A 57,671-nucleotide genomic window follows, 5' to 3' on the forward strand; every position below is an offset into this window, starting at 1 on the left:
ATGCTCCGCGACGGGACCTTCTACAAACCGCGCCCTTCCGCAACAGCCACCGCCTGACCAGCACAGGCTTGACGAAGGACATAGAGGCACCCCCCGGCGTTCCAAGCGCCGCAGCGAAAGGCGCAGGCAATTCAGAGCCGCCAGCGGCGGATCTGCTCAGCGCACGCGTACACATCCGCGCGCCCGGCACGGACCTGTCGTGCCAGGTCGCCGAGTGCACCGTAGGGAGCATCGACGGCTTCGCCGGACGCCGCCATATAGGCAACCGCGATCAGCGCTCCGTACATCGCGTTACGGGCCGGCAGCGGGCGCACCGAGACGATCTCGTGGAAGAGCGCCGCTGCACGCCAGGCTGCGTCCACGGTGTAGTCCAGCTTCGGAGCGTTGACCCGGTGCCGGGCGACTGCTGCGACAAGGCCGGAGAAATCGTGCACCGACGGCTCCTTCGGCAGGACCTCGGCCTGACGTTCGAGCAGCCAGCGGATGTCGACCTGCAGCTCCACCTCAGGCGGCCCGTCCGTTGGCGCTGTCCGGCTCTTCTTCCGGGAACGCCTCGGCGAACTCGGCGGCGTGCTTGGCCAGGAACGCAGCGGCCGTCGCGGCCCCGTTGTCGAGACGGGGGTCGCGCTCGGCAGCCTGCGTGATCAATGCGGTCACCGTGGTGCCCTCGGCCTCGGCCCGCGCGACGAGACGGGCATGAACCGCGTCATCGAGCCGGATATTGATCTGCTTCGTCATACTCACAGTGTATAGCAGATCGCTATACACTGGAAGCGATCGCGGCAGTCGGCATCCCACGAGCCCTCCCAGGGCCGTCTGCTCTCACATCCACCCCGCCGGGCAGGACTCCCACGCCCCGGCGCAGGCTCATCGCAATGCTTCCTGGGGGGGCGTCTCCCCCGCTGCACTGCGCTGATCAGTTGGTGTCCATTCCGTACAGCCGCAGATGGGCTGCACGGCCCTTCTCAGTTACTCCCGTGCCGCTCGAGGACCCTCGCCGTCTCGAAATCGGGACCCGCCGCCGACACGAAGAAACGCTTTAGGGCGACAGCCGCTCGCTCCCGCAGCTTGCGGTCGCCGGCGGCAGCGCGGATCGCCGGCAGGGCGCGCGCGCCGCGTAGCCGAAGCTGTCCGGCATGCACATGTGGCCTTCGGACGGTGTTCGAGGCAGCTCCACTGGGCAGGCTGACGGAGGACTCGACAGCGGGGTTGTCGCCTCAACAGATGACATTCGGGTCGGCCGGAGACCCCACCTGCTGGACCTGGAAACGGGGACGGTCACATCGCTGGGCTCGGCCGCCGGATCCTGGGCCTGAAATGGGCCACGAACATGAACTGCGCGTACTCATGGCGCCGCCCGACGACTGGCAGGTCAAGAACGGCAAGGGGCTCAGTGGGTGCTGGCGACGAGGCCGGCCAGCGCGTCGGCAGACTCAGGGGCCAGTCGGTAGAAGCCCTGGAGGCTGACCGAGCGCTCCAAACGGCCATTCTCCACGAACTTCAGATTGCGGGTCTTGCCTCGGTTGTTTCGCCAGGTGAGCGTCGGCAGAAGATCACCGGGTATCGGCGTGTCGAAGCGTACGGGCGTCGCGTCCACGTGGACCGCCGTCGCACCGCAGCCGCCGGCGCCGAGCATCGACCAGTCGTCGTGTCCGGGAAAGTGCGGGTCGTGCCACGTCGCTGGGGCCGTGCCGCAGCAGTCGCCGCGTTCCCTGTCGATCACGCGCATGCGGGACACCACGAAGACCTCGCACCGGTTGACGTGCAACGCATACACCTCGTCACCGGCACGGGCGCCTGACCAGGTGGGCAGGGACTGGTGGATTCCGGAGTAGGCGACCGGCGGCCGCTCACCCACGCGTCCCGCCCTGCGCAGGGCACGGCAGGTGTCGTGTGTCCACAGAACAGTGAAGGCATCAGACATGCGGTGATCGTATGAACGGGGACTGGCAATCCCTGTGATGCCGGCGTCTTCCGACGAGCGCCGGAACTGAGCGTCCTGGCCGTAGGCCGAGCCCACGGTGACCCAGGCGATGGGCAGTGAGGAGGCCAGTTCGCGCAGGATCATGTCGCGCGCGAGTTCGCCGTTGGCGGCGAAGGCACGCTCGTCGGGGAAGTGGGCTGCTCCGCGTTCACTCGAGGGCACCGGCCGCGACCTGGCCGTTCCCAAGCGGACGCCCGCCCATTCCTTTCCGAGGCGAGACGCGCGAGCGCGGCCACGGACGTGCCCAACCGCGAGTTCATCCGGCAAGCAGCACTCATCCCGCCCAGCGCCACCGCAACCGCGTTCCTGGAAGCTGCGATGGAAACGCATGGCCACCCGCCGTCGAGCGGCCCGGCGACCTTTGAGGCCGTCGCGGCAGGGGAACAGGACAGGTCCGACCCCAAGAGGCTTGGGGCTGGTGCCTGCCCTGGACCACTGCGAGAGCAGGCTCCTGGTCTTCGTGGTCCAGGAGGGCTCGTTCCCCCAAGAACGGCGGCCGGTGTCAGCGCATCCGGAAGACCAGGCCGCGTGCCGTGAACGGTAGTACCGCTTCCTGCGGTACGAGGAAGGCGTGCTCGCGCCGGATGCGAAGGACGTCGCACTCACCGTCGGTGATCACCAGGATCGGTGCCGTGGCCGGAAAGTCCTCGGCCCGCTGCAGGAGGTCGACGGCCGGTTGCAACAGGGTGCCGCCGCGGCCCCGGACCCGGACCCGATGGGCGATCTCTGCGACAGGCAGGTAGCCGGCGTCGAAGGGGGCGGCGTCGCAGAAGACCACGCGTGCCCCCGTCACGTCGCGGGCCGCGGCGTAGGAGGCGATCGCGCCAAGGGCTTTGCCCAGCAGCATCCTGCTCATGGAAAGCGAGGTGTCCAGCACCACTCCGAAGGTGCAGCGTGCCACTTCCTCGGGCGGAAAGCTCCGGCCCGCGCGGGGGATGTGCGGCGTGGAGGCCTGACGACGGGCGGGACGGGCGTAGCTGCGCACGGCTTCGGGCCGAGGCACGTACTCGTCGAACCAGCGCGCCAGTCTGGCGTCCCAGGGAAGCGGCGGATGGGAGAGCGCCTGGATCTCCTCGACGAGTCCGGCGGGCAGGAAGCCGCGTTCGCGCCGGTGCAGATCGAAGCCCTGGCGCAGTCCGCGCCGGTAGAACTCGTCCAGGTCCACCCAGGTCGGGGCGGTTTCGCCGGGACGAGGCAGGGCCTCGCCGAGGATGTCCCCGAGTCCCTTGCCGCGCAGCGTGGCGAGGCGGCGCATCCTGCGCTGGTCCCGGACGATGCGGTCGTAGACCTCCTCGGTGGACAGTCCGGCGAGCGCGGGGTCGTGGAGCAGTCCGTCGGGCATCTGTCCGACGTCCATCTCGACCAGCCAGCCGTTGATGACGTAGTCGGCGGCGACGTTGAACAGGTACGGGTCGCGGCCGCCGAGGCGCTCGCCGTGGCGCAGCGCGGCGTGCAGCATCTCGTGGGCGAGGACGAACCGCCATTCCTCGTCGCTGTACCGGCACAGAGGGTTGAGGTAGATCTCGCCGGCCTCCGCATGGACGGCCGCCACCGAGATCTGCTGGGCGCGTGCCAGTTCGGCATCGGCCACCAGCGTCATGCCGGCGGCGATGCCGCCCAGGAGCGGGTACGAGGAGACGAACCAGCTCAGCGCCCTTTCCCAGGGCCGCTGGGGCCGGCGCGCGCCGGTGAGCTCCTCGCGGCGGCCACCGGCGACGTCCATGGCCGCCGACATCGTCCGCGTGAGGGCGCTCGCGAAGGCTGCGGTCCAGTCCTCGGGCGCCAGCCAGGGCCGGTGCCAGGGGCGCAGCAGTTGATCGGGGTCCGAGCCGGCCGTTCCGCATGCGGCGTACTCGGGCGGGATGCCGTCGCGACGCCAGCGTGCGGCCAGTTCGTCCTCGCCGCCGCCCGGGAAGCTTTCGGGCAGGGCGATGGGCGCGCGGCCCACAGGGAACGTGGCCAGGAAGCGGTTGACGACCGTGCAGCGAGCGGCCAGGTCGTACCGGTCGGGCTGCTCTCGTGTGCCCTGGGCTGCTGGAACGTGACCGAAGCCGAGGTGCAGGAGGCAGTGGGCAAGTACCCAGGCCCATTCCTCAGGCTCCGTACGACGCAGCGGGTCGGCATGGACGACGCCGTTGGACGTCACCGCGGCCCAGCCGCCGCCCCGGGGGTGCTCCGTGCACTCCTTGCTGCGGCACAGGGTGCCGTTGACGGCGGACAGGGCGGCGAGCGCGGTGTTGCGCCGCAGCAGGTCCACCCCGGCGGCGAACGCCTGGGCGGCCGGGTCGTCCTTGGCCTTGGAGCGGTCCCGCGACGTGGAGCCGCGCGCCCCGCTCACCGGCGCGCCTCGACCAGCCGGGGCATGTCGCGGGCGGCCTCGAGCAGGAACCAGGAGGGCAGCACGGGATTTTCGTCGTCGCCGTCGGCAATGACGGTCTGGGCGACCTCGACGGAGATCTCGGCCAGCTGCACCAGCAGGGACTTGGCCCGGTAGGCGGTCTGCCGGACAGCCGCGGAAGCGTGCTCCTTGCTCGCCGGGAGTTCCTTGATGAGGCGGCCGCGGAAGGAGTCGGCGAGGTAGTAGAGCAGGTCGCGGTCCTCGACACGATTCGGCCAGGACGCGTCGCCCTTGAGGATGGCCTCCAGGCCGTAGGAGTGACGGACGATCTTGACGTAGCCGCAGAAGGCCACGGCATGCGTGGGGGTGAGCATGCCGTGGGCCAGGACCTTGAGCGTCTCCTCGTCCAGGGCCGGCCCGAAGGAGTGCAGCGCGTCCGAGAGCATGTGCCAGGACCGCGGGGTGGAGAAGGGCTCCTCGGTCTTGGGCGGAGCGGACCACAGGTGGTCCGGCCGGTCGGTGAGGTGGTCGGTGATCCACGGATGGATGCCGGCGGTCGCCGCCCAGACCAGCCAGTCCGAGGCCGAGGCCCGCAGATGGACATGGGCGAGCCGGTTGACCAGGGCGGAGGCCATGGGCCGGGCCAGGGCGTTGTCCGTGGCCCGGTTGCCCGCACCGATCACGATGCTTTCGGCCGGCAACTCGTAGGAGCCGATCCGTCGGTCGAGGATCAGGGAGTAGAACGCCTTCTGCACATCGGGAGTGGCGGCGTTCAGCTCGTCCAGGAACAGGCAGTACGGCTCGTCGCGGGCGATGGTCTCCGGGGGGCAGAACCGCGAGCGTCCGTCGACGATCTGGGGGACGCCGATGAGGTCCTCCGGAGCGAGCTGGGTTCCGATGAGGCTCACGCACTCCAGCCCGAGCGACTCCGCGAACTCCCTGACCAGGGACGACTTCCCGATGCCGGGCGCGCCCCACAGGAAGACCGGCCGGACGGTGGCGAGGTTGAGCAGCAGTTCGGGCACCTGGGAGGGCGAGACGGTGACGACACCCTGCAAGCGGGGGCTCCTTGGCGGATCGGCGAGGGAAGAACGACGGGCCGCCGCGCGCTTGGCGCGGGGCGGCAGTCAGTGTCACCTTCGGCGGCACCCGCGCGCATCCGCTTTTTCCGGGGGGAGGTCGTTTTCCGCGCAGAGCAGCGCGGCTGCGGCGTCGCCGGTCCGGCCGGGCGCCGCCGGCATGCGGGCGTGCACCACGCCCCGCAGGGGTCGCTCGCGGGGTGACGCGAGGGGGAAGCGCCTGCCTTCCGCTGACGCGGCCGCCAGTTGGAGCGCGTGCTCCGCTTGCGGGGCTTCGCCGCGGAACTGCCGCCACGGGCCGTGCGGCTCGGTCTCCCAGTGCTCGAGCGGTGGCTCCCCTTGGTAGCTCCGATCGCGGTACGAGCGGACCCTTTGCGCAGCACGGCACGGGCGTCCCCTTCGTTCGGGACTTCCCCGTTTTCCTCCATCTGCAGGACGTCGGCGAAGGTCGCAAAGACCTGCTCCAACGGTGAGCCGAACGGCAGGAGCTGAGGCGCGGACGGGGCACGCACGGGTGGCTCGCCTAACCTGAGGCCGGTGCTGGCCGAGAACAGTCATGAAGGCGGGGGGAAGTCCATGGGGACCTACCGGCAGACCGTTGTGGACCTCGATGCCTCAGCGCAGGAAGCTGTGGTGTGGGGCGAGCGTGGCAGGGATTGGCTGGAGGCGGAAGGGTTCATCCGCCTGGTGCCGTGGCAAGACGGCGTGGTGCGGTTGGCCGGGCCACGCTGGCGGGAGGCCGTCGACCTGGTCCCGTGGGACTGGCGGGCCCGCATCAAGGAGTTGGAGGAGGAGCCTGGCGGGGAGGTGCGGGTCGTGACGGGTCGTATCGTCTTCCTTGCCGGTCCGGGCGACGTCCCTTCCGCGATCTGTCCCCGCTGCCAAAGCGCGACCTCCGCCTGGCCCACTGAGGTCGTCACCACCTGGTACACCACGGGCGCCGCCGACCTCGGCTGCCCGGCTTGCGCTTGTCGCGCCCCGCTTCCCGACTGGGACTGGACGCACGACTACTTCGCCTTCGCCTACCTGGGCTTCCAGTTCGACGACTGGCTGCCCCTTGATCCTCACTTCACTGCCGCCTTCGGAAAGGCGCTGGGCCACCGCATCCGGGTGCTCGAGGGAAAGTGGTGAGATCGCAGCAGAGGTCGGCGTGTCGGCTGTGGGCGGGACCTGCCAGGGGGCGAGATCGCGGGCCCGTAAGCTTCTCGCGACGCGGGAAGTCGCCGGACCCGCCCGCGATAGCTCGATGCGGGCCCCGATCTTCGAGTCCCGCCCCGTGGTCGCTGCTTCCTCATGTCATGTGTCAGGGGTCAGGCCGGCCGTGCGGTCGGCGAGGTGGGGCCGTAGCGGCGAGCGATCTGCGAAAAGGGCTACGGGGTGAACGCGTCTGCGTACGCGTCGCACGCAGGGGCGTCCAGTCCAGCGAACGATCAGGAAGTCCCCGCTGGGCCGTCGACCGCACCATGTCCTGGCTGACCGGCTGCCGCCGGCTCAGCCCACGCTGCGAACGAGACCCCCGCAGCTGCTCGGCCTTCCTCGGCCTCGCCGCCGCCCGATGGTGCTACGAGCTATGCGTTCGACTCACCGCGTCGGGCGTGGTCCAAGGAGCGCGGCCGTCGGCAACCTCCTGACCGGCAACGCCTGGGCCGGACGTCGTCCCGGCCCAGGCGTTGCCGGCTACTGTTGCCGGTCGCGGTGGGTCAGTGGTGGCCGTTGCCACCGTCACTGCGACGGCGCTGGAGCGTGAACTTCTCGAAGACCGACAGCTCACCTGTGGGTGTGATGATGTTGTAGTAGGTGACGTGGATGCGGGTCATGTCACCGGGGCGACGGCCCGGGTCGACGGCGAACTCGGCGAAGCCGTACGGATGCTCCGCGTCGCGGACGCCGATCCAGACCGCCGTCTCCTGCTCCTTGACCGAGTTGAACTTGCCGACGTGCTCCGTCTGGACGTATGCCGAGTGATGCCCGTGACCGTCGGCGTCGTCGGTGGTGAAGCTGTTGTTGGTGATGCCGGACACGCCGCCACCGCCGAGGACCATGTGGGTGGTGCCATGCTCGCTCTCGATCACATCGAGAGCGGTCTGACTCGGGTTGGGGGTGAGGGTGACGCTGCCGGGGACGACGCCGCGCACCGCCAACGAGCGCTCGTAGTCGTGCTCGTGGCCACAGACCACCAGGTCGACGCCGTACTTGTCGAACAGCGGGCCGTACGCCGCGCGCAGTGCGAGATCGGCGCCGTTCGCGGCGGTCGCCGAGCTGATCATCACCTGGTGCATGCAGATGACGATCCAGTCGATGTCCTTCGAAGCCCGTGCCGACTTGAGCTCCTTCTCCAGCCAGGCGAGCTGCCGACCACCGGAGTAGCCGTTGATGTAGACGTCGCCGCCCTCCTGCAGGGCGATGTCGTCGTTCTGCAGGGTGATCACCTTCACCGAGCCGACCGTGAAGGAGTACCAGAGGTTGTCGAGTTCGGGCTGGGTCTCGGTCGAGGGCAGCTCGAAGTAGGTCTGATACGCGTCGAGACCGAGTTTGCCGTTGCCCAGCTCGATCTCATGGTTGCCCGCGGCCGGCATCCACGGACGGAATCGTGCCGAGCGGCTGTTGTTGGTGAGGAAGTCGCGCCAGACGCGGATGCGGTCGGGCCCGGTGTTGGCGTAGCAGAGGTCACCGTTGAGAAGGTGGAACAGCGGGCCGACCTTCTCGATGCCGGTGACGATGTCGGCAGCGGCGGGCGTGGCGTTCGGCTCGAAGTCCCGGCCCGAGGCGTCGGCCGGGTTCGCTCCGGTCTTCCACGTCACACTGGGCGCACCCTGGTCGCCGAAGCTGGTGAAGGTGAACGGAGCTCTGCCGGACGGCGCCGTGTGGAAGGTGCCGGCGTCGGGGGTGGCGCCGTCGTGCTGGGCCGCGTACAGGTAGTCGGTGTCGGCCTTGAGCTTGCTGATCAGCGCGTGATGGACCCAGACGGTCCGCCCGGAGGTGCCGTCCACGTAGGTCTTCGTCTTCGCGTGCGCTGTGGAACCGAAGCCGCCACTGAGCGTGCCGTAGACCACCCGGGGGTTCTTGACGGCCGCGTCGGTGACCCACGAGACGACCATCTGGCTGCGCGGGTCGGCGCCGAAGGTCAGGTGCAGGCCCTGGACAGGGGTGGTGGCCGAGCCGGTGGTGAGACCGGTGACCTCCGACGTCGCCGGGACCGCCTCGGCGGTTCCGGCGCCGAGGACCAGTGGCCCGGCAGCGGCGCCGGACACTGTCGCGCCGAACAGGCCGAGCGCGTTGCGGCGAGAGATTCGGGTTTGCTTGGATTCTTCGGACATTCCGGGGGCCTTTCGCGTCTTCGGGTGCAGTCGAACACCGACCGGACAGCAGCGGTTCGAACCTCACGGCGGACTGCGGCAGGCCAGTGGTGCGCAACACTCACGGACGCTAGGAAGAACGTGCCAACCAGCGCGTCGGGACGGGCATGAACGCCAGATGCCAGTCACCGCAACGGACGGTAACTCCCAACGGCCTGGCTCTCGCGGGCGGCCGGCAGCGCGGCCGGCACCACCCATCACGTTCACCGGACGATCCGGGCGCCATCGGCGAGGCGGCGCGGCGCGTGCGGCCCTGCTACTGGGCGGCGGGGTGGCGGATGGTCGGTGATTCAGACTGCCGGTATTCAGTCTCCCGCAGGCTCAGTACGCGGGAACTGCCGTCGCGTTCGCCGTCTGTTGCGATCCGCAATCCCTTCGGCCGCTCCGGCTCGCCCCCATTCCCGCACCCCGCCATCGTGCCCATCACCGCGGCCGCGCAGACCGCGGCACGACACAGGACACCCACCCGTTCGACTTCGACATTCCCATCCCTGACACCCGTCCCGGCCCCTGGCATCCGCCGTTGAGGGGCCCCTGACAGGGCATCGAACACGGCATCGCAAGCAGGCCGTCACCGGGTTCGCAGTGTCCTGGTCCGGAGATGTGTGAGCGGTAGCGGCAGATACGGTCGACGATCCGATCGACGGTCTTGGTCCCCTTGAAGGGCCGAGCGTTGTCGTTCCGGGTCTGCGGCGTCGTTCCAGTTCGGCGAACCATCGGTCGACCCGGGCTGATCCAGGATGGTCAGGTCAGGGTGAGATGCAGCTGGAACCGGGGATGCTCCATCAGCCATCGGTGGATGAGTGGCCGGTCAACCGGCCGGACTTGCGTCGGATCCGAGCTTCTTGACACAGGCGTCATCGAGGGCCACCAGGGTGATCACGCCGTCGTCATGGAGGTTCCGGTAGTCCGCGACCACAGTCCAGCCGCGCTGCTTGAGGAGCGCGATGGCCTCGTAGGTCATCCCGGAGATGAACTTGCGCTTCTCCGGCTTCCGAGCCTGCAGCCAGTCACGTTCGCGCAGCTCGCGCACCAACGCCTCCCAGCGGGGGACGTCGAGCGGGGTGCTCTCGGTACCACGGCTCTCGAAATCGATCCCGCACGAGTTGAGCGTGCCCGCCTCGGCGTCCTCGTTCATGCGGGCGTATGCCGGCACGGTCAGCGAGAGGCCGACGGCCGCAGCCGAGGTGTCGAGGTCCGCCCGCACGACCTTCTCCGTGAGCGGTCCGGTGCCCGCGGGCCGAGGCTGAGGCGACGCCGGAGCCGGGGTGGCGGACGCGTCGGTGCCGGCGTCGCTGGTGCCGCAACCGGCAACTCCCAGCGCAATGACCGCTACTGCCCCGGTTGCCCACTTCATCCCGCGCACAGCCGAACCCTCCCCGGTCGGGGCCTGCGTGCCCCGTGATCAAGGAAGGAGTATGCCACGCGGCTCTGACGGAGCGACACGGATTATGCGGCAGATCAATTGCGGGACATCCTTTGGGCAAGACGCCGAGGCATCAGGTATCAACGCAAGACCCGACGACGTACAGCGAGCCTTTGTCCTGACGCGTGACGCTGGTGGTGCCGCAGTTGGTAGCACGGGCCGCAGGGAGGATGACCCTGGCAGGATGCCGCCATCGGGAACGCACGTGCGCGGCCCGTGTCGCCGGCCCCGAAACCCGGGGAGGCGCTGAGCCTCGCTGAAAGGCTGCTGTCGGTCGCGTCTTGCACAATCCGAGCAGATACCCGCACGCCTTGGCGACCAGCGACTGGCAGGCCGTGCTGGTGTCGCCAGTGGCGACGGCAAGAACGGGGCGGTTGGTGTCGTTGTCGCCTCGGAAACCACCAACTCAGCGGAAAACGCGCGAACTCTGACCCATGTTTCATCCCGGTCCGGATAAGTCGCCGCACACAAGGAACTGGGTTCGCAGCCTTGGCTGCCGGCAGTTTTCGCATTTTCCCTGCCGGATTGCGAAGACCCTTTTCCCAGCCACAGGCTTGCACCGACGACTCTCGCAGCGGCATAAGTATTCCGTCAATGTTCCGAACAGACCAGGCTCAGTGAATCTTCCCGCTGTGAGCCCACGGGACCGTCACCCCGTCCGATCCGGGATTCCGCGAGGGCGTCGATCCCACGTGCCAGAACACGGTTCTCCGAAAGGCGTTCGCATGCCCCTCTTCACGACCGATTCGTGGTTCCGCCGGTCCTCCGGAGGAGACTATCCCGACGTGCGGCCGGTCTGCTTTCCGTATGCGGGCGGCGCGGCGTCGTTGTTCCGACGAGCCGGGGGCCCACCTCTTCGTCCGTGAAGGGTGGGCCCCCGTCGTGGACGCGGTCAGTGCCGTGCTGCGCCCCCCGGCTGCTGGGCTGAGCACCGCCGTCTCCGCCTCGTCCTGCAGGGCGTCCGCCTGGCCCTGCAGGACGTCGAGGTCCTCGGAGATGACGCTGCCGGTGGGGATGTCGGGCAGCCTGTCCTCGATGCGCCGCAGCGGGCGGTCCCGCAGCCCGAGGACTCCCCAGCAGGACAGTAGGAGCCCGCCCGTGATCATGAGCAGGCCCATGCCGCGGTTCGGTCCCTCGCCCAGCGCCGTCCGGCACAGGAGGTTTCCGCTGACCAGCGGACCGAAGACGTGCTCGTTGAGCACCGGGGTCAGCAGGAAGCCGAGCGGCATCGTGGCGGTGGCCAGCATCTGGTCGGTAGCCACGACCCGTCCCTGGGGCTCCAGTCCGACCCTCGCCTGGATGATCGCCAACCAGTGTGCGTTGAGCACGGCGTTCAGTGCCCACCACAGGAACAGGCGATGCCCATCAGTGCAGGTGCCGGCCGCAGGCCGATCAGGGCGGTGGCCAGGCGATCATGCCGTCGACACGCCGGCGGGTGCCGCCCCGGAAGGTCATCGCCGGTCCGCCGACCGCCGCGCGCAGGCCGCCGGCGGCGGTCACCAGGCCGAGGACGGCCGGGGTACTGAAGGACAGCACCAGTGATGCGGTGAACACCGTGGTGGTGGCGGTGATGTAGTTGACCACCACGAAGATGACCACCATCGCGGCCATGGGTTTGCGGCGCACGCTGAAGCGCCTGCCGCCGGTGATGGCGGAGGCGAAGGTCTCCCGTCGCTTGCGGACGAGGCGGTCCGGGAAGCGCACGGCCAGCAGGACCGCCGCGCTGCCCGCCAGGCCGGCGAGGTCCAGGGCGATCACGCCGCTGACTCCGGCCGGCGTGATGAGCGCTCCCCCGAGGACGGGCGCGACGAGGGTGCTCAGCGCGGTGCCGAGTTGGGCCACGCCGTTGGCCTGTGCCAGGTAGGGCTTCGGTACAAGCTGGGCGACGGCCGCCAGGTAGGCGGGGCGCTGGAACGCCGCGGTGAGCGAGGTCAGCCCTGCGAAGAGGGCGATCTGCCGCACCTGCAGGACGCCTGCGGCCGCGACCGCGGCGAGCGTGGCCAGCGCCGTGCCGTAAACGGCTGTGCAGCCCAGCATGACCTCGCGCCGCTCGTACCGGTCGGCCACCGCGCCTCCGAGGGGCGCGGCGAGCACGGCGGGCAGCAGGGCCGGCATGGTAATCATCGAGTAGAAGCCGACCTTGCGGGTGCGCTGGTAGACCCATACGCCGAAGCCGAAGGCGGTCAGGCTCGCGCCCGTCAGCAGGATCGTCTGGCTCAGCGCCAGCAGGGCGAATCTCCTGAGGTCGCGCAGGTCCTGACCGGAGGGCCGGCCGGGACGTGCCGGGACGGCGGGTGACAGGCTGCCGGGCGCGGCATCCGCGACCGGACGGGCGGTGATCGGTGCGGAGACGAGGTCCGCCAGTTCGCTCGCCTGGTGATCCTCGTCGGCACCGCCACGGGAACAGCCCTCTACTGGCACTTACGCGCTGCCCGCCTGAGATCCGGGCCCCGTCAGCCGCCCGCCTCGAAATCCTCGTGAACGGCCGTCATCGGGACCCAGCCACCGGGGTGGCGATACCAGTAGTGCGGTAGCCCCTTGATGGTCGTGGTGCGGAACGGGCGGCCGTGGTCGTCGATGCGGACCGAGCCGGTCCGGCCCTGCGACGACCAGTCGAGCTCGAGGTACCAGTCACAGGTGCAGGCCCCCGTGCGCGCGGAGAGGAACAGGACCTCCGGCTCACGCAGAGACACCCGGTAGGGGAAGTCGATCGCGGGGGCCGGCCTGTCCGGATCGTTGCCCGGCACTGAACGGGCCAGGGGCCGGTGCGCGTCCAGATTCACCGAGAAGTACCGGGGAATGAGGACGGCGCCGCAGCCCTCGTACATGGAATAGGCGATGCTTCCGCGCGCGGCGGCAGCACTGCGCCCGACCATGCGCACATGCAGCGCCGTCAGGACCACGGCGCCCGAGCCCCGGCCCTGCACCGTGATCCGCAGATTGGTGGTACGCCCGTGCACCGCCCCCTGGGACGCCGCCCACACTGCGGCGTCCGCCGGGGCGGGGGGCGGCGGAACTTGACGCGGTGGCCTGGCCATGACGTAGTCGTGGTCGCATTCGAGCTGCCAGACATGGGAGTTGGCGGTCCAGGTGAGCGGCGCCCCGGCGGAGACCGTGCCGGTGTCCGCCCGCTCCTCACGCGAGCTCTCGCCGCTCCCTGCGGCCGGTGCCGAGGGTTTCGACGAGGATCGCGCGCGGGCCGACGGCCCCTTGCCGCTCGCGGAAGGGGCTGCGGCCGGATGTGGCCTGCCGTCGCTCCGCGGCGCCGATGCCGAGGCACTCGGCGAATCGCGGCCCGAGACCGCTGACACTCGGTCATGCGAGCTGTCGCGAACGGCAGCGGATGCGGTGAGACCCGCCAGCGAGACGACGAGCGACACCGCCAATGCCGCCACTCGCAAGGGCCGTCGCCGGGGGCACCCGTCACGGGAGCGCCGCTCCGCCGACGAGACCCGTTCCCGACCGGGACGGGCCGGCGAGCCCCGCTCGGCGGACTCGCCCGCCGCGCCGTCCGGACTCCCGGCCGTGGGCGGCACGGAATCGACCCCGTTCACTCGTGACGTGACTGCTCGGCGGGCACCGGACGAGCGCTGTCGGCGCCGTTCCGCGTCCGCCAGGATCCACCGGCGGTGCAGGTCCTCGCGCTCCTGCCAGGAGGCTCCGCAGAGTTCGGCGAACCGCTCGACCACGCCGAAGTCCGCCGGCACCACCTCCCCCGCGCAGTAGCGGTGCAGGGTGGAGGCGTTCATGCTCAGGCGGCGGGCCAGCGCCGAGTAGCTGCGGTCCGTGCGGCTCTTCAAACGCGTCAGCAGGGACGCGAACTCCGCCGCCTCGTCACGGATTGCGTCCAAGCGGTCCGACCTCGCATCCGTTCATCGGTTCCGCGCCTGCATGGCCCCGATCCGCGCCGGCCACCAGCTGCCCTGCCTACGTGCACGCAACTGGGGCCGGGGCGGTTCCGCCCTCACGCCATCCCTCTCTTCGTCACCTCCGTCACGCATGGCCTCGCCGCCAAAAGGTCGTTTCTGTGCTCGGCGCCCGTGGCGCCGGCCGTCCCACCTCCGGCCCGCGGAAGTCCTCCGTCCCGGAGCGGCATCCCAGGGACGTGCGTCTTCCCAGGTCACCAGCATTGGGACCGTCCCACCGTTGCAGCCCGCGCGGCAGCTGTTGTCCCACGGCCACAGGGCACCCGACGCTATGCCCGTCGCACCGGTTGAACCGGCCGGAGCACCCGCCTGTACCACGACAGCCGTTCATCGAAATGCCCTGGTGTGCCCACGGCCCCGGAAGGGACGGCGGTGTGGCGCGACCGTCTGGAACGCACCTGGCTCCCCAGTTGCGGACCGCGGCCGCGTGCGACCTCGTGACGATCGAAAAGGAACTCCCACATGAATATGAAGTACCCCGCTGCCCGCCTCGTGGCCGTTGCGACGGGCCTCGTCCTCGTGCTCGGATGCGGTGTCTCGGCGCAGGCCTCCGCTGACGGGCCGCAGACGGCCAAGAAGCAGACCCGCGAGGCGGCGACGCACGGCACCAACGCCACCGTCTCCGCCTGCTCCCAGAAGGACCTCGGCGTGTCCGCCGTGAAGGAGCCGGCGGACAGCACTGACGCCAGGCACCTGCTCCTCACCGTCCAGAACGCCGGCGACAAGAAGTGCAACGTCTACCGCTACCCGCTCGTGCGGCTCGGCGACGGCCGGACCACGGCCCCCGTCATCGAGGACAGCGCCCCGACGCCCGGCGAGCCCGTCACCCTCGCACCCGGTCAGGAGGCGTACGCCGCCCTGCTCGTGAACGGCCCCATGGACGAGTACGAGGCGAAGAGCATCACGCTCAGCCTCCAGGGCCGTAAGCCTGGCAGCACAGCCGGCAAGCCGATCGACGTCCCCATGCCCGTCGAAACCCTCTACGCCAACGACGGCCAGCGTGTCACGTACTGGACGACCGCCCCCGGCTACGCGCTGGACTTCATCATGTCGAGGTGACGCCCTTCGACCGGACTGCCGGTCCAAAAGCCGGCCGGGCAGACCGCTCCTCTGCCCGACCGGCCGGGCATATACGGACCGCCGTCTTCAGTGCCCCCTCCTCTTACGGGTCAGTGTGCGCCCGGTGCAGCGATGGCGCCGGGCCCGGCAGGACGCCGGCACCGAAGGGCTGCGGTCGGCGGGGCCGGTGTCCTTGCCGAAGCTGAGTGACCGGTTGTTCGTGGTGCTGGAGCGGGAGTTGGCCAAGGGGCCGGTCGCGCACGGCTGGCCGGACCGGACCACGCCGAGCTGCCGGTGTGCTGTGATCAGCAGGTCGCGGCAGTCGGTCCAGGTGAAAGCGCCGGCCGCCGCGTACGTGGTCCTCGTGCCGTCTGGGCCGGTAGATCAGGCGGGAGCGTTCGCCTGGCTCGCAGCAGGCCAGCTCGGCGATGGAGCACCGTCGTCGGGAGCGTCCACGCACGCGGACGGCGGGCGTGTGCCCGCGCAGGGACCAGGTGCGTCGGTCGGCCGCGTGATCGGGAATCCAGGGGTCAGACCCGCGGGACAACTGGCAGTGCTTGCCCAGTTCAGGATCCGTCGGCTCCGGTTCCGGGCGGCGCCCGCTGCCACCGGGCCGGCAGGCGTGTCCCGACAGGCTCAAAGCCGTTCTCCTCGCCGTCGATCCTGAGCCGCGCGAGTCGCTGCCCGGTCTCAGCAACCCGTACCTGATCGCTCGATGCGCGGAACTCGACGAGACCGGCGATGCGGCCGTCTTCACAGGAACCCCGTCGGGGGGATCTGGTCGCCGCTACGGCGCAGCTCCCAGGCCAACACCGCTTTCACCGACCCCGGCCACCTCATCCGCGCCCTCCGCCACGGCCTGCGAAAGCTCCCGTACCGCAGCGACCTCATCACCGGGTGCCTCACCCAAACCGGACTGATCCCGCCGACACCACGCCCGCAACCTCACTGGTGCGGGTCATGTCGAGGACGATCTTTCCCCGTCGGGGCGGTTGTGCGGCTGTCTCGTGTGCCCGCGCCGCCTGATGAGCCGGATAGATGTCCCGGACCGGAACGCGGAAGCGGCCCCGCTCGGCGAGCGCTGTGGCTGACGTCAGCCCGTGGACGCCGTCGGGCTCGCCGCCGAGGCGGCCCACAGACAGCCTGACCCCGTAAGCCGATGCCCCGAAGTCAGCCAGGGTGACGACGCTTTCCGAGGTGCCGGCCAGTTCGATCAGTTCGCCCAGCGACCCGGCCCCCGCCACGTCAAGTGCCCGGTCGACCGGAGCGGCGGTCACCGCGCGGACCCGGGCCGGCAGACCCGGCCCGTAGTCCACGGGTTCCACCCCCAGTTCCCTGAGGAACTGATGACTGTCGGGGCGCGCGGTGCCCAGCACGCGGGCGCCGCGTGCCACCGCGAGCTGTACGAGGATGCTGCCGACGCCGCCGGCCGCACCGTCCACCAGCAGCGTCGTGTTCTCCCGTATGTCGAGCAGGTCGAGGGCCCGGGTCGCGGTCTCGATGCCGGTGCCCGCCGCGCCGGCTTCGGCCCACGTCATGCCGTGCGGTTTGCGGGTCCAGAAGTCCAGGACCGCGTACTGCGCGCTCGCCCCACCCAGCCGTGCCACGTCGACCGCGCCGAAGACCTCGTCGCCGACGGCGTAACCCGATACCTCAGCACCGATCTCGTCGATCACCCCGGCGGCATCGACGCCGGGAACATGCGGCAGGGCGAGGTGCTTGCCCGCCGGGGACGAGCCTTCGCGCAGTGCGAGATCGACGGGTGAGACCGCCGCGGTCCTGACGGCGATACGGACTTGGTCGGGGCCGGGATGGGGCTCTGGCACGGTGCCCAGGGTCAGGACCTGCGGCGGGCCGAACCGCTTGAACTGCACAGCAAACATGATCACCTCTCCCGCCCGGAGTCTCCGCGCGCTCCATGAGGTAAACATGGTTCCGGAGCACCTGTTCCACTACAGGGGAAGACGATAGGGACGCGGGGAAAAGTGACTCGGAAAGTCAGGGCCGACGCGGCCGACAACCATGACCACATCATCGCGACCGCCCGCGAGGCTTTCGCCGTCGAGGGCGTGGACCTCCCCATGCGCGAGATCGCGCGGCGCGCCGGGCTGGGCATCGCGACGCTGTACCGACACTTCCCCACCCGCACGGACTTGATCAGCGCGGCCCTTGCCGGGCATGTGGCCGCCTGCCGGGCTGACATGCAGGCCGCACAGAAAGAGCCGGACGCCTGGACCGCGCTCAGCGGAGCCATCCGCCAGTTCGCTGAACACCAGATCCGGGCCCCCGGCCTCAACGAGGCACTGCTGGGCTCGCACACCGCAGGCGACGCCTTTCGTGCCGACCGGCAGGCCCACGCGGCAGCACTGGAACAACTCGTCGCCCGCGCACACCAGCAGCACGTCCTGCGGCGAGGAACCACCGTCGCAGACGTCCGCGTCGTCCTGATGGCGCTGTCCTCGCTCCGCCCCACGCAGGCCACCCGGCGGCCCGAGGCGATCCGCATCTTGCTGGACCTGCTTCTGGCGGGGCTCCGCACGCCCGGTCACTGACCTGCCGAGCGGCCGGGCCGCGCCGCTTGCCCCTATCGTGTCCCGCTCGGTCGCCTTCTTGTACGGGGCGCGCGCCGGGCCGAAGTCACCGCTGTGGGCGAGATGTCGCCGCACACCCCAAGCTCGTCCATATCCGCCCGAAGCCCCGTTCACCGCCCAGGAGATCGACCTTCGCGAACGACTCCAGGCACAGCGAACGTGGAGACCGGCTGCCCCAAGTGGCCCGTGCTCGCCGACGCGGGCGGGTTGGCCCGTGCGGGAGCGGACTCCGGGTAGCGATGGTGCTCGACCTGGTGTGGTCGTCCGCATGACCGTCAGGCTGAGGCATCCTCCGTCGGTGGCCGCGTGCGCAAGGGCCGCAATGACATCTCACCGCGAGCCGGCGCCTGCGGCGAGCAGGTCACCGGCCGTGCGTGAGTCAGCCCTGCGCGGCGTCTCCCTGTCCCCGTGGGACGGCATCGAGGGAGGCCAGCGTCGCGTGGTCGAGTACGACCGCACCCGCCGCGATGTTCGCTTCGAGGTGCTCGGCGTTGGCTGTGCCGGGAATGAGGAGGACGTTCGGGGCATGGTGGAGGAGCCACGCAAGACCGACCTGGGCGGGGGTGGCGCCCAGGGATCGCGCCGCGGTGACGACGGCCGGCTCGTCGGTGACTTTCCGGAGGCCGGGAACGGCGCTGCCGAGTGGGAAGTACGGTACCCAGGCGATGCCTTCGGCGGCGCAGAGGTGGACCATGTCCTCGTCGTCGCGTGCCACGAGGCTGTACGCGTTCTGGACGCAGGCGATGCCCGCCGGAAGCGCTCGCCGCAGGACGTCCGGGGTGACGCTGCTGAGCCCGATCGCGCCGATCTTGCCCTCCTCGCGCATCGCGACCATGACCGCGAGCTGGTCGTCGACATCGACCACCTGGTCGCCTTCGGCACGCAGTCCGGGCCCGGTGTCCGTGCGCCGCAGGTTGACCAGCGGGATTCGGTCGAGTCCGAGGCTCTTGAGGTTGTCCTCCACGCTTGCCCGGAGTTCCTCGGGCCGCTGCGCGAGGCGGAGCCGGACGGCTCCGCCGGGGTGGGAGTCGGCGCCCACCTTGCTGGCGACCAGGACGCCGTCCTCCGGCCGGATCGCCTCGCGGATGACGTCGTTGACGAAGCCGTCGCCGTAGAACTGGGCCGTGTCCACGTGGTCGACGCCGAGCTCGACCGCGCGCCGCAGGACCGCGACAGCCGCGGCGCGGCCACCGTGCGGCTGCAACTGCATCGCCCCGTATCCGATCCGGGAGACGGTTCGGCCGGCGAGGAGTGCGGGGCCGCCGGGGCGGGAAGCGCCGGTGGGCGTGGTTTCGGCGGAGGGGGTATCGATAGGAGGCATGGACATCCCGTCCTCATGCGATGATGGAAGAAACGGAGGAGCATCCGTTTCATTGCACCCTAGCACTACCGGAGGTTCCTCCGCTTTGAGTCCCCGCAATCCGGCGTCCCCCGACGTCCCAGCCGACCCCGCCGTCGCCACAGCCCGTCCGGCCCGCGCCGACGCGCGGCGCAACCGCGAGAAGCTCCTGACCGCGGCCCGGGCCGCCTTCGCGACCGCCGCCGAGCCGGTCGTGCTCGAGACCATCGCCCGCGAGGCCGGAGTCGGCATCGGCACCCTCTATCGCCACTTCCCCACCCGCGAGGCACTCGTCGAAGCGGTCTACGCCGCCGAACTCGACGAGGTCACCACGAACGCCCCCGCCCTGCTCGCCGAGTTCCCACCCGAGGCCGCGCTCCGCGCGTGGATGGACCGGTACGCGGCATTCCTCGCAACGAAACGCGGAATGATCGACACGCTTCGCGCCGGCTGGGCTTCGGGGAGCATGGCGACCCCGACCACGCGAGAGCGCGTCACCTCGGCGATCGAAACGATCCTCACGAATGGGGTGCGAGCGGGTTCGTTCCGGGCAGACGTCCATGCCGAGGACGTCACCGCCATGCTCCTCGGCGTCTTCCTCTCCACGGCGGCCAGCAACACCCCGGAGCAGACCGGCCGGCTCTTCGACCTCATCGTCGACGCGCTGCGCCCACCTGCCGGGCGCCGAAGGACCGGCCCCGCAACCAGGACCCCGACGACCGGGAACGTGAACGGGTGATGTCGGATCGGTTCGCCTGACGGCGGCCTCGCCGCCACCGGCCCTGCCATCCACGGGTGACGAACCCAGGGCAGGGCCGGTCGGCACGTGGCCCCACGGTCGCGGCACCCGCCGAACGCCTGTGCCCGACGAATCGAGTGGGCCCGTGACCGACGACGTCCTGTCGATCATTCCTCCGATCCCCAGTGGCAGCCGCCCTGGCGGCGGCCGAGCGGACTGCTGCGCTCGCCGCGGACCTGGCTCCCGGCCCCCCGGAGGCGCGGACGGCTTCGCCCACTTCGAGAGCGCCGCGGGTCGTGTGCCTGAGCACCCACCGCGGGGGTGCTCAGGCACACGAGGTGTCGCGGGCCGCATCAGTCGGCCGGCATCACCCACACGTCGGCGATCGAGGGGTCGTAGTCGGCGCCGGTGTCCTGGAAGCGGAGCCGCACGGTGCCGTCCGACGTGCCGGCGGAGGGGTCGACCACGAACTGGTGGGTGATGGTGCCCTGGCCGCCCTCGCTTCGCTGGAGGTCGACGCTGTGCACCACCTTGCCGTCCACCTGGACGTCGTAGGTCTTGCGCCGGGCGCCGTCGAAGGTCTCGACGACGCGGACCACGAAACGACCCTTGGTGGGTACGGCGGCGTCGAACTCCAGCCAGCCCCCCGGGTAGGAGGAGTGGGTGTAGCGCCGTGTCAGCCCGGCTTCGATGTTCGTCCCCGAGTGCTCCGACGCCGTCAGCCGGTGGGCGGACTCCGACGGCCCGTCACCGAGGTCGATGTGGTCGCTGGACTGCGCGGGCGGGGTGGGCAGCGAGACCGCGATCGTGCCGGTCGCCTGCTCCGCCGGCGTCGAGCCGGTCGCCGCGGTGACCGTGGCCGCCTGGCCGACGACGGTGAGCGGCACCGTCACGACGGCTTGGACCGTCCTCTTCTCCCCCGGGTTCAGTCGGTAGCCGACCGGGTTCGGCGTCGGCCAGCCGTCAGGGAGGGCGAGCGTGAGCTTGCCGGACTGCACCACATCGGTGCGGTTGGTCAGCACGGTGGCAACGGTGGCCTCCTGGCCCGGGCCGGCCGGGTCAGGCGTAGTGGACACACCGTCGATGGCGACGCCGGGGGCGAGCGGCAGGCCCGCCGACACCGGGAGCGTCGCCGTTCCTCCCGCGTACTGGTAGGACACCGAGCCGGTGAGGTCGGCCATGGACGCCTGCGCGTCGGTCGCCACCGTGATGTCGTAGGCGTGCTCGAGCGTACTGCCCGCACCCGTGGTGGACGCATGCCGGCCCACCGGCTTCACCGTCCAGCCGCTGGGTGCGTGCAGGGACGAATCGACGCCGGTCAGCGGCCGCTTGCCGGTGTTCTTCAACGCCACCGTCACGCGGACGACATCGCCCGGGAGGATCTCGTCGGCCGGCACCTCCAGGCCGGCGACTGCGCCGACCAGGCGCGACGATGCCCGCGACAGGGTCTGCTCGATGCCGGTCAGCGCATCACGCAGCGCCGTGGCCGCCGTCTTGTCGATCGTGCCCTGCTCGGCGTACGTCCGCGTCCATCGGTCGAGGTCAGCCACGCCGGCGAGCGCACGGTGCACTGCGGCGGCGGTCGGCCGCTCGTCCGCGCCCTCGCTCTGCAGGCGCCAGGCGGCTGCGAGCTCGGTCCGCATCAGGGCGGTGCGCACCTGCAGGTGGCCCTTGGCGATCTTGCCGGCCCCACGCACCTGCAGCGCGTCGACACCGTCGGAGAACGACGCTGCCTGCGCCCGGGCCGCCCCCAGGTCCCCGAGCACCGGGTCGACCGCGAACGCATAGCGCCCCGAGCCGACCTCCAGCACCACGTCCCCGCCGGCCTGTTCGACGTATCTCACGTCGTCGACCTCGCTGATCGGCGTGCCGCCCTCGGTGACCGCCCAGCGGTTCGCCGCCGGGATGCGCACCTGCGCGGTGGTGTTCGCCGGCACGGTGACGTCGAGCTTCATCGTCCCGCTGGTCGTGCTCCACGCGCTGCGCACCGTGCCGTACGGCGTCTGGTGGCTGAAGTCGACGTGGTCGATGCCCTCACCGGGCTCGGGGGCGATGAGCACCTTGCGGTAGCCCGGCTCGGCGGCCGAAACGCCCGCCATGGTGCGGTACATCCACTCGCCGACCGCGCCGTACGCGTAGTGGTTGAACGAGTTCATCCCCACGTCGTTGAAGGTGCCGTCGGGGTTGATGGAGTTCCACCGTTCCCAGACCGTGGTCGCGCCCTTCCCGATCTCGTAGCCCCAGGACGGGTAGTCCTTGTTCTGCAGCAGCCGGTAGGCGATGTCGGAGCGCCCCGCCTCGGTGAGTGCGGGCAGCAGTCCGTCGACACCGAGGAAGCCGGTCGACAGGTGGTAGTCGCGGCGCTCGAGGGTCTTGACGAACTTGGCGACGACCGCGTCGCGCCGGTCGGCGGGGACGAGGCCGTTGGTCAGGGTCAGGATGTACGAGGTCTGGCTGTCGCCCTTCACGGTGCCGTCGGCGCCGATGAACGCCGCCTGGTACGCCGACCTGATCGCCTCGTAGCGCTGCTGGTACGCCGCCGCGTCGCCGTCCCGGCCGATGGCGGCCGCCATCTGCGCGAACTCGCGGGTGCTCTTGGCGACGAACGCGGTGTCGAGCACGTCGGCCGGGGTCGCGTCGTCGAGGTTGAGCCAGTCGAGGTAGCCGCCGGCGGAGCGGATGTGGCCGGTGGAGTCGGCGTCGAGGAAGTCGACGTAACCCTTCATCATGTCGTAGTTCTCACGGATGACGTCGGTGTCGCCGTACGCCTGCCACACCGTCCACGGCACGTGCACGCCGGAGTCCATCCAGCCGGCCGACTCGTAGCCGCCGTCGAAGCGGCCGGGGACCACGGGGGCGACGCCGGGCAGCGAGCCGTCGGGCCGCTGGGTGTCCCGCAGGTCCTGCAGCCACTTGGTCAGGAAGGACTGTGCGTCCATGTTGTAGACGGCGGTGCGGGCGAAGACGTTGATGTCGCCGGTCCAGCCCATCCGCTCGTCGCGCGCCGGGGTGTCCGTGGGGATCGACAGGAAGTTGCCTCGCATGCCCCAGACGATGTTGCTGTGCAGCTGGTCGACCAGGTCGGAGTTGGTGTCGAGGCTGCTGGTGAGGTCACCGTCGGTGCCGACGACGACACCGGTCAGGTCCTCGGCCGCGGGGGCCTGGTCGACGCCGGATATCTCGACGTACCGGAAGCCGTGGAAGGTGAACGACGGCTCGAAGGTCTCCGGCTGGTCGGTGGCGAAGGTGTAGTGGTCGGTCGCCTTCGCGGTGCGCAGGTTCGCGGTGTAGAGCGTGCCGTCGGGGTTGAGCACCTCGCCGTGCCGGATCGTCACCGTGCGGCCCGGCCGGCCCTTGAGGGTGAGGCGTACGTGGCCGACCATGTTCTGCCCGAGGTCGTAGAGGTAGACGCCGGCGGTCGGCGAGGCGATCCGCTTCGCGGTCCTGAGCTCCTGGGTGACCCGTACGTCGACGGCGGTCTGTGGCTCGAGTACGTTCACCGGCTCGTCGCGGACGTCCGCGGTGGCCCAGTTCGCGTCGTCGAAGCCGGGCTTGTCCCAGCCGCCGACCTGCTTCGCCACGCGTGCGTCGTAGGACTCGCCGTCGAGCAGGTCGGCCTCGCGGGTCGGACCGCCGGTGGTGGTCCAGGTGCCGTCGGTACGGACGGTGGCACTGGTGCCGTCGGTGAACTCGACGAGCATCTCGGCGATCACCGAGTCGTCCTTGCCGTACACGTCGGTGCCGAACATGGCGACCTTGCCGCTGTACCAGCCCGGTGCGACCTCGGCGCCGAGTACGTTGGCGCCGGCGCGGACCTGCCGGGTCACGTCGTAGGTCTGGTAGTCGATGTGCTTGTCGTACGCCGTCAAGCCGGGCGCGAGTTCGGCGTCGCCCACCCGCGCGCCGTTGAGCCGCAGTTCGTACACGCCGCGTGCCGATGCGTACACGCGTGCCCGGGCGACCTTCTTGCCGCCGAGGTCGAACTCCTTGCGCAGCAGCGGGACAGGCTCGTCGCGGCGCAGCCAGGCCTCGCCGCCCGCGCTGTCGACGCGCAGGCCGCCGGCGGTCACGGTGCCGGACGCGAAGGTGCGGTCGCCCGCCGGGAAGGCGGTGTCGACCAGGACGGTTCCGTCGTCGCTGGTGACCGTGACGTCGCGGACCAGACCGCGCTCCGCGCCGCTGGTGCGGAAGCCCATCGTGCCGGGGCCGCCGAACGTCGCATCGGTGCGCTGGTCGAGCTGCTTGCCGTCGACGGTGGTGGTGATCGTGTCGCCGTCGACGGCGATCGCGTAGTCGTGCTCGGCGGCGAAGTCGAACCCGGCCGGGAACGGCGTCGCCTTGAGGACCGAGTAGTTGCTGTTGCGCTTGACGTGCGGGCGCAGCGCGTCATCGGCGTCGCTGATCTGCCACATGTAGGCGTTCTCGGTGTCCTGACCGCGGAAGTAGACGCCGAGCGCCCCGTTGATGTCGGAGGCGGTGAACTTGATCGTGTAGTCGGTCCACTTGGCGCTCAGCGCCGGTGTGTCCGCACCGATCCACGCGGCGGTCCACGGCCGGTCGCCCAGAGCGGTGCCGAACGTGGCGGGCGCGCTCCACTTGGAGGCGATGCCCCGGTCGTCCCATACGCGGACGGACCAGACGTAGTCGGTGTGCGGCTGCAGCGCGGGACCGCCGTAGCGGACGTCGACCGACTGACGGGAGGAGACCTTGCCGCTGTCCCAGACGTCGGGCTTGGCGAGGCGGTCGGCCGAAGAGGCGACGTGGATCTCGTACGCCCGCTGCGTGACGCCGCGGCGCTCGGAGTCGAGCTGCCAGCCGAGGGTGGGAGCCGTCAACGGGATACCGAGCGGGTCGTCAAGGGCGTTGACCGTCAGATCGCCGACGCTCGTTGCAGCGGCGGCGGGGGTGGCGGTGGCGGCGGGTGGACTCGCTGCCGTCGCCGTCGCGGGTGCCACCACGACGAGGACTGATGCAGCGACCACCGCGGCGATCTGCTGACGCACGGGCGCTCCTCCAGAAAGGGGTACTGAAACGCTTCAATGACACCCTGGCGGCGATCACCCCTCCATGGCAACGAGTTGGACAGATTTGATGGAACAGATTCGAGAGATCAATGAATCGGTTTAAGTCGAGGGGGCCATCCCCTCCACGATGCAGCGGGCCGATCCGGTGGCCCGGCCCCTGAGCCCGTCGCCCACGCTTTGCGACGGGGCCACCGGTCGGGCGATGGCTCGCTGTTCAGGGGCCGGCGCGGAACGGGCAAGCCCCATCGCCGGGTGAGCGCGGTGTCCGACGTCTCGACTCGCCGCCCGAGGACTCCGGCTCAAGCCGCCGGAGCGCCGCTGTCGTCGCTGCACCGATTCGTCATGGCTCGCGCCGTGGCGGCCAGGGCAGCGGCGGGGTGGCGACGGATCGGAAGGCACGGGGTGCCGTCGCAGATCGCGACGCCCGCACCATCGGCGCGGATCGAGGACAGATCCGAGGCCGGCCGGCGACGCGCGTCCGCGAGCGGCCCTGATAGGCGCGCCCCTCGTGATCGTGCGCGAGCGGCGCTGGGCACATCTCGCTGCACGCGCACTCTTGACACCTGGCGATCAACCGGAGGAGCATCCTGTCCGCACCCTGACAACGTTGTCTAATGAGGCGTTGTCCGGACTAAATGAAGGGCAGACAACGGTGTCAGACATACAATCAGGTCGTTCTCGCGCGGGGCGGTTCCGGCCGAAGCTACGCTCCCCACGGCGCCGGACCCCCGGCGGCGCGGCGGTCGCCCTCGTGGCGGCACTCGGTACCGTCCTCTCCCTCGCCGCCGCCGTCCCCGCGACGGCCGCGACGGCCACCTCGGCCAGGGGCGAGGTGCAGGACACCGTGGCGTACGTCGATCCGCTGATCGGCTCGACCAATGCGGGCAACACCTACCCCGGCGCCGTGCAGCCCTTCGGCATGCTCGCCTGGAGCCCGCAGAACACCCGGGGCCAGATCTCGACCCCCGCTCCCGGCGGGTACGAGTACGGCGCGACGAAGATCCGCGGTTTCAGCCTCACCCACCTCAACGGCGTCGGCTGTTACGGGGCCAACGGCGACATCCCCGTGATGCCGTACGTCGGCGACGTCGACTCCTCCCCCTCCGCCGACGCCACCGACGCCAAGTACGCCAGCTCGTTCTCCCACGCGGACGAGACCGCGGAGGCGGGCTATTACAAGGTGGGGCTGGCCAGCGGGGCGTCCGCGGAGCTGACCACGACCCCCCGCACCGGCTCGGGACGCTTCGGCTTCCCCGCCGACAAGCCCGCGAGCATGCTGTTCCGTACGTCCAACTCCGAGACGGGCAGCGGCGACGCGACCGTGCGGGTGGACAAGGCGGCGCGGACCGTGACCGGCTCCGTCACTGCCGGCAACTTCTGCGGCCCGATGAACGCGAACAACACCCACGACCTCTACACCCTTTACTTCACCGCGCACTTCGACCAGCCGTTCGCGAAGGTCGGCACCTGGACCGACACCACTCTGAACCCGGGATCGACCTCGGCCTCCGGTGGCACCGGTTACGGCACGAACGGCATCCCGGCGGCGGGCAAGGGCTCGGGCGCGTACGTGACGTTCGCTCAGGGCACGACGCAGGTCCAGGCGAAGGTGGCGATCTCGTACGTCAGCGCGGCCAACGCGGAAGCCAACCTCAAGACCGAGAACCCGCCCCGCGAGACCTTCGCCTCGGTGCGGTCGCAGGCGGAGTCGGCGTGGCGGCACGAGCTGGACAAGGTGAAGGTGAGCGGCGGCACCGACGCCCAGCGCACCACCTTCTACACCGCGTTGTACCACTCGATGCTGGAACCGACGCTGACCAGCGACGTCGACGGGCGCTACCTCGGCGCGGACCTCAAGCCGCACCGGCTGGCGAAGGGTCAGAAGGCGCAGTACGGCACCTTCTCGGGCTGGGACCAGTACCGCGCACAGGTGCAGTTGATGACCCTGCTCAACCCGAAGGCGGGCAGCGACTACGCCCAGTCCCTCTTCAACTACGCGGGCCAGCGCGACGGCGAGTGGGACCGCTGGCTGCTGGAGAACGGCAAGACCAGTGTGATGTCCGGCGATCCGTCGGCCGCCGCGCTCGCCGGGATCCACGCCTTCGGAGGAAGCGACTTCGACGTCAAGGGCGCGCTGCGCTCCCTGATCACCGCGGCGACCGTGCCGACGGCGAACGACTCGGACAGCGCGGGCTGCAACGTGGAGTGTGTCGGGCAGCGCCCCGCGCTCGACAAGTACCTGAAGCTCGGTTACGTACCGTCGGACGGCTGCCACTGCTGGGGCGGCGCGGCCGAGACACTGGAGGACGCGGCGGCCGACCACGGGCTGTCGGAACTGGCCGGCGCCATCGGTGACCGCGCCAACCAGAAGAAGTTCCTGGAGCGTTCGGGCGCGTGGAGGTACGTCTTCGACGCGAACGCGACCCCGCAGGGCGGCTACATGCGGGACAGGAAGGCGGACGGGACCTGGGTCGGCGGTTCGTTCTCGCCGAGCACCGAGAGCGGCTTCGTCGAGGGCACCAGCGCCCGGTACACCTGGATGGTCTACTCGGACGTGGCGGGCCTCGCCCGCGCGATGGGCGGCAACGAGACCGCGGTGAAGCGGCTGGACGCGTTCTTCCGTACACCGGACGGCGCTTTCGACTTCTCGGCGCAGGACCCCACGCGCTTCGACCCCACCAACGAGCCCGACATCAACGCGCCTTACCTGTACGACTACTTGGGGGCGCCCTGGAAGACCCAGGAAACCGTACGCGCGGAGCTGGACAAGCTGTGGACCGACCAGCCCGGCGGCATTCCCGGTAACGACGACGCGGGCACGATGTCGTCCTGGTACGTCTTCTCCGCGCTCGGCATGTACCCGCAGGTGCCCAGCCGGGCGGACCTGGTGCTCTCCGCGCCGCTGTTCCCGCGTGCGGTGATCCGTACCGGGCACGGCAAGAAGATCACGGTCAACGCACCGGGCGCCTCGGCGGAGAACCTGTACATACGGGGTCTGCGGACCGACGGCAAGAAGTCCGACAAGCCGTGGGTGCCCGCCTCCTTCGTCACGCACGGCGGCACCCTGGACTACACGCTGGGCAGCACCCCGGACAAGTCCTGGGGCAGCGCCCCGGCCGACGCCCCGCCGTCCTTCCGCGAGGGCGGGGTGCCGTTCTTCACCGGGACCGCGCCCAGCACGGTGAAGGTCGAGCCGGGAAGCAACGGGACCGCCTCCCAGGTCAAGGTGCAGACGATCGAGGACGCGGCCGCCACGGTGCACTGGAAGGCGACACCGCCGAAGGGCATCACCGTGACGCCGTCGGAGGGTGACCTCAAAGTGCCCGGCGGTGGTTCGGGCAGTGAGAAGTTCACCGTCACGGCCGCGGCCGACACCCGGCCCGGCTTCTACACGGTGCCGGTGACACTGACCTCGGCGTCCGGCGCGGCCGTGCCCAGCACGTCGCTCGCGGTGACCGTCGCCGCGCGGGACAGTGTCCTGTGGAACCTCAACAACACCGGCATCTCGGCTGACGACAGCAACCCGCAGGCCAACTTCGATGGCCAGGGCTGGAGTTACTCGGCAAAGGCCCTCGCGGCAGCGGGCGCGAAGCCCGGTGGCACGGTCTCCGCGGGTGGCTTCGACTTCACCTGGCCCGCGGTGAACCCGGGCGACCCGGACAACATCGAGGTGGTGGGCGGTGGCGCGCCACAGGTCCTCGACCTGTCGGCCGGCTCCCCGGACGCGACGAAGCTGAGCCTGCTGGGCAGCGCCATCAATGGCACGACGACGGGCACGGTGACGCTCACGTACACCGACGGCACGACCCAGGAGGCCCCGATCGGGTTCAGTGACTGGACGCTGGGCGGCGGCACCCAACAGCCGTCCTTCGGCAACGTCGTGGCGCTCCACACCCCGTACCGCGATGTGTCGGGCGGCGGGGTGGACCAGGTGGGTACGGACGTCTTCGCCACCGCGCCGATCTCCTTGCAGGCGGGCAAGCGGCTGGCGAGTGTGACCCTGCCGGGCGCGACCGACGGCGGCGTGATCCACGTGTTCGCGGTGGCCACGGCCTGATCCCGCGACGGGGGGCGGGGGGGGGGGGGGGGGGGGGGGGCGGCCCCCGCCCCCACCCCGCCCCTTTCGCGCGTGCGCTCGCTTCGGTACGTACTCCGGGTCCCGGAGGGGAAGGCCGAGCCGGGCCAGTCCTTCCGGCCGCCGGGCAGTGCCTCCCGCTCGGGGCCGACGCCCCTAGGGCGTGTTTCAGAAGTGGATCAAGGTGATGAGTGATGGCTGGCCACGGTCCAGAGTTAAGATCACTGACCTGACGCCGACCTGAGGAGGCGGGCGAATTGGCCGCCGTGGTGCTCGTTCACGGCCTGTATCACCGTCCCGAGCACTTTGCCCTGGTGGCAGAACGCTTGCGGACCGCAGGAACCGAGGTCGTCGTTCCCGAGCTCCACAAGGGCTCATTGCCCGCTGACACAGCCGTGGTCCAGGCTGCCATCGACGCGCTGCAGGAGCCTCCGATTGTGCTCGGTCACTCCTACGGCGGGTCGGTGATCACCGGGGTGCGCGGAGCGGGACACCTGGTCTACCTGGCGGCCTTCGTGCCGGATGTCGGCGAGAGCGCGGCCGGTCTGGGTGGCGCGTCCCCGCAGCTCCTGGACGCGATCAACCTCGAGCCCGACGGCTCTACCAGCCTGCACCCCGACCGGGTGGCCGACACCCTCTACGGCGACTGTCCCGAACCTCTCGCCGCCTGGGCAGTTGGCCTGCTGCGTGCGCAATCCCCCGGCTGCGGGCGAGGAGTCCCGGAGCGCCATAGCTGGAAGCACACTCCTTCCACCTACGTCGTCTGTGCGCAGGACCTGGCTATCGACCCGGTCCTGCAGCGGAAGATGGCTTCACGCTGCACCGACGTGCGCGAGTGGGAAACGGGCCACTCACCGTTCGTGGGACAGCCCGACCTCATCGTTGAACTTCTGCAGGCCGACACCCTGCGCAGGCGAGATGAAGGAGTCACAACCACTCGTTGATGGGGGAGCAGCGGCTCCAGCTCCGCCCACTGAGCATTCGTCAGATCGTGCCTTCCCATGAAGTGGATCTTGACACATCAAGATCCACTTTTGAAACACGCCCTAGGGGCCGGTGATCGGGCGGCCGGTTCGTGACCGGGGGCGCCGTACCGCGGTCGGTACGGCGCCCCCGGTCGCCGGCGGAACCGCCATGCAGAGCCGAAGTCCAGCTTTGCCCCCGAATCTCCGATTCGCGGCTGGACCGGATACCCAGCCCAGGCCGCCTGACGCGCGATGCCGACCCGTGCTGAAGCTCCACGAGCCTTTCGGCAGCGGAGAGATCCGACGCGGATCCGTAGCGCAAGACCACACTCGCCGGGCGGAACGGCAAGTCGCACAGGACAGGTTCCATGACGGCGAAGAGCGCGTCGGCATCAGGGCCGTAGGCGAAGAGCGCCACCTCCCCCGCCCCCGAACTCGTTACTGGCACGGTGCTCTCCAGGGCCGCGTGAAACGCTGGACCTCTCCTGTCAGGCAGATCAGCCGGTCCAGCGCCTCTTCGAAGGACTCTGCGACCAGCCAGTGCTCCCATTGGGTGTGGCAGACCGTGGTACCGCGCGCTGACACGTAGAGGCCGTCAACGTACATCAGCGCGACGGGGAAGAACTTCAAGGGGCCGAAGCGGTCAGCCAACTCCGTGAGGATCTCCCGATCGGCCGCCAGGTTGGGGTCGAAGCGGAGCAGGTCGACGTAGAAGTTGGCCCCGCCGTGGCCAACTGGTTCCACGGTGAGCCCGTGTAGCGCTTCTAGGATCGAGCGGGCCAGCGGATGCATCGGCAGGCCCCAGTCGGCGAACTCCCGCGCCTTCCCGGTCATCCCGACGTGACGTTCAGGCCACCAGCCGGCATGCTCCAGCATGGCCTGGGTCGCTATGTCCAACCGTTCCGGTTCGAAGACTCTACCCATAGCTCTTCCAAAGGGGTCATGGCTCTGTCCTGCGGGCCCCAAGACACCCCAGTCACGGGATGGCGGTGAGCGTATCCGACAACGCCCGTCAGGGCGCAGCCCTTATGGACCTCGCGCCCCACGCTGACCACCGCTTCACACGTCCGAGCCCAGGCACATACGGACAGCAGAAACCCCTGCCGACTCACGGTGCCCGGCTCCGCCCACGTTCGGCTCAGTCCATCGCTATGCGGCGACGTTGGGGCCGGCGGGCGATGTCAGTCCGGCCTTCTCCCGCTGTCGGCGCGCGACACGGAAGGAAAGCGCGCTACAAGAGGCGGAGTTCGCTGAGAACCCCAGGCGCGGCCACGGTGCAGCACGCAAGGATCACGACTCTGGGCCCGCTGGACTGAACATTGACCCCTGTCCCGCCGCTGTCAGCGCTCCCCGACAGGATGTGCCCACCATCGACAGGGGAGGGCTCATGAGTGACGGCATCCGGTGGCTGATCGACGCGGGGGATCGTTGGATGGACTGCGTCACCTTCGCGCGCGGCATCAGCCCGGAGGAACTCGCGATACGGCTTGGTGCGAAGCCAGGCTCGTCGGCCCCGCTGCTGACCGCCTCGGAGGCCTGGGATCTCGCCCACGGGTGGGACTCCGTGATCGTGCGGGTCGGTTCCTCGGACGGATGGTCCTTCGCTGTGGAGTCCGGGCTCCCGCAGAGTGCCGACGTCCTTGAGGAACTGTCTCGGGGCGGGGTGGAGATCGTCCGCCTCGACCCCCAGCCCGATCACCCGCCGATGCAGTTCGCGTACCTGCGAGACGGTGCTCCCGTCTGCTCCTTCGGCATCACGGAAGAGGGGATCCGGTGGGGTCATGACCCGGACTTCCTCCTACCGGACCTCATCCGCACGGGGGTCCTGTGTGCCGATGGTGAACGTCTGCACGACGACGGCATGGACTACGCGGCTGAGAAGCGCCGGACGTTCGGGGTACTGGAGCACCGGTTCGGGCTGTCCCTGCCCCGGAAGCAGGTTGAGGAGGTGCGGCTGCCGGCCTATGCGCTCTACGAGAGCCCCGGTTTCGTCTGGCCTCCACCGGAGCGCAGCTGACCGCGCCGACGGTGGAGCGATCGTTCGGCCGGCGTCCTGGCCGGGTTGGGTCGGAGCCTCGGCGGGGGCCCCACGCCGGTCCGGAGAGTGGGGCCCGCAGGCTCCCCGCCCGGCTTGGATCCCGCGAGCGGCCGTCGTTGCTCCGAGCGGGCCCCCGACGCGGTCATCGGTCGTTCACCCGGCTTGCCGCCCAAGCGGGGCTTCGGGTGGTCCGACCGCACGACAGCCGCCGGGAGCGGGGACTTGGAGTGCGACCAGGGCTGTGTCGTGGTGGGACCCCGCCCGGTCGATGCCGCGGAAGACCTTGTTCAAGCTCTTCTTCATACCTGTGTCTCACGCGACGGTTCAGGTCACGCCCTGCGCAGAAAGAACCCGGCGACCGACGCCCGGAGCCGGTCCCCGGCGTGGGGTTCCACCTTCTTGATCATGTGGGGGACGCCCGACCGGATGACGACGAGGCGGTTCGGCAGCGGAGCGACGTAGTGCCCGATCTGCTCGGTGAGGCGGGCGTGGCGTCGGGCGACGGGAAGGACGCCGGACGGCGCCGGGCAGACCAGTAGTTCCGCTCCCCAGGAGGGCTGCCACTCGGGGTGTGCGTAGAAGACGAAGGAGGCCGCCCGGTTCCCGGAGTCGTCGTGCCAGGCGAGCCCGCTACCTTGGGGGTAGAGGAAGGGCCGGTAGCTGAAGGCGTGCCAGTCCTCGCCGAAGCGGCCGGTCCAGGGCAGGAGTTCCGGCGTCGCCTCCTCGATCTGCTTCGCCACGCAGTCGGTCGCGGCGCCCGTCGGGTGGTTCGCGTGGTCGGGGAAGCGTCCGGTGAAGTGGCCGTCCGGGTCGTGTATCGTGCCGGGGCCGCTGAGCGGGCTGCCGTCCAGCAGCCCGTACACCTTGTTCCACGCGCCCTCTCGGCGGCCGTGGACGAAGTGGAACTCCTCGTCGCGCAGCCGCTCCCACAGCGATCCCGCGGCACCAGGGTCGAGGAAGTCGTCGAAAACGGCGAAGTCGGGTGTCCGGTGGGTCAGTCGCACGGTGTCCTCCGGTGGGATCGGGTCGGTGGCGGCGGGACTCGATTCGTCGCCCAGGGGTCCAGAGGTGGCTAGGGGTGAACGGCCGGCCGGCCGGCTGCCGAGGGCACCGGCGACCCCGTTTCCGGGGCGGCCGCCGCTTCTTGGAAGAGGCGCTGTGCCATCCGGATCCCGGTCGCGTCACCTTCGCCCAGCACCCGGCGCACCATCTGCGCGGTGTCGTCGACGCGGCCGTGGGCCAGGTGCCAGGTGGCCACGTTCAGCGGGGGCAGCCACGCGGGCATGCGTGCTTCCTTCACCGGTCCTTCGTCGATGAAGCCGACGTTCGGGCAGTCGGCGAAGCGGTCGGCGAGATAGGCGGCCAGCTCGCGCGGGGGCATGGGTGCGCAGTACACGAGTGGGGTGAGGAGCTCGCCGGGAGGGATCAGCCGTGGCGTCTCGCCGGGCCGGGCGACCGGGCCGGATGCCCTGTACAGGTGCTGGGGGTCGAGAGGTGTCCGTGCCAGCGGAGTGTGCGGGTACACCCGCAGGCCGCAGGAGTAGTTCACGGACACTCCCCTGTCGGCCAGCCGGCGTATGTGGCCGATGGCGTTCTCCAGGCTCGCGGCTGATTCCTCCGGCTGGCCGAACAGGACGCCGACCTGCACCTGCATCCACGGCGGCCTGCGGCGCAGCAGCAGTCCGAAGGTGTCCTCGACGTCGCGCAGCCGGTAGTTCTTGCGGTGGCCGCGCAGCATGCGGTCGTCGAAGGCGTCCACGGAGAAGCTGGGGCGGACGCATCGGGACCGGACCAGGGCGTCCATCAAGTCGGCGGAGAACGGCTTGACGTTGAAGTAGCCGTGCCAGGTGACGGCCTCGGCGTACCGGCTTTTCGCCAGTGCCTCGCACACCTCGATCAGGGCGCGCTCGTAGGGCAGGTTCACTTCCGGCGCGGCCAGGTGGAAGTGGGTGAGCCCGTACCGTCGCACATAGTGCTCGGCCTCCTCGGCGACGGCCGCGGCGGGGCGTTCGTCGACCCGCCGCATGTTGACGTGGTCGATGCAGTACGAGCAGCGCAGCGGGCAGCCCGCGTGGGAGCGCAGTGCCGTGGGGATGCCGCGTGCCTTGGAGAAGAGCACGTATTCCGGGGCGATCGCCGGAAGGGCCGTCGAGGGCCGGGACAGGACGCCGGTGCGCGGGGGTGGGGCGGTCGGGATCGAGCCGTCCGCGGCGCGGGCCAGGCCGCCCGGCAGCGTCGCGAGCACGTGGGCCGTCCGGCGCCGCAGGTCGCGGGTCCCGCCGTCGGCCAGGGCACGCAGCAGTTCGGTGAAGGCGGCCTCTCCGGGGCCGGCGATGCCGAAGTCCAGGCCGAGCCGGTCCATTACCTCCGCAGGGCAGGATGTGAAGGCGGCGCCGCCGGCCACCACCGGCAGTTCGGGGTTCCAGGCGCGCAGGACGGCGGTGAGACCGGCGATCGGCTCCAGGTAGTCGACCACGTCGATCCAGCGTCCGTCGGGGCCGGGTTTCGGGTCGCAGGCGACCACCGCGTTGTCGATGTTGCGCACGGACAGGGCCACCAGGTGGGGCCTGGTGCTGTCCAGGACCTGCGTCAGGCGCGCCCGCGGGTCGAGGGACTCGAGGAAGGGATTGCACATGCTGGTCTCGACGGGCAGTGCGAGGTCGTCGACGGCTGCGCGGATGACCTCCAGTCCGTAGGGGCTGACGGGCAACACCTGGTGGGGGTTGGCGTACAGCAGGAGAACACGCACGGGCGGCTGCTTTCTCGAGGTTCGTCGGGGCGGTCCGGGGGTCTGTTCCCCCAGGGGTCACGGGCGGGCCAAGTCCTCCTGGGTCCGGGGCCGGGACCTCGGCGGCGTGCCGCGGATTGCGGGGCCGTTCATCACGCCGGGCGCGGCAGCCGCACGCCGCGGTCCTGCTTCCGGTCCACCAGTTCCCCGAGGACGCCCAGGGCCCGTTCGGCGACGGGCAGGCCGGTGCGGCGGGCCAGGGAGGCCGCGCACAGCAGCGGGCTGATCAGCGCGCCGCTGCCTCGTACCGCAGACAGGTGGTCGAGGGTGGCGTCCAGGTATGCGGCCGCGGTGTGCCGGTCGCCCGCCGCCAGGGACCGTGCGGCACGGGCCTGGAGGACCACCGCGTGTTCGACCCACGGGCGGGTGGGGTCGTCCTCGGGTTCCGCCGTGGTGGCGGGCTCCTGGAAGGCTAGGGGTTCTCCGCCGATCGCCAGGGCGAGTTCGACGTGCAGGCGGGCGATGCGCGCCTGCTGGGTCATGCCCAGCGCATCGCACCGCTCGCCCTGGACGGAGGACCAGTGGGCCGCTTCCGTCCAGTCCCCGGCCCTCGCGGCGAGCACCGCGCGCCAGCCGGCGATCATCGCCGCGCCGGTGCCCTGCCCGAGTTCGCGCAGCGACTCCTCCGCCTCGTCCATGGTGGCTTCGGCACCGGCGAGGTCCCCGGCCATGTGCCGGACCAGGGCCAGTGGCACCGCGATCGCCGAGGACAGCAGGCGCGACCCGGCGACCTCCCGGTGCAGGCGCTCGCAGTCCGCCAGGGCCGCCGGGACCGGGGTGTCGCCGTTGACCAGGGCCATCGCCAGATTCGCGTAGATCTCCGTCCGGCCGAGGCACTGCGGTGCCCCGTCGGCGGCCCGCAGCGCCGCGTGCAGCTCGCGTTCGGCCGCGGGGTGGTCGCCCGAACGCAGGGCCTGCAGGCCCGCGTACAGATGTGCTCCCGCCCGCGCCTCGGGGCTGTCGGCGCCGACGGCCGCGAGGTAGTGCGGGTCGTCGGACACGGCGGGGGCTTCGCCGGTCACATAGGTGCCGGCGTACAGCGCGTTGAGGCGTGCGTGGATGCCCGCGGCCTCGGGGATCCGGCCGGGATCGGCGGCCAGCACGCGCCCCACACGTTCCAGGGCCTCCTTCGGCATCCCCCGGCTGCCGAGGGCGTACGCCTCCAGGACGTCGATGTCCCAGGTGGCCGGGCTGTCGTCGGGGGTCAGCCGCCGGGCTCGTTCGGTGAGGCCGAGCACGAGTTCGGGACGGCCCCGCGACAGCGCGAACCGGGCGGCGGCGCCCAGTGCGCCGACCGCGGCGGAGGCGGCCCCGGTGGTGCTGGGGGCCGAGGGTTCCACCCCGCGCAGCGCGGTATGCACGGCTTCCCAGTGCCCCGCGAGGAGTTCGGCGACGGCCGGGCGGCGCTCGGCGACGGACTCCACCGCCCGGGCGAGCCGGGTGTGCACGGCGGCGGTCTCGGCGAGTGTCATGCGGCGCAGCGCGACCTCGGCGACCACCGGGTAGGCCGGTGCCAGCTTGCCGCGGCGTGCCTCCGCCTTGGCCAGCAGCCCCGCCTCGACCAGGGCCGCCGCGGCCGTGGCGACCTGCGCCGACGGCATCAGTGCCGCCAGGTCCTCCAGTGCGAGGTCGCGTCCCGCGGCGGACAGCAGCGTGAGCAGCTCGCGGGTCTGCGGGGCGAGCCGGTCCAGCCGTGCGCCGAGGGCGGCGTGCGCGGAGGGCGGGACCCAGTCGTCGCCTTCCTGCCCGTAGCGGCGCAGGGCGACCATCTGCTCGATGTAGAGCGGATTGCCGCCGGCGCGGGCGGCGATCTGTGCGGCGGTGTCCGTGCCGCGCGGTCCGGCGGTGGAGTCCTCGGCGTCGTCCTGGCGTACGGTCAGGAGCCGCTGGGCGAGCAGGCGGGCGTCCTGTTCGGCGAGCGGCGGTACGGTCAGCCGGTGTGCGGCGCCACCGGTCAGCGCGGGCGGAGCGGTGACGCCGACCAGGACGACCGCGGTCTGCGGCAGTCCGGCCGCGCACAGTTCGCCCAGGACGTCGGTGAGGACGTCCGGCATCCATTCGGCGCGCTCGACCACCAGCGCCAGGGGACGGTCGCCGCGGAAGCGGGCCAGTGCACTGCCGAGTGCCCGTACGAGCTCGCCGCGGTCCTGCGCCACGGCGCGTTCGGCGCGGCTGGACAGGCCGGTGACGTGCGCGGTGACTTCGACGCGGGCCGACGGCGCCGCGGCGGCCTGTTCCAGTTCGTCCTGCAGCAGGTAGCAGGCCAGGAGGCCGAGCCCGGATCCCGCGGGCGGGCAGGTCAGCAGGGCCGTCGCGTGCGGGGGGCAGCGGTCGAGGGCTTCGGCCACCAGCCTGCTCTTGCCGACGCCGGGCGCGCCGTCCACGATCAGCGGGCGGGCGGCGGGCAGTTCCAGGGCGGTCGTGAGGGCGGTGGCGAGTTCGCCGAGGAGTGCGTCGCGGCCGAGGACCGGGCCGTCGCCGGACCGGGGCGCGGCGCCGGACGCGCCGACGACCCAGGCGGGAACGGCCTGGTCGAAGCCCTTGGCGGCGACCGGTTCCACGGCGTGCAGCGGCACGTCGTCGGGTAGTTGGAGGCGGGTGGCGAGGTCGACGATGACGCCGTCGTCCGGGGCGTACTGCTGCAGGCGCGCGGCCCGGTTGAGTACTGATCCGATGACGAAGCTGGAGGTCCGGGCGCTGACCGCGACGTGCCCCGAGGCGACCGCGGCCCGTACGGGGAAGTCCCCCGCCAGGAGTTCGCCCAGTTCCGCCGCGTAGGCGCGGGTGCCGCGGACGATCGCCGACGCGGCGGCCACCGCCGCGGCGGCGGCGGACTCCCCGTGGGCGTCGACGCCGAAGACGGCGACGACCGCGTCGCCGATGAACTTCTCCACCTTGCCCGCGTGTTCCTGCACCAGGGCGCCGACGCGGGTGAAGTAGCCGTCCAGCACCGCGGCCCAGCGGTCGGGTTCCAGTGTGGTGGCGAGGCCGGTGGAGCCCACGACGTCGCAGAAGACCACCGATACGAAGCGCAGGCCGCCCGGGGTCTCCGGCCGGGCCAGTTCGGTGCCGCAGGCCATGCAGAACTGGGCCGCGGGGGGATTGCGGACGCCGCAGTCCGAGCAGTCTTTCGTTGCCGGCTCGGCCAAGCTGTCGGGAACGCTCATGGTCTCCTGCCCGTTCACTCATGGACGACCGGGTGGTTCACGGCGCTTGCACCGCCGTGAACCACCCGGTCCTGTGCCGGTGTGGAGTCATGACCCGCCGTCGGCCGCGGGGCCGCCGGAGGACCGGTCACCGCCGTCGGCGGGACGTGGTGCCTGGCGCATTACCAGAGGTAGCCGCCGCTGGGGTCGGAGACGACGTGGCCCTCGACGTCGGCGCCGGCCGCTTCGACACGGGACTTGACGCTCAGCAGGACGCCGATCTCCTCGTCGCTGAGGGACTTCAGGACCTCCTGCTGGGCCTCGGTGGCCTGCGCGACGACGAAGCCCGCCGCTGCCAGCTTGTCGATCTTCTCGCTCATGGTGGTGTCCTCCTTCGAAGAGCCCGCGCGCCTGTCGCGCGGGACTGCGGGGTCCCGGCGCGTTGCGCCGGAGTCGAGGGGGGCCGAACCGGTGGTCCGGCCGGGGCCCGTGGCGAGCGCGAGTGGGTCTCCCCCGCGGTCGTGCCGGTCCTGGTGGGTCGTCGTGCCGGCCCGGCCGCCTGCCGTGGCGATGGCCGGGCCGGCCGGCGTGCGAGTCTGCGTGCCCTGCGTTGCCCCGGCTTCGGCGCCGGCGGCCTTGCCGTCGCTCGCGCCGGTCGTCTCCGGCTCGGTGGGACGGGGTACGCCGCCGAGCCGGACGGCCACCACGAGCGCTACCAGCAGCAGGGCCGTGCCCGCGGCGAGCAGGAGCCGGCCGATGCCGAACCCGGCGACCAGGAGTGCCGCGAGCGGCGGGGCCAGTACGTTGAGCAGAACGGGAACGGAATTCATGAGCGCCCATACCCGGCCGGTGAGTTCCACCGGCGTCTGCGAATGGACGACACTCGGAAAAGTGACCAGGATTCCTGCGCTCGCGATTCCCAGCAGAAAAATAGCACACAGCCAGAGTGCCGGGTCAATACGTATTCCCCGAGCGATGGAGAATCCGATGAAAACGATGATGCAGCCGATGACGGACACGGCCGCCGCCATGGTCACGAAGGGCCTCAGCCGCGTCGCTATCCGCCCCATGAGCAGGGATCCCACCACGCCGCCCACTCCGACGGCGGACACCATGTAACCGATGTACGAGGGTCCCATTCCCAGCGCCGGGACAATCAACGCGGCCATGGAGTCGTAGAGGAAAACGACGAACATGAGACAGCACATGACGAACAGCAGGGAACGGAGGATGCGCGTTCCGAAGACGTGGCCGAAACCCTGTTTCAGCTCCGTCAAATAGCGTGATCCCTTTTCCTTGGAAGGCTGTGACGTACCGCGCAGGGCCCATACGCACAGCACCGCGAAGACAAAGGTGCAGGAGTTCACAGCGAAGATGGCCCGGGGTGACATGAGAGCGATCAGCAGACCGCCAAGCGCCGGACCGAGGATCTTGACCGACTGCGTCGCCGTCTGCAGCAGCACCGTGGCGGACGGGATGTCGCGCTGCTCCACCGTCGCGCGCAGCTGGATCTGGCCGGCGATGCCTGCCGCGGAGCCCAGCGTCGAACGCGCCAGGACCAGCGCGGCGGCCCAGTACGTCCCGGGCGCGAACACGAGCCCAAAGGTCAGCACGGCCTGAACCGCGTCCGTCACCAGCAGCGTCCGCCGGGACGGCCGGCGGTCCAGCAGCACCGCCAGGAACGGGCCGGCGAGCATCGGCAGCATGCTCGCGGACACCACGAGCGCCAGATCGCCGGCGCCGCCGTGCCAGACCGTGGTCACCAGCACCAGCAGCGCGACCTGGTCCAGCCAGTCACCCAGCCCCGAGACGACCGAGCCGCCGAACAGCAACCGGAAGTCCCTGACGCGCAGCAGCCCCCATGTCCCCGGCCGTCTCATCCGGCAACGGCCACGGGTACGCGCGCCTCGACCCGGGTCACGACGGCCTCCATCACCTCGATCAGCCCCCGCATGGTGTGCAGCGCGCTCACGCCCACCAGATCCTCCAACTCGGCGTCGAGCGGCAGCCGGTCCACCAGACGCAGCACGTCGTCCCGGTGCTGCACGTCCAACTGCGCGTGACGCGCGATGGTACGAAAGGCATCTGCCGGCAGCCCGGTGCGCGCCGCCAGGTCCCCGGCAAGACCCGGCCCCGGCGGGTTGCCCTCCAGCACCGCAATGTGCCCGATCAGCGCCACCGGATGGACGTGCCGCAGCCAGTAGTACTGGGATCCGACGAGCGAGGCGATCGCCGGCCCGGGCACCGCCGTCCGCAGCTCCGCGGGGTCCCCGCCGGCCAGGGCGTGGTCCTCGGCGACCCACTGGTCGTGGCCGTACTCCTCACGGATGTGCTTGGACAGGTAGCGGCCCAGCATGTCCGCGACCGGATCACCCTGGCGGGCCACGCACTGCTCGGTGGCGGCCAGCATGAGGGGTACCGTCGCGCGGATCGTGCCGTGCAGCGTCTTGAGCCACTCCACGTACATCACATCGCTGCGCGAATGCGTCCACATCCGACGGGACGCGGCGTCCACCGCCGGCATCAGCAGGCCGGTCTTCTCCCGGAGCCTGCTGGACCGCGACTGCTCCTCCACCGGTCAACCCCTTCCAGGTGTCTCGTCCGTTGCGGCCAGCAGCCCGCCCAGTGCCCGCACCGCACGCGCGGCCGAGGGCGAGGTGCGGGCGACGTCGTACGACTTCCAGCACCCTGCGCAGACGTTCTCGAAGCGCCCCTCGCGCAGGGCCTCGAAGCCGGGCAGCCGCGCGGCCCCACCGGGGCCGACGCTCCCCATCACCGTCAGCAGCGCGTCGCCTCGGAAGGCCGACAGGGCTTCGGCCACGTCCGCGGGACCGTGAACACGGGTGCGCAGCTCGATCGGTCCGTGCCCGGTGATCAGCGCCTCGTTGCAGCAGGGGATCACCACGCCGTCGTAGCGCACGGTGGGCGAGCCCAGCAGCGAGCACGCCGCCAGCGCGCTCACCTCGTGCAGCCGCCGGATGGCGAACACCTCCGAGCCGCGGCCGTAGCGCAGTGGCGTGATCAGCTTCGTCTCGGCCCACTCGTCCCATCGCGGGCCGAACGCCTCTTCCAGAAGCGCCTCCGCGTCGCGGGCACCGTCACCCTCGTCCAGCGCCTGCACCACGATGTGGCTCCCCGCGTCACGGACCGCTCGCAGCGCGGACACGAAACGCGGGCCCGAGACGCCCCCTTGGTGAAAGCCGTCCGTGCTGAGGAAGACCGTGGAGATCGCGGGCAGCAACCGGCGGACCCAGGACGGAACGCCGCCGTCCTCGCGCGCCCAGTAGCCGCTGGTGAACACGACGGTCTCCAGCCCGGCGGCGGTGAACTCCCCGATCGCGTAGGGCAGGGCCCGCTGCTCGGCGAACGGCTCGCCCCCCGAGACGGCGACCGACCGCAGCCCCTCCAGGTCCCGGATGCCCGCGACGACGTCCCGGAAGACCTTCCAGTCCACGACCCGGCCGCCGTCGGCCCTGGCGTCCACCGAGCAGTGGGCGCATCCCACGGGGCACTGATCGGTGATGTACAGCAGAATCGATTCTCCCGCGCTGCGGCGGGCCGCTTCGGTGTCAGCGAGCGTGGGCCGGCGTCCCATGGTCCTCCTCCGATCCCAGAGCGACGAGTCCACCGTGCCGGGAGCGGCGGCTGGAGAACGCCGTCGCGTCCTGCCGCTCGACGACCTCCCGTGCCGTGCGTTCCAGCAGCCGGCCCGAGTCCGTGCGCAGATACGCCGTCAGGCGCTGCTCGGCCTCACGGTCGCCGGCCAGGCCGACGCAGTTGCCGCACATCCCCTTGTCGCACGCCGCCTCGGAGAACCGGCCCGCGACATAACTCGGGCCGAGGGCCCGCAGCGCCCGGAACATCTCCCGCTCCAGCAGGAGCTCGCGCAGTTCCGGCCACGACTGGCGCGCCGCGTGACCGAGGATCAGGTGCTCGGGCTGCCGCCGCTCCACGAGGTCCTGGTTGCAGCAGGCGTACACCGTGCCGTCGTACGTCACCAGCGGCCAGGTCACCCGGTCGCACGGGTCCACGGCGGCCACCGGCTGGCCGGACGTCGGCGTGGGTGTCAGTCCCGCCAGGCCACGGCCGCGGCCGATCGCGCTGAGCGTGCCGACCAGGATCGGCACCTGGTCGTCGAACTCCCGCCGCACATCGGCGATCAGACCCGTCAGATAGGGGTCGTCGTCGTTCCGGCCGGTGATCTGGAAGCTGACGCCCGGCACGATGTCCCGGATCAGGTGCATCGCGCGGAAGACCTCCGCCCGGCTCACCTCGCGTTCGTGGAACTCGTCGAGACTCGCAGCGAAGTGGTCGACCTCGCGGGCGGCCGCGGCGACGGCAGCCGGCAGGCGGCGCCCCTCCCGCGCGAACCACATGCCCGACAGCACGTACGACCGGGTGCCCACCGCCCGCGCGGCCCGTGCCAGGTCGCCGACCAGCCGCGCGCGAAGCAGCGCCTCTCCCCCGGACATCAGCAGCAGATCGGGCCGGGTCTGCGGATCGAAGGAGTCCACCAGCCTGCGGAACGGTAACTCGGAGTGCTGCTCACTGCTGAGCGAGGAGTCCGTGGAGCAGTGCGCGCAGGACAACGGGCAGCGGCGGGTCAGGGCCAGGTAGACGCCGGCCGCGGCGATACTGCGTCGGGCGCCGATCTCCAGGAGATGCACGTGCGCTCACCCTCTCCCGCGCGCAAGGGCTCCGGCGATCTCCTCGAGGGAGCTGAGAACGCGCTCGGCGGAGGGGTCGTCGGACCGGGCCAGCGCGGTCACCAGGGACACCAGCCGCTCTGCGGTGGCCGCGTGGGGAGCGGACGGGCCGGGCGGGCCACCCGCGATCGCGAGCGCCGCCGAACACTGGCGGGCCAGCTCCGACACCAGCTCGATGACCGCGGCCTCACCGCGCGAGCCCAGATCGGGGTCGAGGACCTCCATGATCCCGAAGATCGAGCCCGCGGTCTCCAGCGGCGCCGCCACAATGGTCTTCGGCACCAGTCCGGTGGAGGCCGCGAAGTCCTTGTTGAACAGGGGGTTGTGCTCCAGGTCGTCGGCGATCACCGCTTCGCCGCTCTGGAACACCCAGCCGGCGATCCCGCTGTGGTCGGGAATCTTCCAACCCAGCAGATGGTCCTCCCGCGGGTTCGACGTGGCCTCCAGGACCAGGGAGTCGGCGCCCGCGTCGTGCAGGAAGATCGAGGATGCGGGAGCGCCGAACACGAGCCGCGCCAGCCGCACGGTCGAACGCAGGATCTCGTCACGCCGCGACAGCGCGGCACCGGCCTGCGCCCCGGGAGAAAGATCGTCATTCCCCGCTGACGTCATATCCGGGCTCCTTCGCCTGGGTCGCTGATTTCCATGAAATTATCGGACAGGGCGGCGAGAACATGCTTGATCTCGCCGACAGGAAGATTCGGGTGTTTTCCGAGAATGCGAGCGACGAAGCCGCTCACATGCGGAGTGGCGAAGCTGTTCCCGGAAAGCAGCGAGCTCGACCCGTCCGTCCACGGAACCGAGATCTTCACACCCGCCGCAAAGAATTCCACGGGCGGATCCGCACTGACCTCGATACGTTCGGTGTCCTCACTCTCGTGCGAACCGACGGAGATCACGGAAGGGAACGTCCAGGGAAAACTGCGCACCGGACTGTTGTGCGCCGCGGCAACGATGGCCACCCGGTTGAAGTAGGCCTCGTCCGCGATCTCATGGAGGGCCGCCTTGTAATCGGCCTTGCGGGAGGACAGGCTGAGGTTGATCACGTGGAACCGTTCGGCGACCGCCCAGCGCAACGCGGCCAGTAGGGCGTTCCCGTCCCCGCCCAGCCCCGGCCCCAGCATCCGGACGCTGGTCAACGCCGCTTCGGGGGCCACTCTGCGGATGATCGCGGCGCAGGCCGTGCCGTGACCCGCCGCATCGCCCTCCGTGTCCGGGACCAGGCGGTATTCCGCCGGGGATCCGTCGGCGGCGACACGCTCCACGGTGAACGCGCCCTCCAGCGGGGCGACCTCGGGATGGTCCGGCGTCACACCGCTGTCGATGACACACACCCGGACCCCGGCGCCGCGCGAGTCACCCCACGCCCATGTCCGGTCGATCGCGTCAGATCCAGGGAATTGAGATCGGTCGACGAGTTTTCCCGAATTCATATGGGCGAAACGAACGGAGGCCCGCCGCGTCCCCGATATGGTCAAGTGCACCGTCCAGTTCGTTCCGGAAAAATCCACGCCGAAAGGAACCGTCCAGCCGGCGCCTTGCGAAAACGAAGTCCGACACTCGCTCGGCCGGCCTGTGCAGAGATGACATTAGGACGACGTGTGAACGACCCGCAAGGGTCTCCCGAAAATTTCTCCGAGACACATCCGTCCGAACCCCGGAGTTACCCGCACTTCATCCACCCCAAACACGGTCGCCCGCATAACGCAGAGAAGCCAATGAGAAAGATGTTATTCAACGCGACTCCTGTGACATACGCGCCAACCGACGGTTCGTGATCAAGCCGGCTCGGCCGGCACCGGGTAAAAGGTCGGCCGCCGCAAAGATGCGAAGAGCCTCGATCAGGCCGAGACGGAGCACGCGGACGACGAGTAGACGCTTTGGGTGGAAGTGCGATAGGGGATTCTTCGGCGCTGAGCGAGAGTTGACGGACCTGCATCGCCGAGGGCCTTCGGCCTCCCGGTGAGCGTCGTCGACACCGCATCTGGCCGCAGTGGCTGCACGGCACCAACCCGAACGTGACCGCGCTCGGCCCCTACAACATCGTTCCCGCCCTCAGAGAGGCACTGAGTACCGTGGACCGCCGCATCTTCCTGTCCGTCACCGGAGCAGCACTTACCGCCCTCGCGGCCGGCTGGGCAGCCGGCGACACCCACGCGCAGTCCGAGACGGCATCCGGGCCGCCGGTCGGGGACGAACTGGTCGCCATGCTGGAGGAATCCAGCGCAGGGCTGACCTCGCTGCCCACCGAACAGCGCCAGTACACCCCCGACTTACTCGACGCCCACCTGACGACCGTGACCAACCTGCTCGAGAACGGCCGCTACCCCAAGCGCGTGGGCCTGCGCCTGCATACCCTGGCCTCCAGCCTCTCCCAGACCGTCGCCTGGCACCGCTTCGACGTCGCCGACCACCCGACCGCCGCGAAATTCTGGATCGCGGGCCTGCGCAGCGCCCACGCCAGCGGCGACCGCGACATGGGCGCCGCACTCCTTGGTGATCTCGCATACCAGGCTGCCTGGCGCAAGGACCACGTCACCGCGGCCGGCCTCCTGGAACACGCCCTCACTCGCAGCGAACACCCCGCCGCCCGATCCTTGTTGAACCTGCGTCTCGCCCGCACCCTGGCAGCACAAGGAGAACGCCGCGCCGCACTGCGGTCGCTCGACGCGGCCGAGCGACTGCTGGACACCGCCTCCGGCAGCGAGCGGCCCGCCTGGTGCGCCTGGCTCTCCGAGGCCGACCTCGCCGTCGACTCCGGGCAGGCCCTGCTCGACCTCGGCGACACCGCCCGTGCCCACCGCCTCATCGGCGAGGGGCAGGCCTTGCTGCCCCCCGCACGGGACAAGACCCGAGGTGTCTTCCTGGCTTATCGCGCTGCGAGCCACCTCAACCTGCGCGAACCGGAACTCGCCGCGGCCACCGCCCGGGAATCCCTCCAACTGGCCCGCCGCATTGGGGCACCCCGCTGCGTCCAGCTCGTCCACGACCTCATCCCGCGCTTCCGCAGCTACCGCAATGCAGAGGGCGTCCCTGAACTGCTCCACCTCGCCGCGAGCTGATCCGACAGCGCGCGGGAGATCGGGCGGGGCAGTGACTCCCGCCTCGGAGGCGACCGCGCAGGTGCACCTGCAGTTGCAAGCGCAGGCGGACAAGGGGCCCTCCAAGGGGCGTGCCCTGCCCTGCCCAGAATTGGCGGCGCGAACGAGTCTGTCGACGGGCCTCACCGGCCGTTGCGACAGACCTGACAGGACACCCTCCCAATCAGTATCCGGGCTCAGCCGTGCAGCTCGATGATCACGACGGGTAGTGGAGCTCGAAGAGGGAGCGGTTCTCGTTGACGAATTCCTCGACGGTCACCAGCGGCCTGCCGGTGATGGTCGGGGCCGCAGCACTGACGCCTGCCAGACGCCCCTCTTGCTGGTCAATGGCGGCCGCCTCGAAATGCTTGAGTTTGGCCGTGTCGTCCGCAAGACCGATCATCTCGAGGAACGTTGACACGGTGACCTGTTCGAAGGGAAGGTCCCTGCCCAGCACCCGGCCCACCTCGGCTGCGAGTTCCTGGTGGCTGTACTCCACCGGGCCCGTGAGCGTGTAGATCTGGCCGCCGTGCTTCTCGGGCGAGGCGAGGATCTTGGCGGCGGTCAGTGCGATGTCACGGCCGGCGATCGGAGCGAAGCGGCCGTCCCCGTTGAAGGGCATCACGTAGCGGCCGTAGCGGATGAGCCTGGAAATGTAGAGCAGCCACTGCATGAAGAAGGTGACCCGCAGGTGGCTGGTCGGGACTCCGGACCAGTCGAGGACCTGCTCGGCCAGCCAGTGGTTCTGGGTGGTCTTGCTTCGCGCGTAGGGGCGGGATTGGATCTGCGACAAGTTCACGATGAGCTCGAGATCTTGCTCCTTTGCGGCCTGCGCGAACATGACGGCCGCCTCCACGAGGCCCTCCCCCAGAGGGAAGTTGAAGTAGGCACGCTGGACCCCTTCCAGGGCGACACGGACGTCGCGGAAGTCGAGGAGGTCACCGAGGACAACCTCCGCCCCCGCCGCGCGCAGTTCCTGTGCGCGTGCATCGTCGCTACGGACCATGGCGCGGACGTTGAAACCGTCAGCGAGCAGGTAGTCGACCATCGGCCGACCGGTCGCGCCGTTCGCGGTCGTGATCAGGATCATGGTCATTACATCTCTTCTTTCAGCTGCCGCCCGGTGTGGTCGCGGGATGCGCACCGAGTTCGAGGCGATCACCGCACATCGTTAGATTACCAACATAATCCACGAGGTCGGATCGTGCATCCGGGGCCGTGACCTGCGCGCCTCTCTTCCTCGATCTTCAGCGTCGGCCGACCTCTCGACCGATGAAGCGCGAGAGGAAGAGATGCCCCGGGCGGCCGGGGCGAGGATCGGAAGGAGGCGGGGCAGTGCAGTCCCGACCCGGCCTTCGCGAGATGGTGGCATCCTTGGCGGGTGGTCTCATCCGATCATGCGGGCGCCGCGTTCTTCGATGTCGACGGCACCCTCGTTCCAGGCACGAGTTCGTCGGCCTTTCTGGCCGGCTTCCTTGGTCATCGCGAGGAGCTGGTCAGGGCTGAGGACGCCTACGCCTCGGGTGTCCTGGACAATCGGCAGGTCTCCGAACTGGATGCTGCGGGCTGGGCCGGGGTTCCCGAAGACCAGGTCTGTGGCTGGCTCGACGGGCTCCCCTTGGTCTCGGGCATCACGGAGACCGTGGCATGGTGCCGGCAGAACGGGTTGGTGCCCGTGCTGGCGACCCTCGCCTGGTCGCCCGTCGGCAGCTACCTGACTGACCGCTTCGGTTTCCACACGTTCAGCGGACCTCGGCTGGAGACCGCCGACGGCCGGTTCACGGGCCGGGTGGCCCGTCACTTCGACGAGTACGACAAACGCGATGTCGCCCTCGCACAGGCCCGAGAGCTCGGGGTGGCCCCCCGTTTGTGCGGAGCCATCGGAGACAGCCGCTCCGACCTGCCGCTCTTCGCATCCGTCGGGTTGAGCGTGGCGTTCAACGCATCGGCAGGAGCGCGCGAGGCGGCAACCGTCACGGTGGACGACGACGACCTGCGAAGCGTGCTTCCCGCTTTGCGTCGCTTGCTCACGGCCACTCGTTGATAGCCGCGACCAGGACGGGCGCCTCGTAGCGGACCGCGAACCTGTCGTACCTCGCGGCTACGGCCCGGTGGCTTGTGAGGCGGTTGCTCCCCCACTCGACAGCGTGTCGCTCGCAAGGGTCGGCGCGGTCCGACTTCGGCGGCCGGCCGCCATCTCACCCTGCGCAGGGGCAAGATGGGCGCATGATCCTTCGCCTCTTGCGCGACACCGACGAGGACGCCGACGCGATAGCGGTCGTGGCCTCCGCCGCCTTCGGCGCCTCCGATGCCCTGCCTGGCGGCGACCCGCCCGAGGAGATGCCTCCCGAGCTGGCGCCTCTGCTGCGGCGGCGCAACCGGTACGTCGCACGGACCGACCCCGGTGGCTGCTGGCTGGCCGTGGACGAGACCTCCGGCATGCCGCTCGGGGTCGCCCTGTCGACACGCCGCGAGGGGACATGGGGCCTGTCGCTCCTTGCCGTGCTGCCCTCCGCGCAGCGGCAGGGGGTCGGACGCGAACTGCTCGCCGCCGCCATGGCCCACGGACGCGGCTGCCTGCGCGGCATCATCTGCAGCTCCCCCGACCCCCGGGCGGCGGCGACCTACCGCCGGGCGGGCTTCACGCTGCACCCGGCGATGCGCCTGGAGGGTGCCGTCCGCAAGGGCGACCTGCCGGCGCCGGACGGGGCGGTGCACGAGGGGTCGGCCAAGGACCGCGACATGATGGACTCCGTCGACCGGCGCACCCGAGGCAGCGCCCACGGCCCCGACCACGACCAGCTGCTCACCGAGAGCGACCTGCTGGTGGTCGACGACCTCGCCGGAAGCGGCTACTGCTACATCGACCGGTACGGGAACATACGGCTGCTCGCCGCCACCTCCCGCCGCCTGGCGACCCGGCTGCTCACAGCCGCGCTGCTGAGCCTGCCCGAGGGCACCCCGGCACAGGTCGGCAATCTGACGGCCGAGCAGCAGTGGGCGGTGGACGTCGGCCTGACCGCGGGCCTGGAACTCAGCACGTCCGGCTGGATCTGCCTGCGCGGGATGCGGCCGCCGGAGCCGTACATCCCCTCGGGCTTCTTCGGGTGACGTCGGAAGCACGTGGCGTGCCTTCCCTGCCCCAGGCGCTTGACTTCGTTCGGCGTCGGACCTTGGCGAGAACCGGTTCTCGCTCGGTCTCGGCATCGGCGGTGCGCTGACCGGGCCGGGCCCCGGGCCGGACAGAGATCCTGACGCGGACTCGCCAAGTGCGGCACCGTTGGCCGCGGCGATGCCGCCGACCCGACAGCGGGCCGGCAGCGCTCGTCGGCGACGATCCGCCCGCGGACCCCGGGCAGAGGCCCACCACGTGCGGCGGAGAGATCATGGCGATCTCTGAGCACACGACCTGGCCGGGACGGTCTGGTCGGCGGCCATCCTCACGGGGGACGACCCGAAGACTGTCAGGCGGCATGTCGAGGCCCGCGCGGACGGTCACAAGCCGTACGAACGCGAGCCGCGGAGTCGCGACGGCAGGCCGCCGGAGGAGGGCCACAACGAGCGCGGAAACGTCACGCGGCGCGCCAGCAGGGCGTGAGGGGTCAGCGATGCGTCGCAGATGACCGTCGGCGTTCAGTGCACACGAACAGTTCGTGGAGTGAGCCGCCGTAGAGTCGTGAACTCCCGCGGCTGCGCTCGAGGATCAATCGGGAACACCGGTGACGGCTACGGTGTGCCTTTGCGAGACAGACGGCATTTGGTCGAACTGGCTGCCACCGAACCGAGCAGGCTGCAGACGAGCCGGAGCCTGGGTCCCGTCTGCCACTCAAGCCGAACAGCCGCGGACAGGGGGTGTCAGAGGTGACCTTTAGGCTCCCATTCATGATCGGCGGGGTGTGCCCGCGGTGCGTAAAACGGGGCCAGGGTGACCGGGTTGGGATGGTGGAATGGGACGCCGGAGCGTCGGGAGCGGTGGGTACTCGATCCGCTGGTCGGGGTGGGGCCGCTGCGGTTCGGGATGGATTCCGGCGAGGTGAAGGCCGCCCTGGGCGGGCCGCGCGACGGCGGCACCTGGGTCGCGGCCGAAGGCACTCTGCGGGCTGAGTACCCGGGGATGGGCCTGAACTGCATGTACGCGCGAGGGACGAGCCTGGTCGCCGTGGCCGTCAACGCTTTCCAAGGCCCCCTGGTCCGGGTCGGTGAGGTGGAGCTGATCGGTCGAGTTCCGTCCGAGGTGCGTGCTGAGATCCACGACCTTGCCCGACGGGAAGGGGCCGCAGTGCGGGTGAACTGGAGTGGGGACCCGGAGATCGCGGCCTGGGGCGTGTCCATGGGCACCGAGCCCGATGGCGAGCTCTCGGCCGAGGGTTATCCGGTACAGAAGGACAGAGTGATCACCTCAGTGCTGCTCGTCGGGCCCGGGCTCGCGCACGACCCCTACGCGACGACGCCGGTGATGCACTGGCGCGACGTCACCGGCCGGGGACGAAACCCCGGGGCCTGGCCGGTGACCCGCGGAGCTGACCGTCCGTATTGGGACTGGGTGCCGCTGGAGCGGGTGGGCCCGCTCCGCTTCGGAATGAGCCCGCCCCAGGTGGCGAACGCCCTGGGTGGCGAGGTCCCGGCGGGTCGGATCGGCGACTTCCCCTTCTGGTTCTACGCCAGGGACGGGCTGTGGAATCTGCGCGAGGACCGCTTCGAGAATGCCGGTGTGAGCGCGCACTACTGGACGAACCCGGACGGCGTTCCGCGGCTGGGCGCCGTGACCGCGTACGGGCGCACCGGGCCGCAGGTCCTGTACGCCGACATCCCCCTGGTCGGTACGGCACCCTCCTCTCTCGGAGCGGCCATCCTCCAGCATGTCGAGGACCACGATCTGGGCCTGTGCTTCAGCCCCAGCGGTGCGATGACCCCGTCCGGGGTCAACCTGGCGCTGGACGCGGTGAGGGCCGGAGACGCAACCGTCAGCGAGCCCACGTTCTACGCCGAGGACTGGGAAATGTAAGGAGCTCGGACTGACACCCGAGCCGGCTGGCGACCTGGACGTCGACAAGTCTCCTCGATCGGCCGTCATCCCTGGTTCGAGCGCTGCTGTCACCAGGGCCGATGACCGGGGCCCTACGTGCCCGTGGCCGCGCGCTGCCGTCCGTAGTGGCGGGCGACCCGGGCCCGGTTGCCGCAGGAAGGTTTACACCATTCCTGCCGTCCATGGGTCTTGAGGAAGTACCGGACGCACCGAGGTGCCGTGCACGCCCGCAGCCGCGCCCGATCCGGGCCGGTCAGGAAGTCGATCACGGCGCGCGCCAGCGTCGCGACCAGACGGGTCCGTGTGTCGCCTGCCGAGGAGGCCAGTCGGACGGTGGGTTCGCCGTCGCCCGGCCAGTCCAGCTGCGGGACGACCGGCTCGGCTGCGGCACACCCGTTCAGCAGCTCGAGCGCCTCGGCGGCCGGTATGAGCCGGCGCGCATCCGCCGGGCTCGGCGGAGCCGGGCTGACCGCCCTGGCGAACAGGGCCCGGGCGGCCTGCCGCAGCGCGATGATCTCGCCGTGCAGTGGCACGTCCACGGTGAGCCCCGACGTCGCCTCGGCCGAGGGTTCGCCGTGCGTCGCCAGCCACGCAGCCGTCTGCTCGGCCGTGGCCAGGTCGTCAACGACGCCCCCGTTCCCGTCATGGCGAATGGTGCTCACCAACTCCAGCGCCAGACAGCGCTCCATGTCGCCGCTCCCCCTCTCTACCGGACGATCGGGCACCACTTGATCACAACTCTTGATCACCTCAACGCCCCTACCCTATGGTCACTAACGCCAAAGTGAAAGCTATCCATTAGCTGCCCTGGTCCGACCCTGCCCTGTCCTGAGCGGAAGGGTGACCACGCAAGCAAAGGAGACAGATCAATGACAGTCCTGCTCGCACAGATCAGCGACCTGCACCTGGACGGCAGCGAACGGGCGACCGAGCGAGCCGCGCGGGTCATGGACCACCTGCGCGACCTGCCGCACCCCATCGACGCCCTCCTGGTCACCGGCGACATCGCCGACCACGGCACGCAGAGCGAGTACGAGGAGGCCGCCAGGCTCCTGTCCGCACCGTTCCCCGTGCTGACCTGCCCCGGCAACCACGACGTGCGCCCGGCCTACCGCAAGGCCCTGCTCGGCGAGGCACCCGGCGGGCAGCCGATCAACCAACTCCACCACGTTGCCGGTACGGCGGTGCTGATGTGCGACTCCACCATCCCGGGCCGGGACGAAGGGCTGTTGGAGCAGCAGACCCTCGACTGGATCGACACCACCCTCGCCGGCCTGCCGTCGTCCATGCCGGCGCTGATCGCCTTCCACCAACCGCCGGTCGCGCTCCACCACCCTCTGCCCGATTCCGGCATGCTCCGCCGGCCGGAAGGCCTCGCGGCCGTGCTCGACGCGTATCCGCAGGTCGTCGCGGTGATCACGGGGCACGCGCACACCGCCGCCGCCTCGACCTTCGCCGGCCGTCCGCTGATCGTCGGACCGGCCGTCACCTGGACCCTGCGGATGCCGTGGGAAGGCGACCGGCCCGCCGACCGTGACCAGCCGCCCGCGCTCGCCTTCCACGTCCTGGACGACGCGTACCGCCTCACCACGCACTTCCGCGTCGTGCTCTGACGGCCCCTCAGTCGCAGCCACCGCTGTGCACCCGTACGCCGTCGCCGGGTTCCTGGCGTCGGTCTTCCCGCTGATCGCCACCCCCGGCGCCAGCCTGGCCCTGCTCATCCGGCAGGTCACCGAACACGGCCGCCGCCAAGCGCTGCCCGTCATCCTCGGCACCGCCGGCGGCCTGTACGTCCACGCCACCCTCGCCATCGCCGGGCCGGCCGCCGTGGCCATGCACTCCGGCCGTGCCTACGCCGCGGTCCGACTCGGCGGCGCCGTCTATCTCATCGGCCTCGGCCTGTGGACCTGGCGGTCCGCCCACGTCGGTCCGGCCGCCGACGGGCCCGGCGGCCGCCCGGCGACCCGGACCCGCCTTTCTCCATGCACTGCTGGCCAACGTCCTCAACCCCAAGGCGGCCTCGATCCATCTCACCCTCGTCCGCAGTTCCTGGACCGACATCAGCCGCTCGCCGGCCAGGTCCTCACCCTGGCCTGCGCCCACGCACTGCTCGTCACCGCCTGGCTGCTGGGCTGGACCGTCCTGCTCGGCCGGACGACGCAGGCACTGCGACCCGCGGCTGCGGCACTGGGGACGAGAGCCACGGCCGTCGCCCTGCTCGCCATGGGCATCCGATCCATTGCCTGAAGGCCCTGCCCGCGGGCTCCACGTGGCGCTCCGACGCGCCGGTCCAGCGGCTCGGTTCACCTCGACCCGGCGCTCGCGGACCCGGGCCGGATCCGTGGACACCTGTCACGGCGGGTCGGGCGTCCTCCGGCTACGCGCAGCCCATGTGCGAGCAGTCACCATCTGCCGGCAGCACCGAGGGGCGGTCCGGCCCGTACGAAGGCGCACGGGCCGAGGCCAGGCGGGCGGGTCAGACCTCGGAGTTGAGCCGGCCGGAGCGAAACGGTTCGACCTGGTGGGGCAGGTCGGCGAAGCCTGCTTCTGCGAGCGCTCGGGCGAGTCCCGGCAAAGCCGCGATACGGGCGACGAGGAGCGGGTCCACCTCGATGCGGGCGCGGTCCCCGAGGTCGCGGACGCGGAGGTCCCGCGCGTCCACCCCGGCCTCGGTCGTCAGCGCCCGAACGGCCCTCTCCGCGCGGTCGATGCGGGCCAGGCGGTGAGAGGTGACCTCGATCCCGTAGCGGACGCGGCTGGCGAGGCAGGGGGTCGCGGGTTTGTCCCAGGTGGGCAAGGCCCAGTGTCTGCTGAGGCGGCGTACGTCCGCCTTGGTCAGGCCGGCGTCGAGGAGCGGTGTGCGGATGCCGCGCTCCCGCCCGGCGCGGATGCCCGGACGGTGGGGGTCGGATGCGTCGTCGGCGTTGGTGCCGGTGGCCACGACGTCGACGCCGTGCTCGTGGGCGAGCGCGGTGATGGTGTCCAGCACCTCGGACTTGCAGAAGTAGCAGCGGTCGGGCCCGTTGGCCCGGTATCCGGGCCGGGTCAACTCGTGCGTGCGCGGCGTGAGATGGATGATCCCGAGGTCGCCGGCGAGGTGCCGCGCACGGGACAGCTCACCGTCGGCCAGGCTCTCCGAGACGGCGGTGACGGCCAGGACGCGCTCAGGCCCGAGCGCCCGTGCGGCCGCGGCGAGGACCAGGGCGGAGTCGGCGCCGCCCGAGTAGGCGACGGCGAGGGAACCGCCGAGCGCGCGCACGCCGTTCAGCAGCCGGCGCTCAAGGGTGTCGTCACTGTGCACGGTGTTCCTCCTGGCTCGTCTCCGTCGCCCCTTCCCGGCTCAGGCGCAGTGCGCGCGCGGCGACGGCGCGCAGGGGCAGACCCAGCGCCGTGGCCGCGGCCGCCACGTCGTCGTGCTCGGGTTTGGCCGCGTACGGACCGTGTTTGACCCGGATGGCGTGTCCGTCGACGTCGACGGTCTCGAAGGCGCGCGGCAGCGCGGTGCGGGTCGCGGTGATCCGCCGGATGCCGAGGGCACCGGTCTCGGCCAGGACCATGTCGCGCAGCCGTCCTTCGTGGTGCGCGGTGGTGAGGAGGTGCAGGACCTGCGCGGGCCTGCCCTTCTTCATCACCGCGGCGGTCGTCCAGGCGTCGAGGGCACCGGCGTCCAGGAGGCGGGTGACGAGGTGCCCGAGGAGTTCTCCGGTGACGTCGTCGAGGTTGGTCTCCAGGACGACGACTTCCTCGTTCGCCGTGGTCGGGACCGGGTCGCCGAGGGTGACGGAGACGAGGTTGGGCCGGTCGGACAGGCGGCGCGACCCCGCCCCGTAGCCGGTGGCGCCCAGTGTCATGGGGGGCGGCGGGCCGTAACGGGTGCGGACGGCGCGCAGGAGTGCGGCGCCCGTGGGTGTCACCGTCTCCCCGGAAAGGTCGCAGCCCCTGACGGCCGCTCCGGTCAGCAGGGCGAGGGTGGCCGGCGCCGGGCAGGGCAGGACGCCGTGCGCCGCGTTCACCTCGCCGCGGCCGAGCGGCAGGGGCGAGCTGATGACGTCGGTGATGCCGAGGGCGTGCAGGGCCGCGGCGTTGCCGACGATGTCCACCAGGGTGTCGTGTCCGCCGAGTTCGTGCAGATGGACGGTGGCGGGGTCGGCCTCGTGCAGTCTCCCCTCCACCTCGGCGATGGCCGTGAGGGCGGCGACGGCGAGGGTCGCGACGGGGCGGGGAGCGGCCCGGGAGGCCATCTCGATCACCTCGGCGGCACGCCGCTCGGTGCACGGATCGGTGACCTCCACGCGTACGCGGGTGGCGGCCAGTCCGTGGTCGGTGACGCGTTCGGCCGTCAGGTCCCAGCCGGTCAGGCCGGTGGCGGAGACGGCGGACCGGATCCGGTCGAGCGGTGCCCCCGCGTCGATCAGGGCGCCCAGCAGCATGTCCCCGGCCAGTCCGGTGAACGGGTTGATCCAGCAGATCACCTGGCACCTCCCGGGTCCGCCGTACCGCGGGACCGGGCGATGCGGTGAACGGCCATGGCCGCCGAGAACCCGGAGTCGATGTTGACCACGGTCACGCCGGCGGCGCAGGAGGCGTGCATGGCGAGCAGCGCGGTCACGCCGTCCAGCGAGGCGCCGTACCCGGTGGAGACCGGAACCGCCACGACGGGGGCGGCCACCAGACCGCCGACGACACTGGCGAGGGCGCCCTCCATGCCCGCCACGACGATCACCGCGTCCGCGGCCCGCAGCAGACCGCGGACCTGCAGCACGCGTTCGAGTCCCGCCACTCCCACGTCGTGCACGGCCGTCGTGTCCAGCCCGACGGCCGTGGCCACAGCGGTGGCTTCGGCGGCCACCGGCCGGTCGGAGGTCCCGGCGGCGGCCACCACGACGGAGAAGCCCGATGCGGCGGCAGGTCGCCAGAGCAGCAGCCGGGCCTCCTCGTCGTACGATCCGGACTCCACCCGCCCCAGGACGGCCGTCGCGGTGTCCGGGGCGACGCGGGTGACCAGGACGGGCCCGGTGTTGTGCTCCAGGAGGCCGGTGACGATGCCGGCGATCTGCTCCACGGTCTTGCCGGGGCCGTACACGACCTCGGGCAGTCCTTGCCGTGCCTCGCGGCCGATGTCGACGCGTGCGTATCCGAGGTCCAGTACGTCGTTCACAACCGGCTCCCTTCGATGTACGGGATGGTCTGCGGACCTTCCGGCAGGACGCACAGGCGGGCCTGCGGGCCCGCGGCGGCCAGGGCTTCGGCGACGGTCGCGGAGATGTCCCGGGTCTGCCGCAGGTGGGCCGCGGCCAGTTCGTCGTCACTGAGGTAGGAGGTGTGCATGATGACCTGACTGCCCGACTGGATACGGGCCTGGATCTGCACCTGCCACTGGTCCGGAATCGTCTCGGTGCGCGCGGAGATCTCGTTCAGGAGCGCCTGCGGGGACGGGGCCGAGGCCAGGACCCGGCGGTAGGAGCCGTGGTCGGGGAAACCGTCGCGGCACTCGGCCGCGCACACGATCGTCCCTCCGGGGCGGACCACCTGGTAGGCCGCCGACATCCCCTTGACCGCCTGGTACAGGTTCTGGTCCAGCGGGAAGCCGGAGTTGGTGGTGACGACGACGTCGAACGGTGCCCGCACCGGGCGCATCGCCATGCGCGCGGCCGCGGCCGTGGCGGCGGCGTGCATCGGCGGCAGATCGCCGCCGAACGCCGCGACGACGTCCTTGTCGCGGTTGAGCACCACGTCGAACGCGAAGGTGACACCGGTGGCCTCCGCGATGGCGCGCACGTCGTTGTGAACCGGGTTTCCGCGGGTGATGCCCCAGGTGGCGCGCGGATCGCCGATCCGGGCCGCGTCGTGCAGCACGAGCACGGTCTCCAGACCCGCCAGGCCGGGGGCGACGAGCTTCGGGCCGCCGGAGAAACCGGCGAAGAAGTGGGGTTCGACGAAGCCCGTGGTGATCCGGACGTCCGCCTCCACCCACTCCCGGTTGAGCCAGACCGGTACGCCGTCGCCGTGCCTGCCCATCCACGTCAGCCGCGAGGCGTCGCGGGCGTCGTGGTTGACGATCCTCACCGTGTCCGCGATCTCGTCGCCGAACATCGTCCGGAGTTCGGACGCGTCGTTGCCGCGATGGGTGCCCGTCGCCACGAGGATCACCACGTCCTCCCTGCGGACGATGCCGTCCAGCTCGTCCAGCAGGGCCGGGATCATCAGGTGCCGGGGCTGCGGCCGCGTGCCGTCGCAGGCCGAGATGGCCACCGTCTGCCCCGGGCGCACCCTCTCGGCCAACGGGGGCCCGGCGACCGGTTCGCGCAGGGCCGCGCGCAGGACGGCCGCCTGGTTCCGGGCCGCCGGGTGGTGGACGGGCTCGACGACGGTGGTCCTGTGCGGATCGACGTCGATGTCGAGCCCTGACTGCCCGTAGGCGAGACGTACTTTCACCGGACCGCCTCCACGGCCTCTGCGTCGTCGGCCCGCCCCCGACGGTGCCGCTCTTCCAGGCGATAGGCGCGTTCCGCCGTCGCGCGGAAGACGTGGGAGCGCTCGGCCTCGGTGAGGCCGTCCGTCAGTGCCTCCGCCGCGCCGACGACCTCCTCGTGCGAGGCGGCCGGCAGGCACACCGGCCAGTCGGAACCGAACATCACTCGCTCGGGACCGAACGCGTCGAGCACCACGTCGGCGCAGGGACGCAAGGTTGCCACGCTCCAGCGGTTCCGGCCGGCCTCGGTGACCATGCCGGACAGCTTGCAGAACGCGTTAAGAAGGGCCGCCAGTTCGCGGACCAGCGAGGTCCAGGGCTGCATCTCACCGGTGGCCACGGGGGGTTCTGCCGGATGGTCGAGCACAAAGGTGAGTTCCGGCAGCTCCCGGACGGCGTCGATGGCCGCGGGCAGTTGATGCGGACGGACGAGCAGGTCGTAGGCGAGGTCCGCCCGCGCGACCAGGCGCAGACCCCGCCGTACATCAGGCCGGCTGAGCCAGCGGGGGTCCCG

The 57,671-nt window shown here is 70.7% G+C and carries 43 protein-coding genes and 2 pseudogenes (1 of these 45 running past the window's edge); 14 read left to right on the forward strand and 31 right to left on the reverse strand.

What is annotated here, in order from left to right:
- Positions 1 to 131 precede the first annotated feature (131 nt).
- The 5 genes from ACIP98_RS34235 to ACIP98_RS34255 form a co-directional block, all read right to left on the reverse strand.
- Complete coding sequence (locus ACIP98_RS34235) at positions 132 to 503, reverse strand: toxin Doc (RefSeq protein ID WP_319660785.1); 372 nt, start codon at positions 501 to 503, stop codon at positions 132 to 134.
- Position 504: 1 nt separating this feature from the next.
- Positions 505 to 738 (reverse strand): hypothetical protein, encoded by a 234-nt coding sequence (locus ACIP98_RS34240; protein WP_319660786.1) that lies wholly within the window; start codon positions 736 to 738, stop codon positions 505 to 507.
- A 652-nt stretch (positions 739 to 1,390) separates the two neighbouring features.
- The gene (locus ACIP98_RS34245; RefSeq protein WP_401979788.1) at positions 1,391 to 2,251 is read right to left on the reverse strand and encodes a hypothetical protein; all 861 of its coding nucleotides are present in this window, start codon (positions 2,249 to 2,251) and stop codon (positions 1,391 to 1,393) included.
- Between the two features lie 235 nt (positions 2,252 to 2,486).
- Positions 2,487 to 4,322: a hypothetical protein gene (locus tag ACIP98_RS34250; protein WP_401979791.1), complete on the reverse strand. Its 1,836-nt coding sequence runs from the start codon at positions 4,320 to 4,322 to the stop codon at positions 2,487 to 2,489.
- The gene (locus tag ACIP98_RS34255; RefSeq protein WP_401979794.1) at positions 4,319 to 5,380 is read right to left on the reverse strand and encodes an ATP-binding protein; all 1,062 of its coding nucleotides are present in this window, start codon (positions 5,378 to 5,380) and stop codon (positions 4,319 to 4,321) included. Before ACIP98_RS34255 ends, ACIP98_RS34250 begins: the two co-directional genes overlap by 4 nt.
- Positions 5,381 to 5,938: 558 nt before the next feature.
- Between ACIP98_RS34255 and ACIP98_RS34260 the strand changes: the two genes are divergently transcribed.
- Positions 5,939 to 6,532, forward strand: a complete 594-nt coding sequence (locus tag ACIP98_RS34260; RefSeq protein ID WP_401979796.1) for a hypothetical protein — start codon at positions 5,939 to 5,941, stop codon at positions 6,530 to 6,532.
- Positions 6,533 to 6,756: 224 nt separating this feature from the next.
- A pseudogene (locus ACIP98_RS34265) lies at positions 6,757 to 7,032 on the forward strand (hypothetical protein); the annotation flags it as partial.
- A gap of 69 nt (positions 7,033 to 7,101) precedes the next feature.
- Here ACIP98_RS34265 and ACIP98_RS34270 read toward each other — a convergent pair.
- The 5 genes from ACIP98_RS34270 to ACIP98_RS34290 all read right to left on the reverse strand — a co-directional run bounded on the left by ACIP98_RS34270 (position 7,102) and on the right by ACIP98_RS34290 (position 14,034).
- A complete protein-coding gene (locus tag ACIP98_RS34270) occupies positions 7,102 to 8,718 on the reverse strand; it encodes a metallophosphoesterase family protein (RefSeq protein WP_319660792.1) in 1,617 nt (538 codons plus the stop codon).
- 850 nt (positions 8,719 to 9,568) lie between these two features.
- Positions 9,569 to 9,964, reverse strand: coding sequence for a hypothetical protein (locus ACIP98_RS34275; protein ID WP_401979799.1), 396 nt, complete (start codon positions 9,962 to 9,964; stop codon positions 9,569 to 9,571).
- Positions 9,965 to 10,797: 833 nt separating this feature from the next.
- Positions 10,798 to 11,445, reverse strand: coding sequence for a hypothetical protein (locus ACIP98_RS34280; protein ID WP_401979802.1), 648 nt, complete (start codon positions 11,443 to 11,445; stop codon positions 10,798 to 10,800).
- Between the two features lie 130 nt (positions 11,446 to 11,575).
- Positions 11,576 to 12,604 carry an MFS transporter gene (locus ACIP98_RS34285; RefSeq protein ID WP_401979804.1) on the reverse strand — a complete coding sequence of 343 codons (1,029 nt, stop codon included), beginning with the start codon at positions 12,602 to 12,604 and terminating at the stop codon, positions 11,576 to 11,578.
- A 32-nt stretch (positions 12,605 to 12,636) separates the two neighbouring features.
- Positions 12,637 to 14,034 (reverse strand): helix-turn-helix domain-containing protein, encoded by a 1,398-nt coding sequence (locus ACIP98_RS34290; RefSeq protein WP_401979807.1) that lies wholly within the window; start codon positions 14,032 to 14,034, stop codon positions 12,637 to 12,639.
- 537 nt (positions 14,035 to 14,571) lie between these two features.
- Here ACIP98_RS34290 and ACIP98_RS34295 point away from each other — a divergent pair.
- Complete coding sequence (locus ACIP98_RS34295) at positions 14,572 to 15,168, forward strand: DUF4232 domain-containing protein (RefSeq protein ID WP_319660795.1); 597 nt, start codon at positions 14,572 to 14,574, stop codon at positions 15,166 to 15,168.
- A 282-nt stretch (positions 15,169 to 15,450) separates the two neighbouring features.
- Here ACIP98_RS34295 and ACIP98_RS34300 read toward each other — a convergent pair.
- Positions 15,451 to 15,691, reverse strand: a pseudogene (locus ACIP98_RS34300) (IS630 family transposase); the annotation flags it as partial.
- A gap of 379 nt (positions 15,692 to 16,070) precedes the next feature.
- Positions 16,071 to 17,051: an NADP-dependent oxidoreductase gene (locus ACIP98_RS34305; protein WP_401979810.1), complete on the reverse strand. Its 981-nt coding sequence runs from the start codon at positions 17,049 to 17,051 to the stop codon at positions 16,071 to 16,073.
- A gap of 102 nt (positions 17,052 to 17,153) precedes the next feature.
- Here ACIP98_RS34305 and ACIP98_RS34310 point away from each other — a divergent pair, with 102 nt between their 5' ends.
- Positions 17,154 to 17,720 carry a helix-turn-helix domain-containing protein gene (locus ACIP98_RS34310; protein WP_319660797.1) on the forward strand — a complete coding sequence of 189 codons (567 nt, stop codon included), beginning with the start codon at positions 17,154 to 17,156 and terminating at the stop codon, positions 17,718 to 17,720.
- A gap of 418 nt (positions 17,721 to 18,138) precedes the next feature.
- On the opposite strand, the gene ACIP98_RS34315 is transcribed toward ACIP98_RS34310, so the two are convergent.
- A complete protein-coding gene (locus ACIP98_RS34315; RefSeq protein ID WP_319660798.1) occupies positions 18,139 to 19,080 on the reverse strand; it encodes an aldo/keto reductase in 942 nt (313 codons plus the stop codon).
- 85 nt (positions 19,081 to 19,165) lie between these two features.
- Here ACIP98_RS34315 and ACIP98_RS34320 point away from each other — a divergent pair, with 85 nt between their 5' ends.
- On the forward strand, positions 19,166 to 19,837 hold the full coding sequence (locus ACIP98_RS34320) for a TetR/AcrR family transcriptional regulator (protein ID WP_401979813.1): 672 nt from the start codon (positions 19,166 to 19,168) through the stop codon (positions 19,835 to 19,837).
- A 353-nt stretch (positions 19,838 to 20,190) separates the two neighbouring features.
- Here ACIP98_RS34320 and ACIP98_RS34325 read toward each other — a convergent pair whose 3' ends face one another.
- Entirely contained in the window at positions 20,191 to 24,840 is a 4,650-nt protein-coding gene (locus tag ACIP98_RS34325) for a family 78 glycoside hydrolase catalytic domain (protein ID WP_401979814.1), read from the reverse strand.
- Positions 24,841 to 25,612: 772 nt separating this feature from the next.
- Here ACIP98_RS34325 and ACIP98_RS34330 point away from each other — a divergent pair.
- Positions 25,613 to 28,918 (forward strand): GH92 family glycosyl hydrolase, encoded by a 3,306-nt coding sequence (locus ACIP98_RS34330; RefSeq protein WP_401979817.1) that lies wholly within the window; start codon positions 25,613 to 25,615, stop codon positions 28,916 to 28,918.
- Positions 28,919 to 29,193: 275 nt separating this feature from the next.
- The gene (locus ACIP98_RS34335; protein WP_401979819.1) at positions 29,194 to 29,880 is read left to right on the forward strand and encodes an alpha/beta hydrolase; all 687 of its coding nucleotides are present in this window, start codon (positions 29,194 to 29,196) and stop codon (positions 29,878 to 29,880) included.
- A gap of 459 nt (positions 29,881 to 30,339) precedes the next feature.
- Here the strand turns inward: ACIP98_RS34335 and ACIP98_RS34340 are convergent, their stop codons facing one another.
- Positions 30,340 to 30,777, reverse strand: coding sequence for an SUKH-3 domain-containing protein (locus tag ACIP98_RS34340; RefSeq protein WP_401979821.1), 438 nt, complete (start codon positions 30,775 to 30,777; stop codon positions 30,340 to 30,342).
- 511 nt (positions 30,778 to 31,288) lie between these two features.
- Here ACIP98_RS34340 and ACIP98_RS34345 point away from each other — a divergent pair.
- Complete coding sequence (locus tag ACIP98_RS34345) at positions 31,289 to 31,918, forward strand: DUF6461 domain-containing protein (protein WP_401979824.1); 630 nt, start codon at positions 31,289 to 31,291, stop codon at positions 31,916 to 31,918.
- 350 nt (positions 31,919 to 32,268) lie between these two features.
- On the opposite strand, the gene ACIP98_RS34350 is transcribed toward ACIP98_RS34345, so the two are convergent.
- The 9 genes from ACIP98_RS34350 to ACIP98_RS34390 form a co-directional block, all read right to left on the reverse strand.
- Entirely contained in the window at positions 32,269 to 32,943 is a 675-nt protein-coding gene (locus ACIP98_RS34350) for a 2OG-Fe(II) oxygenase (protein WP_401979827.1), read from the reverse strand.
- A gap of 68 nt (positions 32,944 to 33,011) precedes the next feature.
- Positions 33,012 to 34,688, reverse strand: a complete 1,677-nt coding sequence (locus ACIP98_RS34355) for a B12-binding domain-containing radical SAM protein (protein ID WP_401979829.1) — start codon at positions 34,686 to 34,688, stop codon at positions 33,012 to 33,014.
- A 131-nt stretch (positions 34,689 to 34,819) separates the two neighbouring features.
- A complete protein-coding gene (locus tag ACIP98_RS34360) occupies positions 34,820 to 37,894 on the reverse strand; it encodes an AAA family ATPase (RefSeq protein WP_401979830.1) in 3,075 nt (1,024 codons plus the stop codon).
- A gap of 161 nt (positions 37,895 to 38,055) precedes the next feature.
- On the reverse strand, positions 38,056 to 39,753 hold the full coding sequence (locus ACIP98_RS34365) for an MFS transporter (RefSeq protein ID WP_401979832.1): 1,698 nt from the start codon (positions 39,751 to 39,753) through the stop codon (positions 38,056 to 38,058).
- A complete protein-coding gene (locus ACIP98_RS34370) occupies positions 39,750 to 40,448 on the reverse strand; it encodes an iron-containing redox enzyme family protein (RefSeq protein WP_401979835.1) in 699 nt (232 codons plus the stop codon). The genes ACIP98_RS34365 and ACIP98_RS34370 overlap by 4 nt, the downstream gene beginning before the upstream one ends.
- Positions 40,449 to 40,451: 3 nt before the next feature.
- Entirely contained in the window at positions 40,452 to 41,468 is a 1,017-nt protein-coding gene (locus tag ACIP98_RS34375) for a radical SAM protein (RefSeq protein WP_319660810.1), read from the reverse strand.
- On the reverse strand, positions 41,443 to 42,540 hold the full coding sequence (locus ACIP98_RS34380; protein WP_319660811.1) for a radical SAM protein: 1,098 nt from the start codon (positions 42,538 to 42,540) through the stop codon (positions 41,443 to 41,445). Before ACIP98_RS34380 ends, ACIP98_RS34375 begins: the two co-directional genes overlap by 26 nt.
- A 6-nt stretch (positions 42,541 to 42,546) precedes the next feature.
- Positions 42,547 to 43,191 carry a GAF domain-containing protein gene (locus ACIP98_RS34385; RefSeq protein ID WP_319660812.1) on the reverse strand — a complete coding sequence of 215 codons (645 nt, stop codon included), beginning with the start codon at positions 43,189 to 43,191 and terminating at the stop codon, positions 42,547 to 42,549.
- Entirely contained in the window at positions 43,188 to 44,090 is a 903-nt protein-coding gene (locus ACIP98_RS34390; protein ID WP_401979837.1) for a S8 family serine peptidase, read from the reverse strand. The genes ACIP98_RS34385 and ACIP98_RS34390 overlap by 4 nt, the downstream gene beginning before the upstream one ends.
- A gap of 507 nt (positions 44,091 to 44,597) precedes the next feature.
- Here ACIP98_RS34390 and ACIP98_RS34395 point away from each other — a divergent pair.
- Positions 44,598 to 45,641: an XRE family transcriptional regulator gene (locus ACIP98_RS34395; RefSeq protein ID WP_401979839.1), complete on the forward strand. Its 1,044-nt coding sequence runs from the start codon at positions 44,598 to 44,600 to the stop codon at positions 45,639 to 45,641.
- 235 nt (positions 45,642 to 45,876) lie between these two features.
- On the opposite strand, the gene ACIP98_RS34400 is transcribed toward ACIP98_RS34395, so the two are convergent.
- Positions 45,877 to 46,755 (reverse strand): NmrA family NAD(P)-binding protein, encoded by an 879-nt coding sequence (locus ACIP98_RS34400; RefSeq protein WP_401979842.1) that lies wholly within the window; start codon positions 46,753 to 46,755, stop codon positions 45,877 to 45,879.
- Positions 46,756 to 47,040: 285 nt separating this feature from the next.
- Here ACIP98_RS34400 and ACIP98_RS34405 point away from each other — a divergent pair, with 285 nt between their 5' ends.
- The 3 genes from ACIP98_RS34405 to ACIP98_RS34415 all read left to right on the forward strand — a co-directional run bounded on the left by ACIP98_RS34405 (position 47,041) and on the right by ACIP98_RS34415 (position 50,664).
- A complete protein-coding gene (locus tag ACIP98_RS34405; protein WP_401979844.1) occupies positions 47,041 to 47,703 on the forward strand; it encodes an HAD family hydrolase in 663 nt (220 codons plus the stop codon).
- A 182-nt stretch (positions 47,704 to 47,885) separates the two neighbouring features.
- On the forward strand, positions 47,886 to 48,770 hold the full coding sequence (locus tag ACIP98_RS34410) for a GNAT family N-acetyltransferase (protein WP_401979847.1): 885 nt from the start codon (positions 47,886 to 47,888) through the stop codon (positions 48,768 to 48,770).
- A gap of 823 nt (positions 48,771 to 49,593) precedes the next feature.
- Positions 49,594 to 50,664 (forward strand): hypothetical protein, encoded by a 1,071-nt coding sequence (locus ACIP98_RS34415; protein WP_401979849.1) that lies wholly within the window; start codon positions 49,594 to 49,596, stop codon positions 50,662 to 50,664.
- A gap of 113 nt (positions 50,665 to 50,777) precedes the next feature.
- Here the strand turns inward: ACIP98_RS34415 and ACIP98_RS34420 are convergent, their stop codons facing one another.
- Positions 50,778 to 51,374: a CGNR zinc finger domain-containing protein gene (locus ACIP98_RS34420; protein WP_401979851.1), complete on the reverse strand. Its 597-nt coding sequence runs from the start codon at positions 51,372 to 51,374 to the stop codon at positions 50,778 to 50,780.
- Between the two features lie 180 nt (positions 51,375 to 51,554).
- On the opposite strand from ACIP98_RS34420, the gene ACIP98_RS34425 reads away from it, so the two are divergent.
- Positions 51,555 to 52,298: a metallophosphoesterase gene (locus ACIP98_RS34425; RefSeq protein ID WP_401979853.1), complete on the forward strand. Its 744-nt coding sequence runs from the start codon at positions 51,555 to 51,557 to the stop codon at positions 52,296 to 52,298.
- A gap of 25 nt (positions 52,299 to 52,323) precedes the next feature.
- The gene (locus ACIP98_RS34430) at positions 52,324 to 52,932 is read left to right on the forward strand and encodes a LysE family translocator (RefSeq protein ID WP_401979855.1); all 609 of its coding nucleotides are present in this window, start codon (positions 52,324 to 52,326) and stop codon (positions 52,930 to 52,932) included.
- Between the two features lie 229 nt (positions 52,933 to 53,161).
- On the opposite strand, the gene larE is transcribed toward ACIP98_RS34430, so the two are convergent.
- The 5 genes in view from larE to ACIP98_RS34455 are tightly spaced (each overlapping or abutting the next) and all read right to left on the reverse strand, a layout consistent with a single transcriptional unit that may run on beyond the window.
- Entirely contained in the window at positions 53,162 to 53,986 is an 825-nt protein-coding gene (larE, locus tag ACIP98_RS34435) for an ATP-dependent sacrificial sulfur transferase LarE (RefSeq protein ID WP_401979857.1), read from the reverse strand.
- Positions 53,976 to 55,157, reverse strand: coding sequence for a nickel pincer cofactor biosynthesis protein LarC (larC, locus tag ACIP98_RS34440; RefSeq protein WP_401979859.1), 1,182 nt, complete (start codon positions 55,155 to 55,157; stop codon positions 53,976 to 53,978). The genes larE and larC overlap by 11 nt, the downstream gene beginning before the upstream one ends.
- Positions 55,154 to 55,843 carry a nickel pincer cofactor biosynthesis protein LarB gene (larB, locus tag ACIP98_RS34445; RefSeq protein WP_319660829.1) on the reverse strand — a complete coding sequence of 230 codons (690 nt, stop codon included), beginning with the start codon at positions 55,841 to 55,843 and terminating at the stop codon, positions 55,154 to 55,156. The genes larC and larB overlap by 4 nt, the downstream gene beginning before the upstream one ends.
- Positions 55,840 to 57,120 (reverse strand): nickel-dependent lactate racemase, encoded by a 1,281-nt coding sequence (larA, locus tag ACIP98_RS34450; RefSeq protein WP_401979863.1) that lies wholly within the window; start codon positions 57,118 to 57,120, stop codon positions 55,840 to 55,842. The genes larB and larA overlap by 4 nt, the downstream gene beginning before the upstream one ends.
- On the reverse strand, positions 57,117 to 57,671 hold the 3' portion of the coding sequence (locus ACIP98_RS34455) for an amidohydrolase family protein (protein WP_401979866.1). The gene runs 399 nt beyond the window's last position; the window shows 555 of its 954 coding nt (coding positions 400-954); its start codon lies beyond the right edge, outside the window — the gene reads right to left on this strand; its stop codon occupies positions 57,117 to 57,119. Before ACIP98_RS34455 ends, larA begins: the two co-directional genes overlap by 4 nt.

Source organism: Streptomyces sp. NPDC088354, assembly GCF_044753585.1.
GTDB lineage: Bacteria > Actinomycetota > Actinomycetes > Streptomycetales > Streptomycetaceae > Actinacidiphila.

Bases quoted from the DNA above. Each gene is read 5' to 3' on its own strand.
- ACIP98_RS34420 (WP_401979851.1), bottom strand. From the start codon at position 51,374: ATGGAGCGCTGTCTGGCGCTGGAGTTGGTGAGCACCATTCGCCATGAC.
- ACIP98_RS34360 (WP_401979830.1), bottom strand. From the start codon at position 37,894: ATGAGCGTTCCCGACAGCTTGGCCGAGCCGGCAACGAAAGACTGCTCG.
- ACIP98_RS34270 (WP_319660792.1), bottom strand. From the start codon at position 8,718: ATGTCCGAAGAATCCAAGCAAACCCGAATCTCTCGCCGCAACGCGCTC.
- ACIP98_RS34375 (WP_319660810.1), bottom strand. From the start codon at position 41,468: ATGGGACGCCGGCCCACGCTCGCTGACACCGAAGCGGCCCGCCGCAGC.
- ACIP98_RS34410 (WP_401979847.1), top strand. From the start codon at position 47,886: ATGATCCTTCGCCTCTTGCGCGACACCGACGAGGACGCCGACGCGATA.
- ACIP98_RS34295 (WP_319660795.1), top strand. From the start codon at position 14,572: ATGAATATGAAGTACCCCGCTGCCCGCCTCGTGGCCGTTGCGACGGGC.
- ACIP98_RS34305 (WP_401979810.1), bottom strand. From the start codon at position 17,051: ATGTTTGCTGTGCAGTTCAAGCGGTTCGGCCCGCCGCAGGTCCTGACC.
- ACIP98_RS34425 (WP_401979853.1), top strand. From the start codon at position 51,555: ATGACAGTCCTGCTCGCACAGATCAGCGACCTGCACCTGGACGGCAGC.
- ACIP98_RS34365 (WP_401979832.1), bottom strand. From the start codon at position 39,753: ATGAGACGGCCGGGGACATGGGGGCTGCTGCGCGTCAGGGACTTCCGG.
- ACIP98_RS34345 (WP_401979824.1), top strand. From the start codon at position 31,289: ATGAGTGACGGCATCCGGTGGCTGATCGACGCGGGGGATCGTTGGATG.
- ACIP98_RS34340 (WP_401979821.1), bottom strand. From the start codon at position 30,777: ATGCTGGAGCATGCCGGCTGGTGGCCTGAACGTCACGTCGGGATGACC.
- ACIP98_RS34315 (WP_319660798.1), bottom strand. From the start codon at position 19,080: ATGCCTCCTATCGATACCCCCTCCGCCGAAACCACGCCCACCGGCGCT.
- ACIP98_RS34385 (WP_319660812.1), bottom strand. From the start codon at position 43,191: ATGACGTCAGCGGGGAATGACGATCTTTCTCCCGGGGCGCAGGCCGGT.
- ACIP98_RS34240 (WP_319660786.1), bottom strand. From the start codon at position 738: ATGACGAAGCAGATCAATATCCGGCTCGATGACGCGGTTCATGCCCGT.
- ACIP98_RS34400 (WP_401979842.1), bottom strand. From the start codon at position 46,755: ATGACCATGATCCTGATCACGACCGCGAACGGCGCGACCGGTCGGCCG.